Genomic DNA, 57671 nt, shown 5'->3' on the forward strand with positions numbered 1-57671 from the left:
CGGCTACTCATCGAGGGCCGAGCGTTGTTACAGCAACGCTCACAACGAGCCCGGATACATTAGCGCAAGCCAGCTTTACCGAAAACAGCCCATGAGGTTGCAGGAGATGGGCTGACCATACATTTTTATGGCTTTTAGCTTTCAGCTTTTTTCTCTGCTGAATTCAGCTCTTTGAGCCGCTGGTCAATCAACTGGCATTTGTCCGGCAAATCGGCACTGGCAGTGCCCAGGTCCATCTTCTGCAACTCGGCGTTGATTTCCTTGGCCTTGGCCGGGTTCTGCTCGGTCAGCCGGGTCACTTCCTTGGCCAGCTGCTCGCGTTTGGCGGTGGCTTCTTCAGGCGTGCAGGCCCAGGCGGGGAGGGCGCAGGCAAGCGTGGCGGCAAGGGTGATTTTCAGCAATGTCTTCATGGGGCAGCCTCGTTTCCGGTGAGGGCGGTATAACGGGTTGAGCGTTTTGGTACGCAAAAAGTTCAGAAACACAGCGCCCCCTACGTTCAACGATGGCAGCAGCTTGCCGGTGCTTGCTCCTCATAGCGGTCGTGGTGCCGCACCCACTCCATGATTTCTTCCTCATTACGGCCCTTGGGCGTGAGGTCCAGGTAGTTGTATGCCCCAACCAACAGGTCGAGGCCCCGGGCATAGGTGGAGTAGGTGTGAAAAATATCCCCGGCTTCGTTGCGATAAAAAACGCTGAGGCCAGGCAGTTCTTCTTCTGTACCGTCAGATTTTTCGTAGTTGTAGGTGGCTTTTCCGGCGGCAATATCCTCAGCCCGCGCGCAGACGCCAAAGTCGTAGTTAAAGTCGCAACCTTCAGATGACACCCAGTCAAACTTCCAGCCCATGCGTTGCCGGAAGTCCTGGAATCGGGCATGAGGCGCGTGGGAGACCGCAACCACAGAGACGTCATGATGGGCCAGGTGCAGGTTGGCACCGTCGATGTGATCGCTCAGGAAGGAGCACCCAGGGCAACCTTCGGTCCAACCGTCGGCAAACATGAAGTGGTAGATGATCAGCTGGCTGCGGCCGCCAAACAGGTCGGCCAGTTTCAGTTCGCCGCCTGGGCCCTGGAAGTGGTAGTCCTTATCGATCTTCACCCATGGCAAGGCGCGGCGTTCGGCGCTGAGTTTGTCGCGCTCGCGGGTAAAGGCTTTTTCTTGGGTCAGGTGTTGCCGGCGCGCGGCGAGCCATTCTTCGCGGCTCACGACCGGATGGTTCTGAACGTTCATGGTGGTTTCTCCTACGGGCAGCGTCGAGGTAGCTCACACCCATTAGTCGTACGGCCTTCGCCCAATTCGACATACCGCCGGTCAGTGCCGCTGAAAATCCAGGCTGAACGGCTGGGACCGGTGCAGGTCACACTCTATGAAGGCCATCTCACTCTCTGGCTTGGAGGTTGAATCAGGATGACGACTTATAACTGGGATTTGATTGAATGTTTGCTGCATGAAGTGCAGAGCGATGACACAAGCTTCGCGCCACGTGCTTATGCAGAAAAGTATGCGGCGGCGAAGGCGGCAGAGGGCGGGGAACCCGAAAACCTTGATCACCTTAAAGCCGTGGCAGGAGAGTACGAAAAGCTATTGCTGGAGCGCGGTTACATCGAACCTCGGCCAGAAGAGCAGGGTGGCTCGGGGTCCAACTACATCTTGACGGCGCGAGGCTCGAGTTTGTTGAGCCTGATCGACAGCAGCATTCCGGGCAATGACCACCCGCGTCAGGTGCTGGACGAGCAGGAAGATGCGCTGGATGAAGTCACGTTCGATACGGTCGCGTCGAAAGCTCAGATTGCCTGAAGGCCCGCGATGCCCGTGCGGCTCAAATCTGTGGGAGCGGGCCTGCTCGCGATGCGGTACAGCATTCAACATTGATGTTGGATCGGATGACGCTATCGCGAGCAGGCTCGCTCCCACATGCAATTGTGGTATCTGAACGGATATTTGTTCAATTTTGCTGCGCCGCTTTCAGGCATTTCAAATCGTTGAAGTCTTTCCTCACTCCCTCGATCTTCTTCAGCAACCGCTCGCGCTGAGCCGGCGTGCTTTCGGCCATCAAATCCACAAACAGCGATCGAGCCTGTGCTTCGGTTGCAGCGAAGGCCTGACGATAAGCCGGCGTCCACAAACTCTCCCTGTTCACCAGCAACGTCTCGATGCGTTGCGCAAATTCCGGACTCTGGCGCTGCGCCACGGCCGCGCTGAATTGCTTCTGCCAGTGGGCCCGGTTGGCGATCCATTGGGTGTTCTGGTCACCCAGAGCCGTGGACCAGGCCACTACACGTTGCTTCTGGGTCGAACTCAACGGCCCGAGCCAATCATCCAGGCGTTTCTCCATGCGCCGTGTGCGGTCCTTGATCTGTTGGTCCAGGGATGGCTTGAGGTATTCGTCCTGACGCTTGCGCTGATCTTTGGCAAAGGCTTCATTCATCTCCGCCACTTGCTTGTCGTCCAACCCCTGCAACAGCACGATGGCTGAGGGGGTGATTTCCCGGGCAGTCTGCGCGATGGCTTCCTTGGCTTCCCGGGTCCGGGCTTGCAGCGCTTCGTCGGTTACCTGATTGTTTTCGACCATGGTCTGCAGGCGATCCAGCCAGTCCAGATACCCTGGCAGTTGTGTCGTGCAGTGCCAGCTCAGGTGTTCCTTGAGGCGTTCGTTGAACCAGCCTTTCTGCTCGCCATTCATGTCCAGGTAGTCGCTGAGCGTCCAGGGAATGATCACGTCGAGGTTGCGATAGGCCAGGCCGACGCGGCTGCACGCGCCGAGGGCCAGGCTAAGGGTGAGGATGACGGCGAGACATTTAAACCAGCGCGACATGGGCGAGTCCTTGCAAAAGCCTGGCTATTTGAGGAGATTCTTATGTGATCGCAGGATCAGCCTTGCAGTTCATATCATCGGCGCACAGCACCCGGCCGCTCAGTAGAAGCTGCGCTCGGCCTTGAGGGTTACCAGCCCGTCGCACTGGCTGTTGTGTCCGGAATAGGCGGAGCAATCATTGCCGCTGAGGTTGGAATCGCTGTAGATCAGGTTCAGGTCGATGCCCATGAAGGGGCGAGAAAGCTGCACTGACCAGTCGGTGAAGCTGCCGATATAGCCGCCATCGACCGAGACCGGCGCATTCAGCTGGTGGCTGGTGTACTTCATGCTGACCCCAATTCCAAACGGCTTGTTGCCGCCAAGATCGGCAAACACGGTGCTGTTTTGCTTGTCGGGGTCGTTACTGAACGCGGCGCCGAAGCGGCTGCCCAGAAATGTCAGGCCGCCAAACAGCTCCTGGCTATCGAGGGTGTCCACTTTCGGGTAGCTGTAGTGAATCATCCCGACCTCGTAACCGAGCGTCTGGTCGAAGGGCTGCTTGAAGCCCATGTAGGAATCGACTTCCAGGTTGTTACCTGGACTCAGGCCCATGCTGGGTGACCATTGGCCGACGTAGAACCCGCTGTCGTGGCTCAGGTCAAGGCCGCCATGGAATGAGCCGACGGCGGCCGGTTTGACCAGGCCCTGGGCCATGCTGCGGGAGGGCGAGGTGCCAAGTTTCAGGTCGAAGTCGCCCAACTCGCGCTGGAAAATCTGCGCATGGGCTAGCGAACACGACAGCAGGGTGCCGAGCAATATGAGTGGGGGCTTGAACATGCGTCACTCCATGAACAGCGCGAAGCAGAAACCTGAAAGCTGCTGAAACGCTTGATCTAGACGTGTGCAAGGATACCGGCGAATGCCCGGCGCTGAAGGCCGTTCGTCGATTTTTGAGAATTGGGAGTTTGTGCGGGTATTTCGAGAGGGTTCAGTCCAAGCGCTTCGAAGCTCAAAGCGCCTAAGGACCAGTTGATGCCGCTATTACTTTTTGCCCAGCGTGATCTGCTTGGACGGGCCGAACGTCTGACCGCTGACGCCTTTGGCAATTTGCTGGATCTCGCCGCCGGACTTGAGGAATGCAGCGATCTGGTTGTTGATCGATTCGCTGGTTTCAACGGCTGGAGCTGGCTTTGCTTTGCTGTTGGATGCTTTTTGACGCATGGCGGCCATTAACCTATAGAAAATTAACTTGGCCATGAATAATACAGGAAATACTTGACAATTGCTCGGGAAATATCTCCCCGATTTAATCCTGGCGGCAGTGGGATTTAAACCGGATTAATAATCTTCCGGTCGCCCTAAGCTGCTGTTTTATCTAAAGACGTGTGGATGAGAAAACGTTTTTTGTGCAGGCGATGGGCGCTGAAGCTGGGTCGGTTCGTCGGACGAGCGGCTGGTTGCCGGTGAGCCAAACCCATGAAAATCAAGCTTTTGAGCTAATTTCGCGGCGCCACCGGGCCGGGCGCAGAACGCTGACCGCAAAACCGGGTAGAATGCCGCCCACGCAATGAGGGTATTGGACATGGCTTTAATCGGGCGTTACAACAGTTTGCAAGTGGTTAAACACACTAACTTCGGTTTATATCTGGACGGTGGCGCGGATGGCGAAATCCTGCTGCCTAATCGTTATATTCCCAAAGATATTCCCAGCGAAGATGAAGATTGGCTCAACGTTTTCATTTATCTGGACAGCGATGACAAACTCATCGCAACTACCGAAACGCCGAAAGTTCAAGTCGGTGAGTTCGCCAGTTTGAAAGTTGTTGAAGTCAACAGCATCGGCGTATTTCTCGATTGGGGCCTGCCCAAAGACCTGCTGCTGCCGTACTCCGAAGAAAAACGCCAGATGACCGCCGGCGAATATGTCGTGGTGCACGTGTACCTCGACAAGCACACGCGTCGTATCACCGCTACTGCACGGCTGGATCGCTACCTGGACAAGACCCCGGCCAGCTACACCGCCGGCCAGGAAGTGGACTTGCTGGTAGCCGAAGCGACCGATATGGGTTTCAAGGCAATCATCAACAACAAGCATTGGGGCTTGATTCACAAGAACGAAATCTTTAAGTTCATGCGCGCCGGCAAGGAAGAGAAGGGCTTCATCAAGGAGGTTCGTCCCGACGGCAAGATCAGCCTGAGCCTGCAGCCGGTTGGCGAAGAAGCGGCCACCAGCCTGAACTCGAAGATCCTTGCCAAGTTGCGCGACAACAACGGTACCTTGCCGATCAGCGACAAGAGCGATCCGACCCTGATCAGCAGCATGTTCGGCGTCAGCAAAGGCAACTTCAAGAAGGCGATCGGCGCGTTGTACAAGAACGGCCAGATCGTCATTCACGCAGATCGTATTGAACTAAGCTGATGGCCGACCAGCCCCATGCTTATCAACAGGGGGATGGACGACCATGAAAAAAGAGTTATTTGCGTACGCGGGCACCTTGCTGGCGTTTCTGGTCCTGGATGGCCTTTGGCTCGGCGTGTTGATGGCGTCGAAGTACAAGGCACTGCTTGGCTCGCTGATGCTCGACAAACCGCTGCTGGGTCCGGCAGCGGTTTTCTATCTTTTGTATGTCTTCGGTTGCGTGATGTTCGTGGTGTTGCCAGCCACCAGTTGGCAGCGCGCAGCGTGCATGGGCGCCTTGTTGGGCCTGGTGGCGTATGGCACATATGACCTGAGCAACTGGGCGACGCTGAAAGGCTGGTCGGCCCAGTTGGTATTCATGGACATGGCCTGGGGCGCCTTTGCCACTTGCGTCGCCTGCACCGTTGGTTACTGGGCTGCCCGCAAGGCGCTGTGACCCTTCAACGTTGAACGATGGTCGTGCGGTCGCCCGCGCTGATCCTCCGTGCAGCATTGTCGGCGCTGCCCGACAGCGCTCCCGCGATCAGCAAGCCGCTGCCGGCAACGATCAACCCAGGCTGCAAACCGCCGCTGTAGTGGCTGCTTGCCGCAGCCAGCAGCGGACCTGCGAGCTGACCTATAGCGAAGCAAGCGGTCAGCAACCCCGCGTTGCGCTGAGTGGCGTGGGGTGCCAGTTCCCGCGAGCGTTGCATAACCAGTTGCATGCAGGCCAGGAACGGTCCGCCGCACAGCAGCACACCCAACGCCAGGCCCGTGCCGCTGCCCAGCAGGCAGGCAAAGACGCCCGCGGCCTGCAGCCACAAGGTCGCCATCAGCCAGTACCGGGTGGCGTTCGGATTGTGTCGGCGCAAACTCACCAGCACCACACCGGATGCAGCGGCCAGGCCGAAGCATGGCCAGAACAAATCGGCCTGCCATTGACCCTGAAATTGCGCGCTGGCCATCTGTGAGAGGAAGGTGGCGGGAATGATGTAGCCCAAACCGTACAATCCATAGACCAGGCCCAGACGGCCGATGCCGCGGTGTGCGGTGCCTGCGTCGACGGGTGCGCTAGCCGCTGGTGCGGCTGGCCTAGGCAGGAATGGCAGGATCCCCAGCAACATCACCAGCCCTACTGCGGCATATACCAGCCACAATGTGGCCGAGGTCTGCCCCAGCAGGTTCGAGCCCAGCGCCAGCATCCCGGTCAGGAAAATGCCCAGGCCCGGTCCGGCAAATACCAGGGCACCCAGACGTGGACGACCGGCCGCGACGGCCAGGGGCTGACTCAAGGCGGTGATCATCACCAGCACCCAGGCGCTGGCCACACCGGTACCAAAGCGCAGCAGCAGATGCGACCAGAAACCGTGGGCCCAGAACGACGCCAGGGTCAGCAGGACACAGAGCCACAGCCCACCTTGCAGCCGGCTGCGGACCTGCGCAGGCCTGCGGGAAAACATCGCGTCCACGGCGCCGACGAAATAACCCAGATAATTTGCTGCAGCGATCAAACCCGCTGCCGTCAGGTCGATCTGGCCTTCGCTGAGCAGGTGCGGGAGTTGAGGTGTCAGGGCGAAGCGGCCGATGCCCATGGCCATCATCAAGGCGATAAAGCTGGCAGACAAACGAATCAAGGGGGTCATGGTGGACTCCTGCTGAAGATCAATGACCGTCAGGCTAGGACTGATTGACTTTCTTTAAAAATGAATAATAGTGAGTAACTTGTTCATTTTTGGAGAATGGCGTGGAATTCAGTCAACTGCGCATCTTCCAGGCAGTCGCCGAGGAGGGTTCCATTACCCGCGCTGCGGAGCGTTTGCATCGGGTGCCGTCAAACCTGTCGACCCGGCTCAAGCAACTGGAAGAGCAACTCGGTGTAGAGCTTTTCCTGCGCGAACGTCAGCGTTTGCAGCTGTCGCCTGCAGGAAAAGTGCTGCTGGACTACACCGGCAAGCTGTTCAGCCTGCACGACGAGGCGCAGGCGGCCGTGCAAGGTGGGCAGCCGGCGGGCGACTTTGTGCTCGGTACCATGTACAGCACGGCGGCCATTCACCTTCCCGCGCTGCTGGCGCGTTATCACCGCAGTTACCCGGCGGTGAACCTGCAGGTGCAGTCCGGCCCCAGCGGCGAGCTGCTGGAAGGACTGTTGACCGGTCGGCTGGATGCGGCTTTGGTCGACGGACCGCTCGAACTGGCCGGCCTCGACGGCTTGCCGCTGTGCGACGAACGACTGGTGCTGATCAGCGAGGCTGACCATCCGCCGGTGCGCAGCGCGCTGGATGTGCAGGGGCGTTCGGTGTTCACGTTCCGCCAGGGGTGTTCCTACCGCACGCGCCTGGAGGCCTGGTTCGCCCATGATCATGCAGCCATGGGGCGGGCCATGGAGATTGAGAGTTACCCGGGCATGCTCGCCTGTGTGATCGCAGGCTCGGGTGTGGCGCTGATGTCGGAATCCATGCTCGCCAGCTTGCCAGGGCGCGAAAGTGTGGCCGTGCACCCGCTGGCCGAACCGTTTGCCAGTGCAACCACCTGGCTGATGTGGCGCAAGGGCATGGTCGGGGCCAATCTGAATGCATGGATAGAACAGCAGCAGGCGGTCTACCCGGGGCTTTCGACGGCGGTGCAGGCAATTGCTTGAACTATGCGTGCGGGATTTAGATCAATTCAGTAACAGATCATTGTTTCTTTTGCCGAGCATTGCGTAGTACTTCGGACTATTATCAGTGCGAAGCGACTTCAGAATTCCGGTCGCTCGGCACTACCCTGAAGGGGGCACCATGAAAGAGAAAATCCAAAACTGGCTGCACGACCTGGGTGTCGCACTCGGTTTGATCGAACCGCCTCTGCAACCTGTGCCTATTCGTACAGATGACGAACAGCGCCGACGCCAGCCGCGCCACCGTTAATCGTGGTTGCAGGCGCTCGCTTGCTCGCGATGGTCGCGAATGATCACACGGGCAGGCTGGCAGGCTGCATGCGCCGCTCGATCCATCGCGAGCAAGCTTTGCTCCCGCGGATTCCCTCAGGTTTCCCACTGGCAGCAGAGCACTCGCAATCCTGGCTCCGGCAACCCTCTGCCAAGTAACGTGATGTCTCCCCATCCCAATCAAAACGGCTCAGATCATTGGCCGTTTTTGCGTTTCTGAGCATCCAGTTTCCCGCCAGTAAACGCGGTTCATCCCAGTTCTACTCTCTCAGTACAGCAGGCCGCTACCGAAGCCGCGCTGTGGCTGTTCTTGCCATGATCTTTTCGGCGGGCGAAAAAAAACGGGTGTGGCAACCGACGCCACACCCGTCGAAGAAAACATTAAGTCATTTGTGCGCTATCAGATCGCGCTCGCCACCGCCGAAGGGCGACGAGACACCAGGCTCACCACCACAAAGCTCACCAGGCCGACAGCCAGGCTGTAGTAGATCGGCGTGTTGGCATCCAGGCCATCCTTGAACATGAACAGCAGCGCAGTGGCAAAGCCCAGGCCCATGCTGGCAATGGCGCCGGCGGTGGTTGCGCGTTTCCAGAAAATGGCCCCCATCAGCGGGATCAGCATGCCACCCACCAGCAGGTTGTAGGCCAGGGTCAGTGCGCTGATCACGTCGTTCACCACCAGGGCGATACCCAGCACGGCGATGCCGGTCAGCAGGGTAAACAGCCGGTTGATGCCCAGGCTCGACTGTTTGCCGCCACGCAGCTTCGGCAGCAGGTCTTCGGTCAGTGTGGTGGACGCCGCGAGGAGGCCGGCGCTGGCGGTGGACATCATGGCGGCCAGTGCGGCAGCGATGACCAGGCCACGGATGCCGTCCGGCAACGACAGTTTGACGATGGCGGCGAAGGCGTTGTTGACGTTGTCCAGGTCCGGGATCAACACGTGGGCGGCCATGCCGATCAGGGCGCAGGCCAGTCCGTAGAGGATGCAGTAAAAGCCTGCGAAAGTACCGGCGTACTGGGCAATCTTCGCGGTCTTGACGGTGAACACGCGCTGCCAGATGTCCTGGCCGATCAGGATCCCGAAGAAGTAGATCATGAAGTAGGTGATGATGGTGTCCCAGCCGATGGTGGTGAAGCTGAAGGCGGTCGCCGGCAGTTTCAGCACCAGTTCATCCCAGCCGCCAACGCGGTACAGGCAGATGGGTAGCAGGATGAACATCAGGCCGACGGTCTTGATCACGAACTGGACGATGTCAGTCAGGGTCAGGGACCACATGCCGCCGATCGCCGAATAGACCACCACCACACCGCCGCCCAGCAGCACCGAGATCCAGAAGGGCAGGTCGAACAGCACTTGCAGGACCGTGCCGATTGCCAGGATCGAGGTCACGCCGATCATCAGCGCGTACGCCAGCATGATCGCCGCACTCGCGGAGCGGGCCATCGGGTTGTAGCGTTTTTCCAGCACCTGGGTAACGGTGTAGATCTTCAGCTTGAGCAGCGGCTTGGCGAGGAACAGGTTCAGCGCCACGATCCCGCAGCCCAGTGCCGCGCAAAGCCAGAACCCGGAAATACCGTGGACATAGCCCAGGCGCACGGTGCCGACGGTGGACGCACCACCCAGGACGGTCGCGGCCATGGTGCCCATGTACAGGGTCGGGCCGAGATTGCGACCGGCTACCAGGTAGTCTTCGTTGGTCTTGGCCTTGCGCATGCCGAAGTAGCCAAGGACCAGCATTGCGGCGGCGTATATGAGAACGACGAATAAATCCAAAGCCATGATGGCGTGTCTCCGATTGTCTTTTTTATGGTGAAACAAAAATGGTTCTGTAGTGCTGCTCGGTCCCCGCGGGCAACTCATTCCCTGTGGGAGCAAGGCTCGCCCGCGATGAACGATGACGCGGTCCAGCTATAAATCGCGGCGCCTCAATCGCGGGCAAGCCTTGCTCCCACAGGGCTTGCATCAAGCGGCGCTATGCCTTCGCTGCGTAAGTCATCCGGGCCAAACACCGACTTGGGCTCCGGGAACAGGCTCAGCAGGACCAGGTACACCACCGACGCCAGCCCCAGGGTGACCGGCAGGCTGATGTCGATGCCGTCGGCCAGGTTGCCCAGCGGTCCAACGAATTGGCCGGGCAGGTTGACGAAGCACAGACCCACCAGCGCACTCGGGATCCACGCCCCCAGGCCACGCCAGTTCCAGCCATGGGTGAACCAGTAGCGACCACCTTTTTCACCTCGGGTGAAGACCTGCAGGTCATCCGGGCAGTAGAAACCACGGCGCACCACCAGGCCGATAATCATGATCACCATCCATGGCGTGGTGCAGGTGATGATCAGTACGGCGAAGGTCGATACGCTTTGCACCAGGTTGGCGGCGAAGCGACCGATGAAGATGAAGGCAATCGACATCACCCCGATCAGCAACGTGGCCTTGACCCGTGACAGCACTCGCGGAAACACACTGGACATGTCCAGCCCGGTGCCATAAAGGGAAGTGGTGCCCGTGGACATGCCGCCGATCACCGCGATCAGGCACACCGGCAGGAAAAACCAGCTAGGCGAGACCGCCAGCAGACCGCCCACATAGTTATTGGCCGCGATGTAATCCGGTGCCTTGATCGCCACGATGGTGGCAGTGGCCAGACCGAACAGGAACGGGATCAGGGTGGCAAGCTGTGCCGCGATCACTGCAAACATGATCCGGCCTTTCGGGGTTTCGCGTGGGATGTACCGCGACCAGTCACCGAGAAACGCGCCGAAGGATATCGGGTTGCTCATGGCCACCAGTGCTGCGCCGATAAAGGCGGCCCAGAAGCCGGCCTGGCCCAGGGCGACGGTGCCGGCGAACTGGCTGTCGAAGGTCGGGGCAAAAGCGAAGATGCCGAGCAGGAACAGCGCGCTGGCCGCCCATACCGCGATTCGATTGACCCACAGCATGAAGCGGAAACCGTAGATGCACACGGTCAGCACCAGGATGGCGAACAATCCGTAGGCCAGGCCCAGGCTCAGGTCGGTTTCCGGCAGGCCGATCAGGCGTTTGGCGCCACCGATCAGCGCATCGCCCGAGCTCCACACCGACAGGGAGAAGAAGGCGATGGCAGTCAGCAACGACAGGAACGAACCGACGATCCGCCCGTGCACGCCGAAGTGCGCACCGGAAGACACCGCGTTGTTGGTGCCGTTGATCGGTCCGAACAGGCCCATGGGTGCCAGGATCAGCGCGCCAAGCACGACGCCCAGCACGATCGCCCATACACCCGCCTGGAAGGACAGGCCAAACAACACCGGAAAGCTGCCGAGCACGGCGGTCGCAAAAGTGTTGGCGCCGCCGAAGATCAGGCGAAACAAATCGCCGGGACGGGCATCGCGTTCGTGATCCGGGATCTGTTCGACCCCGTTTGTTTCGATGCTGCTAAGACTTTTTTCGTTGTTGTTGTTATTCATGATCTGCTCCGATCATAAAGGCGCGCTCATCGTGTGTGAGCGTCACCTGTTTGGCTAAGGGGGTGGCAGCCCTTCCGGCATCGCGGATAAATGTTCGTGGCAGGCCAGCCAATGGCCTTGTTGTTCTTGGCCAGACGAGTGTTTTCTGAAAACAATCGTCTCGCGCTCCTGGCTGAAGTGTTGCTCCCCTTGCATGCGCAGCTCGGTGGCCACGTCATGGATGAAAATCGCCACGTCACCCTGCAGGCTGACGAAAGCGTTGCTTGAAGTGCACGAAAGCACCTCGAAGCCATCCTCGCGGCGCCAGCTGTCCCACAACGCCTGATAGGCATCGCGCGACAGCAGGGGCTGTTCGAGGGTGTAGAAGACGAAGCTGGCATCGGCGCTGAAGGCGCCGAAATAGGCTTCGCGATCGTTACCGGCAAAGGCCGACACCAGATCGGCGGCGGCTTGCAATACTTGATCGCGTTCGTTCATGACCCGTCCTCAGCGATGAACCACGCCAGGCAGCACGCAGAGCATTTCGTACAGCAGGTTGGCGGCCAGCAGCGAGGTATTACCGGTGGTGTCATAAGCGGGCGAGACTTCTACCAGATCGCAGCCGACCAGGTCGAGGCCTTGGCAGCCACGCACGATCTCGATCGCCTGAATGGTCGTCAGTCCGCCAATTTCCGGGGTGCCGGTGCCTGGCGCCCAGGCCGGATCGATGCCATCGATGTCAAAACTCAGGTACACCGGGCCGCCACCCACTTTCTCGCGCACTTCAGCCATCAGCGGCGCAAGAGATTTGTGCCAGCACTCTTCGGCCTGCACGACGCGAAAGCCCTGGTTGCGGCTCCAGTTGAAGTCGTCGGCGGTGTAGCCCTGGGCGCGCAGGCCGATTTGCACTACGCGGTCCGGGTCCAGCAGGCCTTCTTCGACTGCGCGACGGAACGTGGTGCCGTGGGCGATTTTTTCGCCGAACATGTGATCGTTGACATCGGCATGGGCGTCGATGTGCACCAGGCCGACTTTGCCGTGCTTTTTATGGATGGCACGCAGGATCGGCAGGGTGATGGTGTGGTCGCCGCCAAGGGTCAGGGGGATCACGTCGTGTTCGAGGATGTTGTCGTAGGATTCTTCGATGATCCGTACGGCATCCAGCAGGTTGAAGGTGTTGATCGCCACGTCGCCGATGTCGGCCACCGACAGCGAATCGAACGGAGCAGCGCCGGTCGCCATGTTGTACGGGCGAATCATGACCGATTCGGCGCGGATTTCCCGAGGTCCAAAACGGGTGCCTGGGCGAAGGGAGGTACCGATGTCCAGGGGCACGCCAACGAAGGCAGCGTCCAGACCGGCAGCGGTCGGCACATGGGGAAGTCGCATCATGGTGGCGATGCCGCCGAAGCGCGGCATTTCGTTGCCGCCCAGTGGTTGGTGAAGAATCTTGTCCACGGGTTCAGGCCTCATCATTTTTTTGTATTAGGCGCCGATTCTGCGAAATGTAGTGGCGGGGAAGAATCGCTACGCACAAATACTTAGTTCAGATTTTTCTAAACTAATGGAACATGGCGGCGGTAAACTTAACGGCTGATGGCAGGAGCTGCCGCAGGTTGCGATCTTTTGATCTTGATTCTTTGCGGCCTTTTACCGCCGAAAGTCAAAAGATCGCAGCCTGCGGCAGCTCCTACAGGTAGCTGCCGCAAATCCGGAGTCCCCATGGCCAACGCTTTACCCGACCTGAAACTGCTGCGCATTTTTGTTAGTGTGGTTCGCCATCAGGGGTTTGCCACTGCCCAGCAGGAGCTCAACCTTTCGACTTCGGCCATCAGCACCTACATGAGCCAGCTCGAAGCCGCCCTCGGCCTGGTGCTCTGCCATCGCGGGCGTGGCGGGTTCAGCCTGACCAGCAAAGGTGAGCTGTTCCACCAGGAAACCTTGCGGTTGCTGGCCGAGCTCGAAGGATTCGAGCAATATGCCGCCGCACTCAAGGGCGAGTTGCGCGGCACGCTGAACCTGGGGGTCATCGACTCCACCGTCAGCGACAAGGCCCTGCCGTTTGCCGAAGCCATCGGTGCCTACAGCCAGGAGCACCCGGCCGTGCATCTGCACTTGTCGGTCATGAGCCCCTACGAGCTGCAACTTGGCGTGCAGGACAATCGCCTGGACCTGGCCATCGGTGCATTTTCCACGCGCATGAGCGGCCTGGTCTACATGCCGCTGTACCGCGAGCAGCACTGGTTGTACTGCAGCAGCCGGCACCCGCTGTTCACCGAACGACGTATCCCCGAGCAGGTCATTACCCAGCAGCGCATGGTCGGTCGGGGCTACTGGAGCCAGGCGGAACTGGCGCGCCACGGCTTCAAACACAGCGCTGCCACGGTGGAGAGCATGGAGGCGCAGTTGATCCTGGTGCTGTCTGGTGCCTATATCGGTTACTTGCCCGAACACTACGCCCAGGCCTGGGCCGATAAGGGCGATTTGCGGGTGCTGCTGCCGGCGACTTTTGGTTATCAGGCGCCATTCTCCATGATCGTGCGCCGTGGCCGCAGCCGCGAACCGCTGATTCAGACCTTCCGCGACCTGCTCAAAGCGCAACTCAATCAGGCTTGAAATAATGTCCAGAATCCATTGCCCGCGCTGCCAGCGCCCAGAAGCCCATTGCCTGTGCCCATTGATCCCGAGCCTAGACAGCCGCACCCGGGTGCTGGTGCTGCAGCATCCGAGTGAAGTCAACCACGCGCTGAATACCGCACGTTTGGCCGCGCTTGGCTTGACCAATGCCGAGCTGATCGTCGGCGAAGTGTTCGCGGATCTGCCGGCGTTGTTGAATCAACCGGGGTACCAGGCGCGGCTGCTGTTTCCGGGCGAGGATGCGCAGACGCTGCAGGGCTATGGCGCAGATGATCAGCCGCTGTTGCTGGTGGTGCCGGACGGTACCTGGCGCAAGGCGCGCAAGCTGCTGCACCTCAATCCGCTGCTGGCGACTTTGCCACGGGTGACGCTGGCTCGGGGCGGAGTGTCGCGGTATCGATTGCGCAAGGCGCCGGGGCCGGGGGCTTTATCGACGGTGGAGGCCATCGTGCAGGCGTTGCAAGTGCTGGAAGCGCCGATTTCCTTCGAGCCGTTGCTGAAGCCGTTCGAGGCGTTGATCGAGGGGCAGATCGCGGCGATGGGGGAGGAGGTTTTTTTGCGTAATCATGGGCCGAAGTAGGCGTTGCTCGTGCCGGCCTCTTCTCGGGCAAGCCCGCACACATGGGATCATCAGCGTCCACATTACCCTGTGGGAGCGGGCTTGCCCGCGAAGACGGTAGAGCTATTACTACCACTCCAGACCAGACCTACCGCTCACGCATCGCCTCGGTCCGCGCCTTCAGCACCGGCTTGAGCAGGTAGTCCAGCACACTCTTCTCACCGGTGATGATATCCACCGTCGCCACCATCCCCGGGATGATCAGCAACGGCTTCGCATCCCCACCCAGGTGGTTCTTGTCGGTGCGCACCTGGATCAGATAAAAGCTGTTGCCCTTGTCATCGGTAATGGTATCGGCGCCAATCAACTCCAGCTTGGCGCTCAAGCCGCCATAGATGGTGTAGTCATAGGCGCTGAACTTGACCATCGCCCGCTGCCCCGGATGCAGAAACGCCACGTCCTGCGGACGGACCTTGGCCTCGATCAGCAGGTTGTCTTCCAGCGGTACGATTTCCACCATGTCGCTGCCGGGCTGGACCACACCGCCTATGGTGTTGACCTTCAGCACCTTGATGATCCCGTGAACCGGCGAGACCACCGTGGTGCGGGTGACGCGGTCGTCGATGGCGATGCTCGACGCGGTGATTTTTGACAGGTCGGTGCGTTTCTCGTTGAGCTCCTTGGCAGCGTCCGAACGGAAGGATTGTTCGGACTCGTCAATCTTGCTCTTGATTTCAGCAATCGCCGATTCCGCCCGAGGAATGGCCAGGGTCGTGGCGTTCAACGAGCCGCGAATTTCCACCGCGCTGCGCTTGAGTCGCAGGATTTCCACGGGTGACACGGCACCGGTGCCGACCAGCGGTGCTGACATGTTCATCTCTTGCTGCAGTAGGGCCAGGCTCGAACTGAATTGCCCCTGTTTCGAGCGAAACTCCGCCAGTTCCTGAGTTTTTTGCCGCAGCTGTTCGCTGAGCGTGCGCTGTTCACTGGCCAGTCGACGCTGCCGTTGCTCGTAGAGCGAGCGCTCGTCCTCGGCCACTTGCGGCGCCTTGGCGATCACCTCGGCCGACAACTTGAAGGGCCGCCCTTCGGCCTCTGCGGACAAGCGTTCTACCTGGGCGGTCAAGGCATACCGATCGGCCTCGCTCTCACCCTTGTTCGATAGAAAACGGGTGTCATCCAGGCGCAGCAAGGTATCGCCCTTGTTCACCATCTGCCCCTCGCGGACAAAAATCTCGGTGACGATGCCGCCTTCCAGGTTTTGGATTACCTGGACCTTGCTCGACGGAATCGCCTTGCCTTCGCCCATGGTGACTTCCTGGAGCACGGCGAATTTGGCCCAGACCACGGCGCTGATGATCAGCCCGGCCGCCAGCCACACGGTGATCCGCGACCAGCGCGGGGAATCCTGCAGGGTCGCGCCGGCGGTCTCCGGCATGAACTCGCTCTCGGCGCTTTTCCTGAAACTGCCGAAATAACCGCGCGGCTTTGCTTCGGGCGAGTCGGATGATGATCGGGCCATGGGCAACTCCTAGACCGCTGCAGAGCCGACGCGGCCCTTGCGCAGTGCATCGATGACCGCTTCTTTCGGACCGTCGGCGACGATCCGTCCGTTGTCCAGCACCACCAGCCGATCCACCAGGCTGAGCATCGAGGTTCGGTGGGTGACCAGCAGCAGGGTCTTGCCCTGGACCCAGTCGTGGAGTTTCTGGCGCAGGACGTCTTCGCTGCTGTTGTCCATGGCACTGGTGGGTTCGTCGAGCAGCATGATCGGTGGGTCGAGCAACAAGGCCCGGGCCAGCAGCACGGCCTGGCGCTGGCCGCCGGAAAGCAACTGGCCGCGTTCACCTACCGGTCGGTCGAAGCCTTGCGGGTGCTGACGGGCGAGCTCGGTGACGCCGGTGAGCTCCGCCACTTCGAGCATCCGCGAGTCACTGACATAGCGGGCGCCCAGCGTCAGGTTATCGCGCAGGCTGCCGGCCAGCAGCGGCAAGTCATGGGCAACGTAGCCGATCTGCTGGCGCAAGTCGGCGACATCCAGTTGCCGCAGGTCCAGGCCGTCGAGCAGCAACTGGCCTTCTTCCGGTGTGTAGAAACCCATCACCAGGCGGGCGAGGGTGCTTTTGCCCGAGCCGCTGCGGCCGATAATGCCGATGCGCTCACCAAGTTTCACGCTGAAACTCACGTTGTGCAGCGCCGGGGCACTCTGGCCGTTGTAGTGAAAGGTCACGCCACTGACGTCGAGGGCGCCTTGCAGTTGCGTGCGCTCCAGCGGCCGTTGCCGGGCGTCGCGCTCCTGGGGCAGGCCCATCAGCGCATCGGTGCTTTTCATGGTCAACTGCGCTTGCTGGTAACGCGTGATCAGGCCGGCAATCTGCCCGAGCGGTGCCAGCACCCGGCTGCCGAGCATGTAGGTCGCCACCAGCGCACCAACGCTGAGGTTGCCGGCAATGATGCTGTAGACCCCGGCGACGATGGTCGCCATGCCGGAAAATTGCTGGATGAACAGGGTGCCGTTGGTGGCCAGGGCCGAGAGATTGCGGGCGTGGCTGTCGAGGCGGGTCAGGGCGCCGTGGGTGGTTTCCCATTTGTGCTGGCGCTCGCTTTCGGCGCTGCAGGCCTTGAGTGTTTCCAGGCCGCCGAGGGTTTCAATCAGCAGCGCCTGGCGTTCCGCACCCAGGGTCAGGCTTTTTTGCACGGTGTCGCGCAGGCGTGCCTGGATGATCATCGCGAAGATGATGGTGATCGGAAATGCCAGCAGCGGAATCACCACCAGCCAGCCGCCCAGCAGACCGATCACCACCAGCATGAGCACGGCGAATGGCAGGTCGATCAGGCTGGTGAGGGTCACGGCGGTGAGAAATTCACGCAGGCCCTGGAAGTCATGGATGCTCTGGGCAAACCCGCCGATGGTGGCCGGCCGTGCCTTCATCGACATGCCAGTGATGCGCTCGAACAGGGTAGCCGAGAGAATCACGTCGGTTTTCTTCCCGGCGGTGTCCAGCAGGTGCGCGCGCACCACGCGCAGCACCAGTTCAAAACCGGTGCCGATCAGCAAGCCGATGGACAGCACCCACAGGGTCGATGTGGCCTGGTTCGGCACGACCCGGTCGTAGGTCTGCATGACGAACAGCGGGACCATCAGGCCCAGGAGGTTGATCAGGAAGCTCGTCAGGATGGCGTCGCTGTACAGCCATTTGGACAGTTTCAGTGTGTCGCGAAACCAGGCTTCCACCCGGGGAACCAGGGGCGAGCGCAGGTCTTCAAGTTCATGGCGTGGCCGGGCAAACAATGCCTGGCCGCTGTAATTTTCAGTCAGCTCTTCACGGCTGACCCATTGTTCGCCACCGTCGGCTTCGCTGGGCAGGATGAGCAGGCGGCCATCGTCTCCCAGACGTCGCAGAACGGCCGTGCGGCCGTTGCCCAGTATCAGCATGACTGGCAGGTTGAGAGGGGAAATATCCGCCAGGTCCCGGCGCAGCACGCGCGCCTGCAAACCGGCCCGGGCTGCTGCGCGGGGCAGCAGGTCCAGGCTCAGGCGTTGTTTGTTCAGGGGCAGCCCGGCACTCAGGCTGGCGCGACTGACCGTCGCGCCGTGGAGTTTGCAGAGGATCAACAGCCCGTCAAGAAGCGGGTCGTCGAAGCCAAGACGCGGATCGACACCAGTGTTGCCGGTTTCCATGCTGGTCAAATTGATCGCTCCAGGTGAACGGGCTGCCACATCAACACAACACATACCGCACGGGGAGGAGCGGGCGAAGCCTGCGATTTCCTGATCAGAAAAAATCAGAGGACCGAGCCTGCGGCAGCTCCTGCCTCGGCACTTACCTCAGTTCAGGCAAGCGGGCTTCGTTCTTCACTTCGGTCTGGGCGATCGCATCGGCAGGCAGCACCACGCGTTGTTTGCTCAGCAACAGGCCCATGTTCGAGAGGATGCGGTACATCGAGTATTCCTCGGTGTAGCGAACTTCGGTGTAGCGACGGTTGGCGTTGTAGAGCTCGTTTTCACTGTCGAGCACGTCCAGCAGGGTGCGCTGGCCGAGGCCGAACTGGTCCTGGTAGGCCGCACGTACGCGTTTGGTCGTTTCGGCGTACTCGCGCGCGGTCGGCGTCTGCTTCTTCGCGTTGAGCATGGCGTTCCAGGCCAGGTGGATATTTTCGTTGAGCTGGCGCAGGGCGTTGTTGCGGATGTCCATGGCCTGGTTGATCTGGTGCGCGTTGGACTGCAGACGGGCCTTGTCGCTGCCGCCGCGGAACAGGTTGTAGTTCATCACCACACCGACCCGCCACTCGTTGTCGTGACCTTCATCGCCCTGCACGTTGTTGTTCGCGCCCACGGCCGCTTCAGCGTCGAAGCGTGGGAAGAACGGCGACTTGGCAACTTCGTACTGGCTCTCGGCGGACTGCACGTCTGCCTGGGCGGATTTCAGGTACGGGTTGTTCTCCACCATGCTCTGCTGGGCTTCCTGCAGGGTGGCGGGCAACTCACCGCGGGTCGAAGGCAGGGTTTCCAGTTCATCCGGCAGGCGACCCACCACGGCGTAGAAATTCGATTCGGCGTCAGCCAGGTCGACTTCGGCGGTGTCCAGGTTGTTTTGCGCCAGTGCCCGACGAGCGGTGGACTGGTCGGCGTCGGCTGTGCTGCCGATGCCGCGCTCGGTGCGCAGGCCGATCTGGTCATTGACGCGCAGGTGAGCTTGCAGGTTGTTCTTGGCCAGGGTCACCAGTTCGCGACGCTTGAGCACTTCGAGGTAGACCTCGATGGTGCGCAGGGCCAGGTCCTGGGCAGTGCCCTGAGCGTAATAGGCCCGGGAATTGACCACGCCTTTGGTGCGTTCGACTTCGTTGGCGGTGTTGAAACCGTCAAACAGCATCTGCCGCAGGCGCAGTTCCGACTGGGTGTAAGTCAGGATCTCCGTGTTGTGATTGCCCTGTGCGCGGGTGCTGGTGTTATCGCTGTAGCCGCGGCCGTAAGCAGCGTTCAGATCGACAGATGGATAGAAGCCCCCTTTGGCGATTTTGACTTCTTCGTCCGCGGACAGCCGCGCGTCCACGCGTGAGGCAAGTTCCGGGTGAGTTGCAATGGTGCTTTGGATGGCCTCGGTCAAGGACATGGCCTGGGCCTGTGAAGTGCAGGCCATGGCCAGCAAAATCGCGCTGCAGAGGGGGGTTAAAACGCGCATGGGTGTATCTCCCTGATTCCTAATGATGCTTATCAGTCGCCAAATATTTGACGGCATTTATAGTGAAAACCGTTTCAAGCTTGTAACAACAGAGCTAAGAACATTCTAGAGCAAAGCTAAGAAATTTTTCTCATAAGTCTTATGCCAAAAAAAACTTATGCGCTCTGAAAAATCCAGCACATTGTTCACTCGTGGAACCCTTGTATTACGAGCTCTAGGGAGCTTGCAAGGGCAAATCGAAAGTTCCAACCATTTATCGATAACGGACGATGGAGTGCTGGAGGGGAAGGAGGCGGGGCAGTTTGGGGGTGACATTTTTTTGTCACTTGACCGGTTCAGAACTGTAACGCATCGCTGGCAGGTGATCATTTTTGCCGATTAGTAGCCCAAAGCCATTGAATGTATTGGGTTTATTCGAATCAGGCGCTGATTGCCCATACGCGACAGGCTTGGCGAGAAAGTCGCCAGGGCCACGGTTGACCCGGAATAATCCGGGGAAAAACCCGTAGCCCGGTAGACGATTCACCCGGCAACTGGCTTTTTTCCATGAGCACGATCTTCGCAAAAAACAGGCTGCCGGCAACGGTTGGCAGCGGAGGAAATGCACATGGCTACGCTCATCGGTATCGTCACTAAAGTCATTGGTCAGGTGGTTGCTGTAGCGGGTGACGGCACCCGACGCGCGCTGGTCGAGGGCGATCGGCTGTTTGCCGGCGATCAATTGGTCACCGGGGCCGAAGGGGCGGTGGCGGTGAAGCTGCAGAATGGCCAGGAGATGACGCTTGGGCGTGGCAGCAGCCTGCAAATGACCTCGCAACTGCTCGCGCACCAGGCGCCCCATGTGCAGACGCCGGAAGCCGTGACGCCCAGCGAGGCACAACTGACCGACGTCGAACGCCTGCAGAAAGCCATCGCCGCTGGCGAAGACCCGACTCAAACCGGTGAAGCCACTGCGGCCGGGCCAACGGGCAGCACCGCTGCCGGAGCCCTGGGCGGCGGCCACAGTTTTGTACTGCTCGAGGAAGTGGCAGGCCGGGTCGATCCGACCGTGGGTTTCCCGACGGCAGGATTCAACGGCATTCCAGAGTTTCCCCTGGAGCGCATCTTCAACGATCCCGACAAAAGCCTCGATAACCAGGACGACGCCACACCTCCCGTCGTCGTGCCACCGTTGGTCGTGAACAACCCCGTCATCCTTGGCGGCCTGAATACCTCGGGCGGCGAGCTGACCCTCAACGAGGCCAATCTTCCCGACGGCACGGCCAGCAATCCCTTGGCGCTGACCCAGAACGGCACCTTCACCGTGACAGCGGCCGATGGCCTGCTCAACCTGAACGTGGGCGGTATCAGTGTGTTAAGTGGTGGCGTGGCGGCAGGCTTCCCGCAATCGATCACCACTCAGCTGGGTAACACGCTGACGATCACGGGTTATGATCCGGCCACAGGCGTGGTGAGCTACAGCTACACCCTCAATGGCAACGACACCCATTCGGCGGGTGACGGCGCGAACTCCCTCAGCGAACAATTCACCGTGGTCGCGGGCGACACCAACGGCGACACGGCTACCGGTTCACTGGACATCAACATCACCGACGATGCGCCAACAGCGATCGACGACAGCAACGTTAATACCGCTTCGGAAACCCTGTTGACCCTGACCGGCAGCGTGCTGCCCAACGACATCCAGGGTGCCGACCGCATTCCCACCGGCCCCAATAGCGGGCCGGTAATCGGCGGTACGTTCACCGGCACCTACGGCACCCTGGTGCTCAATCCGAACGGCACCTACACCTACACGCTGAACCCTAATGACGCCGACTTCAAAGCCCTGCACGGTGGTGGCAGCGGCACGGAAAGCTTCGTCTACACCCTTACCGATTCGGATGGTGATACCAGCACCGCAACGCTGGTGCTGAACATTCACAACAACGATGACCCGATCGATATCGGCGGGCTCGGCGTGTCAGGCGGCGAGCTGTCCGTCTACGAGAAAAACCTGGGCGACGGCAGCGCGCCGGATGCTGGCGCACTGACCCAAAGCGGCACCTTTACCATCACTGCGCTCGACGGTGTGCAGAACCTGAGCATTGGCGGGATCAGCGTGGTGAGCGGTGGCGTCAGCGCAGGTTTGCCGCAATCGATTACCACCCCGCTGGGCAGTACGCTGACCATTACCGGTTACGACAGCGCAACCGGCATCGTCAGCTACAGCTACACCCTGGCCGACAACGAAACCCATGCCAATGCCGATGGTGCGAATAATCTGTCGGAGCAGTTTGCAGTCACCGTGGTCGATGACAACGGCACAACCGCCAATGCCAGCCTCGACGTCAACATCGTCGACGACCTGCCCAACGCCGTGGATGACAGCAACGCCAATACCGCCTCGGAAACCCTGCTGACCCTCAACGGCAATGTGCTGACCAACGACGTGCAAGGCGCTGACCGGGTAGCGACCGGGGAGAACACCGGCCCGATCACGCCCGGCACCTTCAATGGGGCCTATGGCACCCTGGTGCTGAACGCCAATGGCACTTACACCTACACGCTGAACACCAGCGATGCGGACTTCAAGGCGTTGCACGGCGGTGGCGACGGTACTGAAACCTTCGCCTACACCATCACCGATTCCGACGGCGATACCAGCACCGCGAACCTGGTGCTGCAGATCCATAACAACGATGATCCGGTGACCATCGACGGTTTGAACGTCAACGGTGGCGAGCTGACGGTCTACGAAAAAAACCTCGGCGACGGCAGCGCGCCGGATACCCCTGCGCTGACCCAGACCGGCACCTTCACCATCACCGCGCTCGACGGCGTGCAGACCCTCAGCGTCGGCGGCCTGAACGTGGTGGTCGGTGGTGTGAGCGCCGGCTTCCCGCAGTCGATCGTCACTCCGCTGGGCAGCACCTTGACCATCACCGGCTTTGACATCACCACCGGTGTGGTCAGCTACAGCTACACCCTGGCCGATAACGAAGCCCATGCGAACGCCAGCGGCGCGAACAACCTGTCCGAGCAGTTTGCAGTGACCGTGGTCGATGACAACGGCACCACGGCCAATGCCAGCCTCGACGTCAACATCGTCGACGACCTGCCCAGCGCGGTGGATGACAGCAATGCCGGCACCGCCTCGGAAAGCCAGTTGACCCTTAACGGCAACGTGCTGACCAATGACGTGCAGGGCGCTGACCGGGTACCGACCGGGCCAAGCGCCGGGCCGATCACCGCCGGCACATTCGTAGGCACCTACGGCACCCTGGTGCTGAACGCCAACGGCACGTACACCTATACGCTGGACACCAACGACGCGGACTTCAAGGCCCTGGAAGGTCGCGGCAAAGGCACTGAGACGTTCGCCTACACCATCACCGATGCCGACGGCGATACCAGTACCGCCAACCTGGTGCTGCAGATCCATAACAACGATGATCCGGTGATCATCGGCGGCCTGGATGTCAACGGCGGCGAACTCACCGTCTACGAGAAGAACCTCGACTGGGGTACCAACCCCGATTCGCCCGCGCTGACCCAGTCCGGGACCTTCACCGTCACGGCACTCGACGGCCTGAACTCCCTGGTCGTGGGTGGCTTCGCGGTGGTCGCCAACGGCGAGGTGGTCGGCTTGCCGCACACCGTGGTGACCCCGCTGGGTAACTTCCTGACCATCAACGGCTTCGATCCCGTCACGGGCGTGCTCAGCTACAGCTACACCCTGGTGGGCAGCGAAACGCACCCAGCGGCCGACGGCGCCAACGCCCTCGTCGAGAATTTCGACGTGGTGGCGCACGACAACGACGGCAGTACTGCGTCGGGCCAGATCAACGTCAACATCATCGATGACTTGCCGAGTGCCAATCCGGACTTCAAGCAGGTGCAAGAGGGCGGGACGGTCGGCACCAACGTCCTGGTCAATGACATCGGCGGCTCCGATGGCCCGGCGGCCACGGGTGCGGTGGTCGGCGTGCGTGCCGGCAGCGACACCTCGACCTCGGCCAGCGGTGGCCTCAACACCAATATCAATGGCGCCTACGGTTACCTGACCCTGGATGCCAACGGCAACGCCACCTATCAAAGCAACCCGAACAGCGTCAGCGGGCCCGGCGCGATTGATGTATTCACTTACACCGTGCGCGATGCCGATGGCGATGAGAGCACCACCACGCTCACCATTGACGTCTACAACAGCTGTCTGAAGGCAGTGTCCGACAGCGATGTGACGGTGTATGAAAAGGCTCTCGACCTGACTAAAGATGGCCAGGACCTGGCGGCTGGCACCGTCGCCGGCAGCCAGCCGGGCAATACTGGCGAGACCGCTTCCGGAACGCTGGTGGGCTCGGTCACGGGCGCCGTGGGTGCGATCACCTACGCCCTGGTCGGCAGCGCCACGGGCAGCTATGGGCAGATTCAGCTCAATGCCGACGGCACCTACACCTACACCCTGACTTCGCCAGCGAGCACCACCCCGCAGGCCAACGATGGCCCCAACACCCTGAGCGAAAGCTTCACCTACCAGGCGACCGATTCCCTGGGCAACATCACCACCAGCACCATCGTGGTGAACATAGTCGATGACGTGCCAAAGGCTGTGGACGACAGCAACGCCGACAATGCGTCGGAAACCCGCCTGACCCTCGACGGCAATGTCCTGACCAATGACGTGCAAGGCGCGGACCTTGTCGCGACCGGCCCGAACACCGGCCCAGTCACGCCGGGTACATTCGTCGGCACTTACGGCACCCTGGTGCTGAACGCCAACGGCACGTACACCTATACGCTGGACACCAACGACGCGGACTTCAAGGCCCTGGAAGGTCGCGGCAAAGGCACTGAGACGTTCGCCTACACCATCACCGATGCCGACGGCGATACCAGCACCGCCAACCTGGTGCTGCAGATCCATAACAACGATGATCCGGTGATCATCGGCGGCCTGGACGTCAACGGCGGCGAACTCACCGTCTACGAGAAGAACCTCGACTGGGGCACCAACCCCGACGCGCCGGCGCTGACCCAGTCCGGCACTTTCACCGTCACGGCACTCGACGGCCTGAACTCCCTGGTCGTGGGTGGCTTCGCGGTGGTCGCCAACGGCGCAGTGGTCGGGCTGCCGCACACCGTGGTGACCCCGCTGGGTAACTTCCTGACCATCAACGGCTTCGATCCCGTCACGGGCGTGCTCAGCTACAGCTACACCCTGGTGGGCAGCGAAACGCACCCAGCGGCCGACGGCGCCAACGCCCTCGTCGAGAATTTCGACGTAGTGGCGCACGACAACGACGGCAGTACTGCGTCGGGCCAGATCAACGTCAACATCATCGATGACTTGCCGAGCGCCAATCCGGACTTCAAGCAGGTGCAAGAGGGCGGGACGGTCGGCACCAACGTCCTGGTCAATGACATCGGCGGCTCCGATGGCCCGGCGGCCACCGGTGCGGTGGTCGGCGTGCGTGCCGGCAGCGACACCTCGACCTCGGCCAGCGGCGGCCTCAACACCAATATCAATGGCGCCTACGGTTACCTCACCCTGGATGCCAACGGCAACGCGACCTACCACAGCCGGCCGGACTCGGTGGGCGTAGCGGGCGCGACTGACGTGTTCACCTACACCGTGCGCGATGCCGATGGCGATGAAAGCACTACCACCCTCACCATCGACGTGTCCAACAGTTGCATCAAGGCGGTGTCCGACACCGACGTGACGGTCTACGAAAAAGCCCTGGACCTGAGCAAGGACGGCCTGGACCTCGCGGCCGGCACCGTGGTCGGCAGCGATCCGGGCAATACCGGCGAAACGTCCACGGGAACACTGGTCGGTTCGGTCACCGGGGCTACCGGCGCAATCACCTACACCCTGGTCAGCAGTGGCACCGGGGCCTACGGGCAAATGCTCCTCAACCCCAACGGCACCTACACCTACACATTGACCTCGGCGCCGAAAACCTCGCCGAACGCCAACGACGGGCCCAACAGCCTGAGCGAAAGCTTCACCTACAAGGCCACTGATGCCCTGGGCAACACCACCACCAGCACCATCGTGGTGAACATCGTCGATGACGTGCCCAAGGCCGTTGCTTCCGAGCGTTCGGTGGCGGCGGTGGAAATCGATTCCAACCTGCTGTTGGTGATCGACGTGTCCGGCAGTATGGCCGATGCGTCCGGCGTGCCTGGCCTGTCGCGCCTGGCCCTGGCCAAGCAGGCGATCAGTGCCTTGCTCGACAAGTACGACGACCTTGGCGACGTGAAGGTGCAGATCGTCACTTTCAGCAGCAACGCCACCGACAAGACCGCGATCTGGGTTGACGTGGCCACGGCCAAGTCGATCATTTCGGGCCTGACGGCGGGCGGCGGGACCAACTACGATGCCGCCGTGGCAACCATGAAGACCGCGTTCAACACGGCCGGCAAACTGACCGGCGCGCAGAATGTCGGCTACTTCTTCTCGGACGGCAAACCCAACGAAGGTGACATCAACGCGGCCGACGAGGCTTCACTCAAAGCCTTCCTCGACGCTAATAACATCAAGAACTACGCAATCGGCCTGGGCAACGGCGTCAGCAATGCCTACCTCGATCCGGTCGCCTATGACGGCAGCACCCACACCAACACCAATGCTGTGGTGGTGACCGATCTCAACCAGCTCAACTCGGTACTCTCGGGCACCGTGCAGGGTGCCCCGGTCACGGGCACCTTGCTGGAGGGCGGAAACTTTGGTGCCGATGGCGGTTTCATCAAGTCCATCGTCGTCGATGGCACCACGTACACCTACGATCCTAAAGCGTTGAACAACCAGGGCTCACTGATTTCCAGCGGCGGGGACAACCACGGCACGTTCAACACGGTAAACAACTCCCTGAGCATCGCCACCAATAACGGCGGTACGCTGGTCATCAACCTCGACAGCGGTGAGTACAACTACACCTCGCAGAAAGCCACGAACGTGGTGATCACCGAAAATATCGGCTTCACCGTCAGCGACAACGACGGCGACCTGGCGAGCTCGACCCTGGTGGTCAAGGTCGTGCCGAACGCCGCGCCCGTGGCCGTCGACGACCACATCATCACCAACGTGCTGTCCGGCAGCGTGGTGGTACCTGGCGAATTGTTGCTGGCCAACGACACTGATCCCGAAGGCGATACCCTCACCGCAGCGCCGACTACCTTCAACACCGGTTGGGTGGCCAGGGGCGCGGACTTTGTCGGCACCGGCGCGATCAACTTCAAGGGCAGCAACAACACCGCCGCGAACCAGAACCTGGCGGATGTGCGCGGGTCCTTCGCGGCCAATACAGCAGCGATGACAGCCGTGCTGGTGATCAGTGGTTATCTGGGCTCTGTCACCACTTCCAATGCCAATGATGAAGACCTCATCACGGTGAAACTCAAGGAGGGTGAGACCCTCAATCTGGATCACAACCTGGCGGGCGGTCGGATTGCCATGGAGTACTCACTCAATGGCGGTGCCTTCGTGACCCTTGCCGATGGCGCTACCATCACGGCCGATGCCGATGGCACCTACCAGATTCACGTCACCAACATCGCCAATACCAGCGGCGGCGTTGGCGCCAACAACGCCGAAAACTACCAGCTGACCATGACGGTCAACTACGCCGGTGCCCATGATGTCACCCCGGACTTCAACGGCGCCTACAGCGCCAATGACACCCACGGCGGCAGTGACACGGCGAATGTGACCATCAGCTACCAGGACGGCCATACCCTCACGGGTACCGCGGGTGACGACGTTCTGATGGCCGGCACCGGCAACAACGTGCTCAATGCCGGCGATGGCAACGACGTGTTGACGGCGGGTGCCGGTAACAACGAACTGCACGGCGGTGCCGGCAACGACCTGTTGTTCAGCGGGGCAGGTAACGATCTGCTGGACGGCGGCGCTGGTATCGATACCGTCAGCTACGCCCATGCCACCAGCGGTGTCACCGTCGACCTGGGCCTGCTCACTGCGCAAAACACCGGAGGCGCCGGCACTGATACCCTCACCGGCCTGGAGAACCTCACCGGCTCCAACTTCAATGACAGCCTGATGGGCGACAACAACAGCAACATCATCACTGGCGGCCTGGGCAACGACGTCCTCAACGGCGGTGGCGGCGATGACTTCCTCATCGGCGGCCTGGGCAACAACACCCTCACCGGCGGCGCTGGCGCGGATACCTTCCAGTGGCTCAAAGGCAACTCCGGGCATGACCTGGTCACTGACTTCACCCCGGGCACCGACAAGCTCGACTTGTCGCAACTGCTGCAAGGTGAAAACGGCACGGCCGCTTCGCTGGATGATTACCTGCACTTCAAGGTTGTCGGCAGTGGCGCTTCGGTCCTGACCAGCATCGACGTCAGCGCCATGGCCGGCGCCACACCGAACCAGACCATTGACCTTGCCGGTGTCAACCTCGCCAGCCACTACGGCGTCACGCCGGGGGCGGGTGGTGTGGTCGCCGGGGGGCATGACACGGCGACCATCATCAACGGGATGTTGAATGATCACTCGTTGAAGGTGGATACGGTTTGATCTGAAAAGTGAAGGAGAGAGGCTGATCTCCTGTGGGAGCAAGGCTTGCCTGCGATAGCGAAGACGCCGTCGCGGGCAAGTCGTGCTTCCACCGTGGGGGGCAGCTACCCCGTCACATTGGCTCAGGCGGCCCGATGAACCTGCCCATGACCCCATACACCCCTAATTCCCTGATCGTCGCAAACTCTCCCTGGGTCTCGACCATCTCCGCAATCAACGGCAAATCAATACTGTTGGTTGCCCGGAAGATCGCATCAATGAACAGGCGCTTGTCGTCCTGGCGATCTATACCCCGGATATACGCACCATCAATCTTCAAGTAAGCCAACCCCAGCTGTGTCAGGTTGCCGATCTGGCTGAAGCTGCCGCCAAAATGCTGCAGCCCGACGCGATAGCCGGTGTCGAGCAGGCTATGACACAAATGCTGCAACTCCAGCGGGGGCGGCAGTTGGCGTTCGTCGATTTCCAGGGTCAGCAGCGGCGCCAGATCGGGTAACGATTCGAGCATGTCGAGTATCTTCGCCAACTGCGCCGGATCGCGCAGGGTGCTGCCAGACAGGCTCAATGCCAGCGGCCAGCGATTGACGACAAGGTAATCGAGGGTCGCTTCGAGCATCGCCAGGTCCATGCGCGCTGACCAGCCCAGACGCTCTATCCAGGGCAGGAAATGCCCGGCGGCAATCGCCTCGCCGCTGGGGTCGAGCAAGCGTGCCAGGACTTTGTGGTGAAGCACCTGGCTGGTGTCGGCGCATTGCACCACCGGCTGAAAGTACAGCTGCATATTCCCCTGCGTCAGGGCTTCGTCGATCCAGGTGCGCCAGTCGTGCTGGGACTGGTTCGGCGCGCAGTCACCGCTGTCCAGGTATGTCCACGGCCGCTCGGGGTGTTGCCGGGCCTGAGTCAGGGCTTGATCCAGGCGCAGCAGCACCGCATTGGCGGATTCTCCCGGGTGATAGGGGACGATGCCCAGGTGCGCCACTGGCATGCTGTCACTGGCGCCGGTCAGGCGCAGGTTCTCCAGGGTGGCACTGACTTCCGCGACCAGGCGGGCGGCGTCCGCCTGGCCCAATCCAGGTGTCAGCAAGCTGAACTCACCGCCACGATTACGCGCAGCCAGCCAGGTACTACGCTCGGGTAGTCCGCAAAGACGCTTGAGCAATTCGGCGACTGCGTTGATCAATGCATCAGTGCGCTGTCCGCCCATGCGCTGATTCAGCCCCGCCAGATCGTTGATCCGCAGCATCAGCAGGTGGCCCTCACTGCTCTGCTCGGCCACCAGCAAATGATCCGCCAATTGCTCGTCCAGTAACCGTCGGTTGGCCAGCCCGGTGAGGCCATCGAGGTAGGATTCGGCGCGCAGTTTTTCGCTGCGAGCGGCTTCTTCGGCGAACAGCGCCTTGAGTTTTTCGACCATCTGATTCATCGCCAGCACCACGCGTTTCAATTCCGGGGTGCGGGGCAATTTCGTCAGGCTGCGAAATTCGCGTTTGCTGATGGCTTCGGCCTGTTTGACCATCTTGTCCAGCGGGCGCAATTGCCGGCGCAGCAACCAGCCGCCGAACACCGCGCTGAGCAGCCCGCAGATAAGCAACCAGATCAGGCTGCCCAATGTACTGTCCCAGAGCTTGGCCAGGGCAAATCGCGGGTTGCTCAATACTTCGACCCGGGCGAATTGCTCCCAGCCGCGCATGATCAACGCTTCGCCTCCCTGGGGACGCAGGTCGACCAGCCTGGTGAACCAGCCGGGCACACGTTCGCCGCGGGCCTGGGCGCTGCGCTCCACCAACACCTGCTCATCGGCAATGCTGACTACCCGGATGCGGGTGAAGTAGCCACTGTCGAAAATCGAGCTGACCATCAACTCCATCATCGCCGGATCGTCTACTTGCGCGGTCAATGACAACCCCAGCGCCGTCGCCGCGTCCTGGGCGTGTGAGCGCAACTGCCCGAGCATCTGGTCGCGGGAGCTTTCCAGGCTGACAAAAAAGCTGCCGCTGAACGCCACCAGCAGGAACAGGCAAATGGCGAGAAACAATTGTTTGCGCAGTGACATAACACGCTCCTTGCGAGACCTTGCGAGGACGACTAGCCGTCGCCCACGGCGAAACCTTCAACCTGCATTTTTTTCAACACATCCTGCCAGCGCGACAACTTTTTCGAGTCGCTGGAACGCTTGCCGCCGTTAGCTCCCGGCAGGTAAAGCCCCTCGGCATTGAAGGCGTAGACCGGTAGCAGGTCCTTGCGCCGTGAGGCGGGGGAGATCTCGCCCACCAGGTTGTCCAGCACCAGCGGATCGGCCGTGGGGCTGCTGTAGAAGGTCAGTACCATGTGCGCCTGGTTCTGGGTCAGGGCTTTGACGTAGGTGATGCGCAATTTGTCGCTGGGAATGCCGAGATGGCGCAGGCTGAAATACTTGGCCAGGGCATAGTCCTCGCAGTCGCCCGCGCCCTTGACCAGGGATTCGACGGGTGTGGCCCAGTAATCGACCTGGCGCCAGATGCGCGTATCGTCCTGGAAAGTCAGTTGCTGGTTGAAGAAGCGATTGACCGCATTGAGTTGCTCGCGCTCTGGCTGATCCTGTTGACCTTGCAGCAACTGGCTCCAGGCCTCTATCCGCCTTTGCGCGGGACCCTGCGCGCCGTATCGGGCCTGGGCGTTCTGCAAGACCTGCGCATAATCCCAGCTGGCGAAGACCGCACCCAGGCCCGGTACCAGCCAAAATGCCAGCAGCAGCCATCCGCCGAACCGAAGTCGGAGCGTTGACCATCCTGGACTACGCCGGCGACGGGGCATGTCGGGCTGCTCGGGGTGCAGATGGATGGAGTCTAGGCGGTGTTTGCAGGGGAAGAGGGCAGATCGTCGGTTGGCAATGCAGTTGCATTGAGTCACAGGGGATGCTGTGACGAGGCGATCAGGGCTTGCGCAGGGTTTTCTGTTTGAGGATGTAAATGGTCACCAGCACCGCACTGGTCAACATGAAGCCCCGCGCCCACGGCATCGGTACCAGGTAGCAGGAAAACCCGATGCTCACCCACATCAGCCCGATGGCGTAGACCTTGCCCTTGAGCGGAATGCCGTTACCGTCAAGGTAACCACGGATCCACGGCCCTAGGCGCGGATGCTCCACCAGCCAATGGTAAAAGCGCGGTGAACTGCGGGCAAAACAGGCAGCGGCCAGCAACAGGAAAGGGGTCGTGGGCAATACCGGCAGGAAGATCCCGATCACCCCCAACGCTACGCTGAGCCAGCCGATGGCCAGCAGCCCGTAGCGCAACATCAGGGAGCGGTTGCCTATGGGATTGTCCATAGGCAGAACCTTAGTGGTGACGAGGCTTGAGGATGGCCGGTTTTTCGTCAGGCGCGTTGCACAGCAGGTACAGCGCGGTCAGGGCTTCCGGGATCTGCACGATCATGTCGTCCATCAGATTGGCATCGGCGGCGATATCGGAGAATTCCGGTTGCTCGTCGAACAGGCCCGAACCGACCATGATCGGCAGCAGCATTTCGCTGACTTCGTCTTCAGCGGTCTCAAACCAGGCGGCTTCACGCAGGAACACACCTTCCATGAAGCCGATGCACCAGCCGCGCAGGTCGGAATCATCCGGGTCTTCGCCAAGATCGAGTTCGCAAGGCAGCTCGAATTCTTCATCGGAAGCCAGCTGGCGAGCGATGTGGGCTTTGAGTGCCAGCAGGGTGGATTCGATGGCTTCACGCTCGGTGTCGTCGGCGTAATGCGGCTCTTCGGCGAACAGGGCATCGATCCATTCACGGTCCGGTACGGTTTCGGAGCAGATCGACAGGGCCGTGAGGTAGCCGTGGGCGGCCACGTAGTCCAGCGCCTCGTCATGCAGTTCATCGGCGTCGAGGAAGACTTGCAGGCGGGTTAGTTGCTCAGCGAAGGACATTAAAGGGCTACCTTGGGAATTAAACAGATGCGGGAATTCTAGGCCTTCTTGAGCAGTCAGGCCAGCCGCGCGGCACATTTGCCCCCTCGGGCCTCGTTTTTCCATATGCGCTCTGTAGGAGCTGAGTAGGAGCTGTCGAGTGAAACGAGGCTGCGATCTTTTGATCTTGCTGTGTGTGCATATCCATTGCTGCGGTAACGGCGGCTTATGGTTCCGCCCTTACGGCGGGTCACTTTCGAAGAGGCTGCGCGCCCCGGCGCAAAGTAACCAAAGCGCTCTTGCCCCACCACTCGGCACCTCGCTCAGGCTCGGTGTGCCCTCACTCCGGCATTACTCCGCGGGTCGCCGCGATGGGCCATCCCTGGCCCAGCGCGGCTAAACCGGCATCCTTGCCGGTTTCCCCGCTGCGCAATGCCTGCGTTCGGCCAGCGTGGTTTAACGGGGCGCCTGCGATCAAGAGCCTCGCCGTGGCGGCCTCTGGGCCGACCAAGGCATCACGCCGGCGCGCTGCGCTGCTCTGATGTGCATACTCGCACTCTCTACAGATTTCGAACCTCCACAGAGATGACTTTCCAGAGGGATCACTTTCCAGGGAATTCGCCTTCCTCGGATACCACCTCACAGCGCCCATTGCATATCCAGAAAAGGTGCACGACCAAACAAGCGAAGCGCGCCAGCTTGATGCCTTGGTCGGCCCGAAGGCCGCCACGGCTCGGTTCTTGATCGCGGGCACACCGAGCCCAGGCGAGGTGCCGAGTGGTGGGGCAAGAGCGTTTTGGTTACTTTTGCGCTTTTTAAAAGTGACCCGCTGTAAGAGCGGAACCATAAGCCGCCGTTACCGCAGCAATGGATATGCACACAAAGCAAGATCAAAAGATCGCAGCCTCGTTTCACTCGACAGCTCCTACACACCCACCACACCCACCACACCCACCACACCCACCACACCCACCACACCCACCACACCCACCCATGAAGTGTTTGTCCCAATGTGTCTACTCAGCGGCACCCTTTGAACCGGAGGGGTCGGGTATACTCCCGCGTTTTGCGATGCCCTGCCGGCGTCATGGCTGAGATGGACAGCGTCATGCAATCCGCACTTACGATTTGTCAGTGCAGACCGCGCGATTCTGAACCAGCCTTGCAGGGATGTTTCGGTGATTTTTGGAGTTTTTATGCTCGAACAGGCTCAACGCGTCCTCAAGGACATCTTCGGCTACGACAGCTTTCGTGGCCGCCAGGGTGCGATCATTGAGCGCGTGGCCAGTGGTGGCGACGCCCTGGTGCTGATGCCTACCGGCGGCGGCAAGTCCCTGTGCTTCCAGGTACCGGCACTGCTGCGCGAAGGCCTGGCCGTCGTGGTCTCGCCGCTGATTGCGTTGATGGACGACCAGGTCGCCACCCTCGAAGAACTGGGTGTTGCCGCCGCTGCGTTGAACTCCACACTGAGCGCCGAACAGCAACGGGACCTGGCCAACCGCATCAAGCGCGGTGAAGTGAAAATGTTGTACCTCGCGCCAGAACGCCTGGTTCAGCCGCGGATGCTGGCATTCCTGCAAAGCCTGGAAATCGCCCTGTTCGCCATCGATGAAGCACACTGCGTATCGCAATGGGGTCACGATTTCCGCCGCGAATACCTGCAGCTGGGCCAACTGGCCGAGCTGTTTCCCAACGTTCCGCGTATCGCGCTGACTGCCACCGCCGACAAACGCACCCGCGAAGAAATCGTCGATCGCCTGCACCTGCAGGACGCCGAGCGTTTCCTGTCGAGTTTCGACCGCCCGAACATCTTCTATCGCATCGTCCCCAAGGAGCAGCCGCGCAAGCAGTTGCTGGCGTTCCTGGCCGAGCGGCGCAGCGACGCCGGTATCGTCTACTGCCTGTCGCGCAAGAAAGTCGACGAAGTTGCGGTATTCCTCAGCGAGCAGGGGTTTCCTGCGCTGCCTTATCACGCCGGGCTGCCCAACGAAACCCGCGCCCATCACCAGAAGCGCTTTCTCAACGAGGAAGGCCTGATCATGGTGGCCACCGTGGCGTTCGGCATGGGGATCGATAAACCCAACGTGCGTTTCGTCGCGCACCTGGACTTGCCCAAATCCCTGGAAGCGTACTATCAGGAAACCGGCCGCGGCGGGCGTGATGGCCTGCCGGCTGATGCCTGGATGGCTTATGGCCTGCAAGACGTGGTGATGCTCAAGCAGATGCTGCAGAACTCCGAGGGCGACGAGCGTCACAAGCGCCTGGAGCAGCACAAGCTCGACGCCATGCTTTCGCTGTGCGAAGAAACCCGCTGCCGCCGGCAAACCTTGCTGGCCTATTTCGACGAAGACATGCCGCAGCCGTGTGGCCATTGCGACAACTGTGTCGATGGCGTGCAGACGTGGGACGCGACCGAGCCGGCTCGCCAGGCCCTTTCGGCGATCTTCCGCACCGGCCAGCGTTATGGTGTGGGGCATCTGGTGGACGTGTTACTGGGCAAGGACAATGAAAAGGTCCGCAGCTTTGGGCATCAGCACCTGTCAGTGTTTGGTGTCGGCAAGGCGATGGGCGAGAGCGAATGGCGATCGCTGTTTCGCCAGCTGGTTGCCCGCGGGCTGGCGGACATCGACCTCGAAGGTTATGGCGGCCTGCGGTTGAGCGCCACTTGCCGGCCGCTGCTCAAGGGCGAAGTCACCCTGGAGCTGCGCCGAGACCTCAAGCCGCAAACGACTGCGAAAAGCAGCAAGAGCCAGGCGAGCCAGTTGGTTCGTGGTGAAGAACGCGAGCAGTGGGAAGCCTTGCGCGCGTTGCGTCGCAAGCTTGCCGAAGAGCACGGGGTGCCACCATACGTCATCTTCCCGGACTCGACCCTGCTGGAAATGCTGCGCAGCCAACCGGGCTCCATGGCCGAGATGGCACGGGTCAGCGGTGTCGGCGCGCGCAAGCTGGAGCGTTACGGCGAGGCATTCCTCGAAGTGCTGGGCGGCCAGGCCGAAGCGCCAAAGGTGGTGGCCGACCTGCGCCACGAGTTGATCACACTGGCCCGCGCAGGCATGACGCCACTGCAGATCGCCGGCCAGTTGCAGTGTTCGGAAAAGAATGTGTACACCCTGCTTGCCGAGGCGATTGGCAAGCAACAGCTGTCTCTGGAGCAGGCACTGGATTTGCCCGAGGAATTGATGGGCGAAATCCAGGATGCGTTCCTGGACGGTGAAGGCGAGTTGCCACCGGTTGCGGAGATCGCGGCAATGTTTGCCGGACGGGTTCCAGAGGGCGTGTTGTACTGCGTCCGGGCGGCGCTGCAGTCGGAATTCGAAATTTGAAACAACCCTTGCTTTGATGTAACGATTCAGTACAAAGCGAGCCTTGCTTCATGTCATCGGCCATGCTTAGCTGACTAATAATTAGGTTTTCTCTATTTCAGTCTAACCATGAGTTTTTTATGCCGTTAACCGATCAACACCGCTTTGGCATGCAGTTGGCGCAGGTGTCCCGTGGCTGGCGGGCCGAACTGGACCGTCGCCTGGCTGGCCTGGGATTGTCCCAGGCCCGTTGGCTGGTGCTGTTGCACCTCGCGCGTTTCGGAGAGCCGCCGACCCAACGAGAGTTGGCGCAAAGCGTTGCCGTAGAAGGTCCGACACTGGCCAGATTGCTCGACAGCCTCGAAAGTCAGGGTCTGGTCCAGCGCCAGGCAGTGGTGGAAGACCGCAGGGCGAAGAAAATCGTCCTCTGCGCCCCGGCCCGTCCGTTGATTGAACAGATTGAAACCATTGCCAACCAGCTGCGCCAGGAACTGTTTGAAGGCGTCGATGAGGCGGAATTGAAGATATGCATGCGAGTTCACGGGCATATCCTGGCCAACCTGGAAAAATCCTGACTCGTTGCTTCGTGCAGGACTTTTGAGATCGCCCGTTGGGCGGACTATAAAGAACTACTATGCATTATCGCGTTCGTACCGGATGTGCGAACGCGTACGGTTGGTTCTGGTTATCTAAGGGATGCTCATGCTTGAGAGTTTGCACGTTGTCTTGCGGTGTGGCACCAGGCTGCTGCTGGTGGGTGGCGCTGTGTGTTACTCGGCATTGGCGCCTGCGCTGGGGTTGGGTGAAATCACCCTGCATTCTGCGCTGAATCAGCCGTTGCGGGCAGACATCGCGCTGGTGGACGCGGCGGGGCTCGAAGAGGGCGACCTGTCGGTCAATCTTGCCACGGCGGACGAATTCAGCCGCGCGGGTGTTGAACGTGTGTTTTTTCTCAACGACCTGAAGTTCACCCCAATCCTCAAGGGCAATCGCAGCCTGATCCGGGTGAGCTCCAATAAAGCGGTCAATGAACCCTTCCTGAATTTCCTGGTGCAGCTCAATCAGCCCAATGGGCGGGTGCTGCGCGAATACACGGTGTTGATCGATCCTCCTGGCGCGCCGGGTGTTGTTCCGGTGGTCGATGAACCCGCCGCCACTTCGCCAAATTCTCCGTTTCCTGCAGTCAAGCCTGCGGCAGCCACGCCAGTGCCAGCGCCGAAAAAAGCTGCTGCGCCCAAGGCCGAGGCTGTTGCCCCGGTCGCGGAAATTGACCCCGCTGCAGAGCAGTTGGCCGCCAGCGTTCTGCAAAACCAGCAACTGCAAGCGACCATCACTGAGCTGAATGCGCGGCTGCAGACACAGGACGAACAGATTGCCGCCCACAAGAAGCAGGTGATCGAACTGCAAACCCGGTTGGCCGAAGTGCAACAGGCACCGCCCGCGGCACCTGTTGCCGTGGCACCGCCGGTGGTCGCCGTTGAACAGCCTGATGCCAGTCAATGGCCAATGATTATCGGCGTTCTGGCCTTGGCGGTCCTGGTACTCCTGGGTTTGTTCATGCGGCGCCAGCGCCAACGCCAACAGGCGGATGAGGTGGCGCAGGAGGCTCCGGTGCCTGCTTCCCGGCCTGAGTCGGTGGCTGATGATCATTCAGGAATGCAGGCACCGCTGGCCAAATCGGCGGCGGATCACCTAGAGGATGCGCCGTCGGGCGACGTGCTTGAGGGCGTGGGTATCTACATGGCCTATGGCCGGTTTTCCGAGGCTGCCGGTTTGCTGCGCGAGGCGCTGGCCAAAGAGCCACAGCGCACTGATCTGGCCGTGCAACTGCTGGAAGTACTCGGCAAACAGGGCGACGTGGCGGCCTATGACGCCCAGGAAACCCAGCTGCGCGACTCAGGATTTGACCCGCAGACCCTGCAGGACATTCGCAGCCGACACCCGAAAATGCACAACGTGGCGTCGCTGGCTGCTGCGCCGGTTGTCGCTTCAGTGATCGCCGCAGCGCCCGTTGTTGCCCAGGGCGATGAGTTCCAGTTGAATCTGGATGACCTGTCGATGGACGCCAATTGGGACCTGATCAGCCCCTTCGACAGCGCTCCGCCGCCACCCGCACTTCCAGAAGAGCCGGCGTTTCACTCCAATCTCCACATCTTGCCCGAGGTGTTCGAAATGCCCGAGGAGCCTTCACTGGGCGAACCCGAGCTGGAGTGGGATGCGCCTGCGGATTCCCAGGGGTTGGATGACGATTTCCTCGCCGAATTCGGTGACCCGGACTCATCGCTGGAAATTGAGCCCTTCAGTCTTGAACCGGACAACGCCGGCAAACTGGAACAGGCTCAGACCTGTATTGATGACGGCGACCTGGACAGCGCGATTGAGCTGCTCAACGAGCTGCTCAAGGATGCCGATGAACCTCTCAAGCAGACCGCGCGGAGTTTGTTGGCTGGCATTCGCTGATAGTGCATGTGTCGTTATCAATGTGGGAGTGAGCCTGCTTGCGATAGCGGTGAGTCAGTCGACATAAATAGCGACTGACCAGCCGCAATCGCGAGCAGGCTCCCTCCCACAGGCTTCAGAATGTTTGCCCCAGGTTCAGGTACACGGCCTGCTCATCGGCATCGTTAAAGCCGTAACTGAAGTTCAGCGGCCCCAAGGGCGTGTCGAAGCCGATGAATACGCTGGCGGCATTGATGTAGCCACTGTCGAATTCATTGTCGTTGTTCCACGCCCGACCTCGCTCCAGTGACCCACCGGCATACAGCGGAAAATCCAGCGGCAGGTAAGAGCGCGGTGTCAGGCGTCGATAGTAGACGGCGCGCATCAGGCTGATGTTCTGCCCGGAAATCGCATCCTCCCTGAAACCCGATAACTGCCGTGCTCCGCCGAGCAGGAAGCTGGAAGTCACCACATTGGCGTCGTTGAGCGTGCGCCCGTAGCGGCCGCCGAGAATGAAGGTGTCCGGGCCGTGGCTAAGGGCCTTGTCCAGCGCGACTTCCCATTGTCGATAGCGATTGTCCGAGCCCAGGCCGGGTTCGTACTGCCGCAAGGCCAGGCCGAAGTCTTCGCCTTCATGGGGGAAGTAGACGTTATCCAGTGAATCGAACGAGTACTTCACTTCATAAAACCCTTCGTTGAAGCTTTCGCTGGGCAGGTCCTGGTCGCCAATACGTACGTCTGCCTTGCCCCAGGCTTCGCCAACACCCAGGCGCACTTCGCCGCTGTTGCCGATCTGGCGGCCTACGTTCAGGCCAAAGCCGTAGCGCTCAACCCGGTATTGGGCGATCGGATCGTCGTCCAGGGTAGCTTCGACGTTCTGCGCGTCAAAGGCGGCGTAGGGCGCAATGAAATATCGCGATCCGACATCCAGTGGCTGGTAGAACTCGCTGTACAGTTCCTGGCGGTCGCCGATCTGCGCGCGGGTCAACCATTCGGCACCCAGGCGGTTGATGCCGTTGACGCGGTAACTGGCGCCCAGGTTGAACGCACTGTCGCCGCGCATATCGTCCGAGAGGTTCAAGCCCAGCCTCAGGTAATCCGTGCCGCTGCGCTTGCCGCGGGCAGTGATGATCAGAGTGTGGCTAGTGCCCTTGTGGGCGACTCGGTATCGCACCTGCTCGAAGTAGTCCAGGCCATACAAGGTGCCCATATCGGTTTGCAGGCGCCCCAGGTCCAGTGGTTGACCAATGTGCTGGCGAATATAGTACCGAATGACATCATCGCCGACTTTGGAGTCATTCTCGACCTTGATTGCGGTGATGATCGGCGTGCGCTCACTGGGCTCACGGGCGGCGCTCAGCTCGGGATCCAGCGGCTGCGACGGCTTGAGCTGCGCCAGGCGTGCATCGAGAATCCTGGTTGCGCGATAGCCTGCCTCGATCATTTCTTCGGCACGACCGAAGTCGGTCACCCCAAAACTCGCCAGTGACGGCTGGATCAGGATGTCGTCCGGGTGCAAGGCGGCGAGCTGTTCTTCGGAGTTGCGGCGGGTCATCAAGGTGATCGACTGGTTCAGCACGTCGACCACGGTGGTCAGTTGCTTGCTGTTGCGCAGGGGCGTGCCGATGTCGACCACGATCGCCACGTCAACCCCCATTTCCCTGGCGACATCCAGCGGGATGTTATCGGTCATGCCGCCGTCCACCAGCAGGCGCCCATCCAGTTCGACAGGGGCGAACACCGCCGGGATCGACATGCTGGCGCGAATCACCTGAGGCAGGTGACCCTTGCGAAACACCACCTTCTCACCACTGGCAATGTCGGTGGCGACTGCGCGGAAGGGTATGGGCAGCTTGTCAAAGTCCCGGGTATCGCTGGCATGGGCCAGCAGGCTTTCCAGCATCAGGGCAAGGTTCTGGCCCTGGATGACCCCGAGCGGCAAGCCGAGGCTGCCGTCGTCGCGAAAACTGAGTTTCTGCTTCACCAGGAAGTCGCGATCATCCTGCTTGCGCCGGAACGGCACGTCGGCTCTGGGCGGCGCATCCGACAGGGCCTGCTGCCAATCGATGTTGAGGGCGAGCTTTTCCAGCTCATCGATCTTGTACCCGGATGCGTATAACCCGCCCACCACCGCACCCATGCTGGTGCCGGCGATGGCATCGATCTGGATGCCTTGCTCCTCCAGCGCCTTGAGCACACCAATGTGCGCCAAGCCCCGGGCTGCGCCACCGGACAGCACCAGGCCGACTTTTGGTCGGGGAGGCTCGGCGGCCTGGACGATCATGGGCAGCAAGCAAAGCAGCAGGCAGGACAGTAGATGGCGCATCATGAATCTCGGGACCAGCGGAAAAGGTCGCTATTATAGCGGCGCCCCTCGCCTCTGGAGTCTCGTCAATCATGCCTGCCAGCAAACCGGAAATTGTCATCACCTATTGCACCCAGTGCCAGTGGTTGCTGCGCGCAGCCTGGCTGGCCCAGGAACTGCTCAGTACCTTTGGTGACGACCTGGGCAAAGTGTCGCTGGTGCCCGGCACGGGTGGGGTGTTCCATATTTTTTGTGATGGCGTGCAGCTTTGGGAGCGCAAGAGTGACGGCGGTTTTCCCGAGGCCAAGGTGTTGAAACAGCGGGTTCGGGATCAGATTGATCCTGACCGCGACCTCGGTCACAACGACCGCACTCAGTGAGAGGCAGCCTCTGCAACAACGGTTTTCTTGTCTGACCCGCCGGCAAGACGGCTGGAGACCACAATCGCCACGATGATCAACGCGCCGCCGAGCAGCATGCGTAGCGTGGGATTTTCGTTGAACAGCAGCCAGGCCATGGTGATGCCGTACACCGGTTCCATGGCGAAAACCACTGCGGCGGTGCGAGCCTTGATCACCGCCAGGCTGGCGACGAACAGGCTGTGAGCGACACCGGTGCAGAAGATTCCGAGCAGGCTGATCCACAGCCAGTCCAGGGCGCGCACTTCGCTCAATTGCGGTGCGGCCACCGGCAGCAGGCACAGCGCGACCACCACGTTCTGGCACAGCGCGGCCTGCACCGGCGGAATCCGTGAGGAACTGGCGCGGTTGGTCAACGACAACAAAGCGAAGAGCAAACCCGAACCCACTGCCCACAAAAGGCCGGTGGTGGCGCCGCTGGCGAGGTCGAAATCAGGTGTGACCAGCACCAGCCCAATACTCACCAGCACCACCAGGAGAATTTCGTTGGCGCGAATTCGCTCGCGGAAGATCAGGCCTTCGAGGATCACGGTAAAAGCCGGGAAACTGGCGAATCCCAACGTCGCAATCGCCACGCCGGCGACCTTCACCGCGATGAAAAAGCTCACCCAGTGCCCGGCCAGCAGCACGCCGCTGAGTAACAATCGGCGCCAATCCACGGCTTCGAGAGGTTGCCAGCGGGTGGCACTGGCGAACCGCGCAAACACCGCCAGGGCGAGCACCGCGAACGCCGCGCGGCCAAAAACGATCACGGCCGGGGAGGCTGCCGCGAGTTTGCCGAACACGCCGGTCAGGCCGAACATCAGTGCACCAATGTGCAGGGCGCCAAGGGCGGTACGGGGAGTCATTGCAGATCCTTGATCATGAGTGAGCACGGCCGATACACGAACCGTAGGAGCAGCCTTCGGCAGCTCCTACAGTAGACCGTGGGGAAGCCGTATGCGTCTGTCGCGAGACTAGCGTCTTTTGTCGCCGCCCTCGCGTCGCAGTTTTCCCGGAGAAGCGCCGAACTCGCGCAACACTGCTGCGGCGAACGCACTTTGCGAGCTGTAGCCGACCCGGCTGGCGATTTCGCCGATGGGCAGCACGGTGTCGCGCAACAGCTCGACAGCCCGGTGCAGGCGGCGGCTGCGGATGTAATCCATCGGCGTCTGCCCGCATTCGGCGACGAAGCGGGCATGCAGGCGGGCGCTGGACAAGTCGGCGATGCGGGCGAGGTCAGCGACCTGCAGGGGATAGGCCGCGTGCTGGTCGATGTGCGCATTCAACGCCGCGTAGGGCAGGCGACGCCCCCCCATGACCTCGGGTTTGACGTTATTGAGACTGGCCAGCAACAGCACGGCACCTTGTTGCGCAATCAGCGGGTCGTCGACCTGGCTGCCCGCCAGCCAGCTCACCAATTGGCTCTGCCCGGCATCGAGGGGCAGGCGTGCAGCGCTGTCGAGCAGGCGTCGGCTGGCGTCGGCATGCTCACCCAGGGACTGCATCACCCATTGATCGCTCGGTATATCCAGCACCAGGCAACGGCTGCCATTGGCACTGTTGCAGGCGTGATGAAAACCGGAAGGCACCACCACAAAACTCTGCTGGATCACCTGGCTGCCATGCCCGCCCACCTCGAAATCCAGCGCACCCGACAACCCGAACACCAACTGCGCATGGTCGTGGCTGTGGATGATCAGGTCCTTGGTGTACTGGCGGAGCGTGAGGATCGGTCTCATCGCAGGTCTCCCGGGCAAGGTGGGCATTCTACACCGCGTTGGCCGCCCGGCGTTGTCACAGGACTGACGCGTCATTGTCATGGGCGATTCACCCGCCCGGCGCACAGTTGTCCAAACCATCGTGGAGCGTTGCTAATGACCAGTGCCGAGCTCGCCAGACCCGGTCGCAAGCAGCGGGTGCGGACCTTGTGGATTTCCGACGTGCATCTGGGCACCCGGGACTGCCAGGCCGAGCACCTGAGCACATTTCTCAAGGGTTACCACGCAGACAAGGTCTACCTGGTCGGCGACATCATCGATGGCTGGAAGCTGCGTAGCGGCATGTACTGGCCCCAGGCGCACACCAACGTCATTCGCCGCCTGCTGACCATGAGCAAGCGCGGCACCGAGGTGATCTACGTGACGGGCAACCACGATGAATTCCTGCGCCGTTACTCGAAGTTGATCCTGGGCAATATCCAGTTGGTCGACGAGGCGGTGCACGTCACGGCGGATGGCCGGCATCTACTGGTGATCCACGGCGACCAGTTTGATGTGATCACCCGCTACCACCGCTGGCTGGCGTTTCTCGGGGACTCGGCCTACGAATTTACCCTGACGCTCAACCGCTGGCTGAATCACTGGCGCGCCCGCTATGGATATGGGTACTGGTCGCTGTCGGCCTACCTCAAGCACAAGGTGAAAACCGCAGTCAGCTTTATCAGTGATTTCGAGGAGGCTATCGCCCACGAGTGCGTGAAGCGCGAGTTGCACGGCGTAGTGTGCGGGCACATTCACCATGCCGAAATCCGCCGGGTGGGCGGCGTGGATTACCTGAACTGCGGGGATTGGGTGGAGTCGTGCACGGCGCTGATAGAGCACTGGGACGGCTCGATCGAGTTGTATCGATTGGCGGACGCACAGGCGCGCAAAGAGCAGATGACGGCGCAGAAGGTGGGTGAGCCTGCCTGAGATCAAAAGATCAAAAGATCGCAGCCTTCGGCAGCTCCTACGGTGGGACGCAGGTGGAGGAGCTGCCGAAGGCTCGGGCCGCGATCGGACGATCTTTTGATTCTAGGCTGGTGAGTGCTCCTGCATCGCCGCCTTGTAGATCGAGTTCTTCGGCTGCGCAAACAGGCGCTCCATCATCGGCTCGAAGAAGCTCAGCGGCAGCGTTTCGTAGGCGGGGTCAAACGCCGCCGCATCATATTTGGCACAGAACTCAATGGTCGCCTGGTACTGCGGATGACCACTGAATTGCTCGCGCAGATGCCGATCCATACCCAAGTGATGAAAAAAGTAGTAACCCTGGAAAATCCCGTGCTTTTCCACCATCCACAAATTCTCGGCGCTGACGAATGGCTTGAGGATCGCCGCAGCAATGTCCGGATGATTGTAGGAGCCCAGCGTATCGCCAATGTCATGCAACAGCGCACACACCACATACTCTTCATCACGGCCGTCGCGCCAGGCACGTGTTGCGGTTTGCAGGGAGTGGGTCAGGCGATCCACGGGAAAACCACCGAAGTCACCCTCGAGCAACGTCAGGTGGGACACGATCCGCTTTGGTAACTGCCTGGCGTAGGCGCTGAAGTCGGCAGCGATGATTGCCCAGTCTTCCTGGGTGCCGTCTTGCATGTGGGTGAAGCGGGCATTGGCATTCATCGACTGTCCTCGAGTAGCGGGAGATTCCTAGAACGGCACGCGACCCAGGATCATGTCGCGGTACATGACAAAATCGCCGAGCAGGCTGTAAAACGGATGCTGGAAGGTCGCGGGACGATTTTTCTCGAAAAAGAAATGCCCGGCCCAGGCGAAGCTGTAACCGGCCAGGGGCAGGCACAACAGTAATAGCCAGGCGCCTTTGCCGATGGCCATGGCCAGAATGAAAATAACCAGGGTGGTGCCAATGAAGTGCAATCGTCGGCAAGTACTGTCGCTGTGCTCGCTGAGGTAATACGGGTAGAACTCGGCGAAGCTGTTGAAACGTTTGATGTTTTCCACGACAACGGTCTCTGTGGTTATTGTTCTGGCGCCAAGTTGTTCTGCGGGTAGCCTATTTAAGTCTAGAGTGATCATTGGCATCAGCCAGTGACAATAGGCGCCACTTTAGTATCCTTCGGTAAACCTGCGGCCGTAGACGGCTCACCAAGACAGTAAACGCCATGAGCGAAAGAACGACTTCTGCAAGCTGGGCGATGGGGATTGTCAAGGCACTGGAAATGGACGGCCTGGATTGTCGGGTCCTGTTCAGGCAGCTAGGGCTGGACTACGCGGCCCTGACCGACCCGGACGGGCGCTTTACCCAGGACTCCATGACACGACTGTGGCAACGCGCGGTCGAGCTGTCGGGTAACCCGGCGATCGGCCTGAACATGGGCAAAGTGGTGCGGCCGGCATCCTTTCATGTGGCGGGCTACGCCTTGATGTCGAGCCAGACCCTGGTTGAAGGTTTTCAGCGGTTGGTGCGTTATCAACGGATCATCGCCGAAAGTGCCGACCTGAGTTTCCGCCTGCTGGACGAGGGTTATGCGCTGATCCTGACGGTGCATGGCGACCATCTGCCGCCGACCCGGCAAAGCGCCGAGGCTTCCCTGGCCTGCGCCCTGGGGCTGTGCAACTGGCTGACCGGGCGAACCCTGCAACCCCGCAAGGTGATGTTCCAGGGTGAGCACCCCGTCAACCTTGAGCCCTACACCCAAACATTCCACGCCCCACTGGTATTCAGCGCGCCCTATGACGCGCTGATTTTCGAGCGCGCCGACATGGAGGCGCCGCTGCCTACGGCCAATGAAGCGATGGCGGCGTTGCATGACCGGTTTGCCGGCGAGTACCTGGCGCGGTTTTCCGAAAGTCGTGTGACCCACAAGGCGCGTCAGGTGTTGTGCCGGCTGCTGCCGCAGGGTGAACCCAAGCGCGACACCGTGGCGCAGACGCTGCACCTGTCGCAGCGCACCTTGCAGCGCCGGTTACAGGAAGAGGGCACCAGTTTCCAGGCCTTGCTCGACGATACTCGCCGCGAGATGGCCGAGCAGTACCTGGCCCAGCCCAGCATGACCCTGCTGGAAATTGCCTACCTGTTGGGTTTCGCCGACCCCAGCAACTTTTTCCGCGCGTTCCGCCGCTGGTTTGACGCCACGCCGGGAGAGTACCGGGCACGGTTGACGGGCACGCCTGGGCCGGTCAGTGACGCCAAAATGCCGGAATACACAACACAAACACCGTGATGATCTCCAGTCGGCCCAGCAACATGCCGAACGACAGGATCCACTTGGCGGCGTCGGGCAGCGTCGCGAAGTTGCCCGCCGGGCCAATGGTCTCACCCAGCCCCGGGCCGACGCCGGATACGGTACTGGCTGCGCCTGTCAGCGCGGTCATCCAGTCCACTCCCAGCAGCGAAAGCAGCAGGGCGATGACGCAGATGGTGATGGCAAAGAAGAATGAGAAGGTCAGGATCGACCGCACGATCTCTTCGTCGAGCCGGTGTCCGTTGTACTTCTGCTTGATCACTGCGCGCGGGTGAATCAATTGGTTAAGGTTGGCCTTGAGCAGGATATAGGCGACCTGAAAGCGAAAGATCTTGATCCCGCCAGCGGTCGAGCCTGAGCAACCACCGACAAAACCCAGGTAGAAAAACAGCATCAGCGAGAAATTGCCCCACAGGCTGTAGTCCCCCAGGGCAAATCCGGTCGTGGTGACCACCGAGGTCACGTTCAGCGCCACGTGGCGCAGAGCGTCCAGCCAGTGCAGCTGGGTGGTCCACCAGTACCAGGTGCCTAGCACCAGCCAGGTCACCAGCAACATCCCGAGCAGACCCTGAACCTGCTGATCCTTGATCAATGCCCGCCGGTTGCCGCGCAGGGTCGCCACGTACAAGGTGAATGGCAGGCTGCCGAGGATCATGATGACGATCGCCACCCAATGCACAGCGGGCTGTGTCCACTTGGCCAGGGACAGGTCGGAGGTCGAGAAGCCCCCGGTGGAAATGGCCGACATCGCATGGTTGATGGCATCGAAGGGGCTCATCCCGGCCCACCAGAAGGCCAGGCTGCCGAGGATGGTGATGCCGACATAGGCTGCAACAATAAGACGCGCCACCATGTGCGAGCGGGGCATGACTTTTTCGGAGCGGTCCGAGGATTCGGTCTGGAACAGGCGCATGCCACCGATGCGCAGCAACGGCAGGATCGCCACTGCCATGCCGATAAAGCCGATGCCGCCGATCCAGTGCAGCAACGAGCGCCACATCAGGATCCCGGGTGACATCTTGTCCAGGCCGTTGAGCACTGTCGACCCGGTGGCGGTGATGCCGGACATGCTTTCAAAGAATGAGTCGGTGTAGCTGATGTGCTGGGTCAGCAGGAACGGCAGCGCGGCGAATATGCACACCACCAACCAGCTGCTGACGGTCAGCAGGTACATGTCCCGCGGGCGCAGGTGTATGTGTTCGGGGCGACCGGGGATGACCAGCGCCAGGCCGGCGACGAAGGTGATCATGCTGGCCCAGAGGAACGACGGCAGGTCGCTGGTGCGGTCGAAAATCACCAGCGTGGCCATGGGCACGACCATGGCGATGGCCAGGGTGATCAGAAAGATGCCGATGATGAAACCAATGATCCGTAAGGTCGGCAACGCCATGAAGTCCGCTCGGGCTGAATAGGGAAGGGCGCCATTCTACCTGCGGGGCAGGGCATGTAAACCGGCATCCCTGCGGCAGTTACCGCTAGAATAGCCAAACATTTTTCATTGGAGGTGGCCGATGCAGGCTCTCGACGCTTTGCTCAACCGTGTTTCCGTTCCCCGACTGCTCGACCCGGCACCGACCGTCGAGCAGCGTGAGGCCCTGTTCGCCGCAGCCATGCGCGCACCGGACCACGGTCATTTGCAGCCTTGGCGGTTTCTGACCGTCGAGGGTGCTGCACGGGAGCAGATGGGCGAGCTGCTGGCTGAAGCGGCGAAGCTGCAGGACGGCGAAGTGTCTGAAGCCGCGGTGGACAAGGCGCGCAACGGGCCGCTGCGGGCACCGCTGGTGGTCGTGGTGATCGCGCGATTGCAGGAACACGTGAAGTATCCGAAATCCGAGCAGCTGCTGGCTGCGGGTTGCGCGGCCCATGGCATCCTGCTGGCCGCCTATGCCCAAGGGATTGGCGCGGTGTGGCGCACCGGCGACCTGGCGTATTCGCCCCACGTGGCCAAGGGCTTGGGTCTGGCGGAGGGGGAGGAGGTCATTGCGTTTCTCTACCTGGGGACGCCGCAGAAAGAACCGCGGGTGGCGGAGAAAGTGAACCTTGATGAGTTCGTCAGTGCCTGGCCGGGCAAGCGCTGAACATCGACAGATCGCAGCCCCGTTTCAAAGACGGCGCGTTCTGTAGGCGCTGTCGAGTGAAACGAGGCTGCGATCTTTCCGACAACACCGCTATCGCTACGGCTGGACCACGGCCCCTGGCACCAACGGCAATTCGAGACTGGCAATGAACCCGCCTTGCGGATGATTGCTTAGCGCCAGACTCCCGCCATGCCGCTCCGCCGCTCGGCGCGCAATCGCCAGACCCAGGCCATGCCCCGCGGCAGTCTGGCCGGGCGCCCGATAAAACGGTTCTCCCAGCTGACTCAGATGCGCGGCCTCCACGCCGGGGCCGTGATCACGCACGCTGATCACAATCCGCTCACCCTGCCGGGTCGCCCGCATTTCTATCGATTGCCCGGGCGGATTGAACCGTTGGGCGTTGCGCAGCAGATTATCCACCGCACGTTCAATCATCGTTGGCCAGCCCTTGAGGCTGAGCGCCGAGTCGATCTCCAGGTTTACGGGCTGTTCCGGCGAGCTCAGCTGGGCATCTTTTTGCAGGGTTTGCAGCAGCGCATGCAGATCAACGTCTTCGGCGCTGGCATTGTCGGCATCGACCCGCGCCAGGACCAGGATTTCGCTGATCAGCGCCTCCAGACGGTCGCACTCGCGGGTCAGGCGCGGCCAGAGTTTCTGCCGTTCTTCCGGGTTGGCCCGCTCGGCCAGCGCCAGGGCGATACGCAGTCGGGCGAGGGGCGAGCGCAGTTCGTGGGACACATCGCGCAGCAATTGCCGCTGGCTGCCGATCAGGCTTTGCAGGCGCGCGCCCATGCGGTTGAAATCATTGGCCAGTACGCCGAATTCGTCGCGGCGATTGGCCAGTTTGACCAGGCTGTTCTGTTGGTAGGTGGTTTGCCCCAGGTCATGCACGGCCCCGCGTAGCCGGCTGAGCGGGCGGGTGATCGACAGGGTCACGAACAGGCTGAACAGGGTGAGTACCACCAGCGCGATGCCTAGCGCACTTAAAGGCCACAGCAGGCTTTCGCGGTGCCAGGAGTCGAGTTCCGGGTGCGGGATGCGGTAGATCAGCAAGTAGGTGTTGCCGGTTTTTTCGCTGGTGTACTCGTCGGTCAGGCGCCGCCATGGCAGGCGTCGATCACCGTCGTTCTGGCGTGCTTCGAACGCTGCGGCGCGGCGCGGGAAGGTGCCGCGAACCACCGGGTCGCCGCTCTCGTTAAGCACCTGGACGTCGATGTGGTATTGGCGTTTGCGCTGTTCAAGGATGTCTTGCGCGGCTTCTTCGCCCTGGGCTTCGAAGGTTTGCGTCCACTGTTCGGCCAGGGTATTGAGGCCCGGGTGGCGGCTGAGGATCCATGCGTCCTGGTTGAGCATGTGCCCCAGCAGTATGGAAAGCCCTGCAACCAGAGCGATGGCCAGCCAGAAGCTGGCCAGGATACGCCAGAACAGTGAACGCACAGAAAGTCCTCAGCAGACACGAATTAATACTGTAGGAGCGAGCTTGCTCGCGAAAAACGCAGGTACGACGTGGGCTGTCTGATACCCCGCGTTTTCGTTGACGTTTTTCGCGAGCAAGCTCGCTCCTACAAAAAACAGGACCCAACGGTGGGGGCCGTTGGGTCTTTGGTCAGCGTATTATTGCGCTTTTTGCGGTTGCTGCGCTTTCCACGCCTTAAACTCGGCCCATTCGGCGCGACGTTCAGCCTTTTTCTTCTGCATCTCGTCGAATTGCTTCTGCTGATCCGGTTTCAGCAGGGCGCGGACGTCCGCTTCGGCCTTCTTGTGGTTGGCGGCCATTTCATCTTTCATGGCTTTCTGGTCGGCCGGGGAGAGTTTCTCCAGGTACTTGTCGACCACTTGCTTACGCTCGTGCATCTGTTCGCCCATGATCTTGCGGATCTGCTCGCGCTGTTCGCGGCTCAGGTCAAGTTGGCCGTAGGGGCCTTTGCCGTGCATGCCGTGCATCTGACCGCCGTGGCGCGGGCCATCCATCGGACCACCCATCGGGCCGGCGCCTTCAGGCATCGCCATGGCAACGGTCGGCAGGGCGGTGGCGAACATCAGAGCGATAAGAGTCTTGCGCATGGTGAATCTCCTTGTCTCGTTCCCGGTACGTTCCGGATGAGTACAGATTATCGAGATCAAGGTAAGCGGCGGTCAGTGCAGCGTAAAGCCTGTGTAAAGAGCATTTTGGCCCGGCCTGACAAACCAGGTAACCACCCGATCTCATCGAGCCTCGTAGGAGCTGCCGAGAGCGCGATTCATGTCGATCGCAGGGGGGCTCAGAGGCTGTAATAGTACCCACGGCTGCGCAACGCAATGATGCGCGGGCGGCCGTCGGGGTGGGGGCCGATCTTCTTGCGCAGGTTGCTCACGTGCATGTCCAGGCTGCGATCGTACAGAGTCAGTTTGCGGCCCAGGGCGATCTGCGCCAGTTCCTGTTTGTCCAGCGGCTCGCCCGGTTGCTTGAGCAGCGCTTCGAGCAGGCGGCTTTCGGAAACCGTGAGGGTGAACTCCTGTTCGTCGATGCTGACCACGCCTCGCGCCGGGCTGAAGCACAGGTCGCCCAGTTCCACCTGGCTGGACACCGCCGCCGGATGACTGCGCCGTAGCACCGCGCGCAGGCGGGCGGTCAGTTCCCGAGGGTCGCAGGGTTTGGCCAGGTAGTCGTCGGCACCCAGTTCCAGCCCAAGAATCCGGTCCAGGGGTTCGCCACGGGCCGAGAGCATCAATACCGGCAGGTCCGGATGATCGCTGCGCAATTGCTTGAGCAACTCCAGCCCGCTGCCGTCCGGCAGCATGACGTCCAGCACCACCGCTGCGGGAGACGTTTCGGTCAGGGCCCGGCGGGCACTCTGGCCATCGTGGCAGGCACGGACCTGAAAGCCTTCCTGGCCCAGCCAACTGCACAGGAGCTCACACAGCTCCTGGTCATCATCAATTAATAACAGCTCGCTCATGAATCACTCAATTTAGCCATTGCCGAGGTTTTTCGACTTGCCCCGATGGCGAAGATACCGCACAGCAGGGCCAACCGCGCAACTCCCGCCTGATTCCAATCGGTTACTGGGCAGGTTGTCGGCAGGTAAACGGGAAGGATGAGCGATTGAGAACACGATGAACCCGGGAAGGTTCATCGTGGGGGACAAACTAAGGCAGGACTTGCTTGAACGGCTTGACCGAAACGTTGGCGTACACGCCGGCGGCGATGTAGGGGTCGGCGTCGGCCCAGGCCTGGGCGGCATTCAGGGAGTCGAACTCGGCGACGATCAGGCTGCCGGTGAACCCTGCCGCGCCCGGATCATTGCTGTCGACCGCCGGGTGCGGCCCGGCCAGTACGATTCGGCCTTCGCCCTTGAGCTGTTGCAGGCGCTCAAGGTGGGCAGGCCGCGCGGCCAGGCGAGCTTCCAGGGAGTCGGCGACGTCTGTGGCAATGATTGCGTAAAGCATGTCAGTCCTCGGTTTTTGGCGTTGTGGTATCGGTGTCGTGCAGGTGGCGCGACAGGTAGATGCCCTGTGCGACCAGGAACAACAGCGTCATGCCCAGGCTGCCGAAGACCTTGAAGTCGACCCAGTAGCTCTGGAACGTGAACGCAACAAACAGGTTGGCGGCACCGCAGAACAGGAAAAAGCCGATCCATGCGATGTTCAGGCGAGTCCAGACCGGGTCTGGCAGGGTCAGCGCGTGGCCCATGATGCGCTTGATCAGCAGGCGGTCGCCGATGAAATGACTGCCGATGAACGCCAGGGCGAACAACCAGTTGACCACCGGAGCCTTCCATTTCAGGAAGGTTTCGCTATGAAACGCCAGGGTCATGCCGCCGAACACCAGGCAGGCGATAAGGGTCAGCCACTGGCTCTTCTCCAGCTTGCGCTGGCTGATGAACAGGGCGCCGTAGACCACCAGGGAGCTGATGATCAGCATCGCGGTGGCGCTGTAGATACCGCCTACAGTCAATTCATGGCCGGCGATGTCGACGACCCGTGGATCAAGTTTGTAGACGATGAAAAACAGGAGAAGCGGGATGAAATCGATGAATTGTTTCACAGTGGCAGCCAGAAGCAGGATGTGGCGGCATAATAACAAACATATGGGCGCGCGATAGCGCCAGCTGATTTGAGGTAACACTTCCCCGTGAATGTTGATCTGCACTGCCATAGCACGGCCTCCGATGGCGCCCTGGCACCGGCGATTCTGGTTGCGCGTGCGTTCGAGAAAGGCGTGCGAGTCCTGGCCTTGACCGATCACGACACCCTTGAAGGGCTGGATGAAGCCCGCACGGCCGCCACAGCGCTGGGCATGCAGTTGGTCAATGGCGTCGAATTGTCGTGCATCTGGGGCGGCGCGACCATTCATGTGCTGGGTTACGGGTTTGATGTAAATGCGCCATCGCTGGTCGAAGCCATCGCCCGATTGCACGATGGCCGCTGGTTACGGTCCGAGGAAATAAGCCGCAAGCTGGCGCTCAAGGGCATGCCGGGCGCCCTCGAAGGCGCACGGGCCATCCAGCAGGAGTTGGGCGACAGTGGCAACGCGCCGGCCCGTCCGCATTTTGCCGACTGGATGGTGCGCGAAGGTTTCGTCAAGGATCGCGCCGAGGCGTTCCGCAAATGGCTGGGTGCCGGCAAGCTGGGGGACGTCAAGCAGCATTGGCCGACCCTGGAAGAAACGGTCGAAACCCTTCGCGCGGCGAAAGCCTGGGTCAGCCTGGCGCACCCATGGCACTACGATTTCACTCGCAGCAAGCGTCGTCGGCTGATTTCTGACTATATTCAAGCAGGCGGCCACGCCATAGAAGTGGTAAATGGCCATCAGCCCGCCGAACAGGTCGGCAGCTTGGCGATTCTTGCTCGTGAGTTCGGTCTGCTGGTCAGCGCCGGCAGTGATTTCCATGGCCCTGGAGGCTGGTCCGAGATCGGCGAATATCGCCCGCTTCCGGAGGATCTGCCGCCACTTTGGTGTCGATTCAAACATGACCCAATTATTGCCGCCGTCTGAACAGGTAGAGAATGTGAGTCAATTTTTCCAGATTCATCCGGAAAACCCGCAAGCGCGCCTGATCAAACAGGCGGTCGAGATCATCCGCAGAGGCGGGGTGGTGATTTACCCCACGGACTCGTCCTACGCCATTGGTTGCCAGATTGGCGACAAGAATGCGGTTGAGCGTGTGCGTCGCTTGCGTCAACTGGATGAAAAGCACAATTTTGCGCTGATTTGCAGCGATCTTTCGCAATTGGGCCTGTTCGCCAAGATTGATACAGGTACATTTCGCCTGCTGAAGGCCCATCTTCCGGGTCCCTACACTTTCATTCTCAACGCGACACGGGAAGTCCCGCGGCTGTTACTGCACCCGAAAAAGCGCACCATCGGCCTGCGTGTGCCGAGTCATCCGATCGCCCTGGCCTTGCTCGCAGAGCTGGGCGAGCCCTTGATGAGCGTGACGCTGATCATGCCGGGTGACACCGATCCCTTGACCGACCCGTACGAAATGCGCCAGCTGCTCGAGCATCAGGTCGACCTGATCATCGACGGCGGCGTCGGCGGGATCAAGGCCTCCACCGTGATCAGTCTTGCCGATGGCGAGCCGGAAGTGATCCGCGTTGGCTGCGGCGACCCTGCGCCGTTCATGGCCGAAGCCTAGATGTCGGCAGTAGAGCCCGTCGACACTCAGGCCGGCGCCCAGCAGGAGCTGCCTTTCGCCATGGTCTATGGCCAGGCGGTAATGGAAATGCCGCTGGACCTGTACATTCCGCCGGATGCTCTCGAGGTGTTTCTGGAAGCCTTCGAAGGCCCCCTCGATTTGCTGCTGTACCTGATCCGCAAACAGAACATCAACATTCTCGACATTCCGGTCGCGGAAATTACCCGCCAGTACATGGGCTATGTCGAGTTGATGCAGTCGGTGCGCCTGGAGCTGGCGGCCGAATACCTGGTGATGGCCGCGATGCTGGCCGAGATCAAGTCGCGAATGCTCTTGCCTCGGGCGGAGTCGATCGAGGCCGAGGAAGACGATCCCCGCGCCGAGCTGATCCGGCGCCTGCAGGAGTATGAAAGGTTCAAGGCCGCAGCCGAAGGCATCGATGGCCTGAGCCGGGTTGGCCGTGATGTCGTGGTGCCCAGGCTCGATGCCCCCGAGGCGCGGGCGCGCAAGCTGGTGCCGGACGTCAGCCTGGAGGAGTTGCTGATGTCCATGGCCGAGGTGCTGCGCCGGGGCGACATGTTCGAAAGTCACCAGGTCAGTCGCGAAGCCTTGTCCACCCGCGAGCGCATGAGCGATGTACTGGAGCGGCTCAAGGGCGGCGGGTTCGTGCCCTTCGTCGAGCTGTTCACCGCCGAGGAAGGGCGCCTGGGGGTGGTGGTGACCTTTATGGCGATCCTCGAACTGGTCAAGGAATCCCTGGTCGAGCTGGTGCAGAATGAGCCGTTCGCGCCGATCCACGTGCGGGCCCGAGCCGATTAACGAGTTGAATCATGAACCTGACTGAACCCCGCGAGCTGGCACCACTGCTTGAAGCCTTCCTGTTGGCCTCGGGAAAACCGCAATCGCTTGAACGTCTGTTCGAACTCTTCGAAGAGGCCGAGCGCCCGGAGCCACCGGTCTTCAAGAAGGCCCTGACGATTCTGGCCAAGTCCTGTGATGGTCGTGCCTTCGAACTCAAGGAAGTCGCCTCCGGCTATCGCCTGCAAATCCGCGAAAAATTCTCGCCGTGGGTCGGGCGCCTGTGGGAAGAGCGCCCGCAGCGCTATTCCCGGGCCATGCTCGAAACCATGGCGTTGATCGCCTATCGCCAGCCGATCACCCGGGGTGAAATCGAGGACGTGCGGGGTGTGGCGGTCAACAGCCACATCGTCAAGACCCTGCTTGAGCGCGAGTGGATCCGCATCGTCGGCTACCGCGACGTGCCCGGCAAACCGGCGATGTTCGCCACCACCAAGGCGTTTCTCGACCATTTCAACCTGAAGAATCTGGACGATCTGCCACCCTTGGCAGAGCTGCGCGAGTTGGAGCCCGACCCGGTGCTCGACTTCGACGACGCCCCCGTACCTGCCAGCCTGCAAGAGCTGGCCGACGCCAGTGCCGAACCGGAGGAGCCCAAGGAGGAAACCAGTTTCCATACCTTGCTGCTGGAACTGGACACCATGGAGGAGGGGCTCAAGACCGATTTCGATGACATTCTGCGCGATGGTGCGGTGACTGATGCCGAAGAGCTGCCGGATCAGCCTGAATCTGAATCCGAGATTGAGCCTGAACCTGAGATGGAAGTTGAGGTTGAGGTTGAGCCGGAACCTGCGATTGAAGTTGAACTTCACGCCGAGCCTGACGCCACACTCGAAGAGGAACCGGACGACGATGTGCTTGGCGTTGCCGAAGCTCGCGAAAAACTACTGGCCGCCGTCGCTGCTCTCGAACAGCACAAACCGGAGCTCGAACCTGAGTTGAGTGACGAGGAAGCCGAAGCCCGCGCGCTGGCCGAAGCCATCGAAGCTGAACGCCGCGAATTCGAAGACTGAGGTGCTGCCAAAAGATCGCAGCCTTCGGCAGCTCCTACAGGATCGCAGCCTTCGGCAGCTACAGGACCGCGTTTGCCACCAGTATCAATTTGTACCCGGTCATGTAGGAGCTGCCGCAGGCTGCGATCTTTTGACTTTAATTTTTGAGGCCTCAAGTGAGCTCACCCAAAGACCCCTGCATCAGCGTCTGCAAATTCGCCGACGACATCTGCATCGGCTGCGGCCGCAGCAAGCGCGAGATCAAGTCGTGGAAGAAGCTCGACAAGGTCGACAAGCGCACCGTGCTCGCCGAAGCCGCGTTACGCCTGATCGCGCTCGGCCCTACCGCTCGGCGCAAAAGCAAATAACCTGGTCTGCCTGCGCTAGTCTCTGATGCGTAAATCCGCGCATGCGCGTATGATTCGCGACCCTTCGGCGATCCCTTCGCCCAAGTACCAGATAGACAACGCTTCAGGACGCCTTATCAGCGCTTCCTGAACAGACCACACCGGGAGGTGCCCAGATGAGTATCAACGACCAGAAAGACGACCAGGAAATCGGCCCAGCAGGCGAAAAGCTGCAGAAGGTCCTTGCCCGTATCGGCGTAGGCTCGCGCCGTGACGTGGAAGCCTGGATCAGCCATGGCCGCATCAAAGTCAATGGCAAAGACGCCACCCTTGGTCAGCGCGTCGACCTGCATGACGCCATCACCATCGATGGCAAGGTGATCAAGCGCGAAGAGGCCGCCGAGTCGGTTCGCCGCGTGATCATGTACAACAAGCCCGACGGTGAAATCTGCACCCGCAACGACCCGGAAGGCCGTCCAACCGTTTTCGACAAGATGCCGCGCCCGAAAGAAGGTCGCTGGATCAACATCGGGCGCCTGGACATCAACACCACCGGTTTGCTGATGTTCACCACTGACGGTGAGCTGGCCAATCGCCTGATGCATCCTTCCTACGAGATGGACCGTGAATACGCGGTACGTGTGCGTGGCGAAGTGGATGACGAGATGATCGAGCGCTTGAAAGCCGGGGTTGTCCTCGAAGACGGCCCGGCCAAGTTCACCGACATCAAGCAGGCGCCAGGTGGCGAAGGCTTCAACCACTGGTACCACTGCGTGGTGATGGAAGGTCGTAACCGCGAAGTTCGTCGTCTGTGGGAATCCCAGGGTCTGGTGGTCAGCCGCCTGAAACGCGTGCGTTTCGGTCCGGTGTTCCTCAACTCCGACCTGCCGATGGGTCGCTGGCGCGAAATGAGCCAGTACGAAGTCGACATCCTCAGTGCCGAGGTTGGCCTGACGCCTGTGGCCATGCCGCAGATGAACGCCAAGAGCAAAGACAAGCTCGAGCGGATGCAGCGCAAGTCGTCGCGTCCGATGGGCACCACCGAGCGTGTGCGGACCCTGCGTCCAGCCGCCGGTGCTCCAGCTGCCAACCCGCGTCCGGCCCGTGAGCCGCACATCGAAGGCGAACGTCCGGCCCGCAAGCCGGCGGCTCCTCGCGCCGATGGCGAGCGCGGTCCACGTACGCCGCGTCCGGCCAATGGCCGTACCGAGCGCGGTGAAGGCCGTGGCGCGCCAGCCGGGGGTCGCAGTGATCGCGGCGCTCCCGCCGGTCGTGGTACGCCAGTGGCGGATCGTCCAGCGGACACCAAGCGCCCAGCCAAACCAGTCGCGAAAAAGCGTCCGGGCATTGTCCTGGTCGACAAGGATGCGCCATCAGGCAAGCGCCGTGGTGCGCCGGCCGGTTCGGGTCAGCGTCCGGGCTTTGGCCGTCGCAAGCCGGAGTGAAGCAGCGGTAGGCTTCAAGCGGTAAGCAGTCAGTGAAAAGCGCCATCCTTCGGGGTGGCGTTTTTTTTTGTCTGGCTCAAATGCTGCGGCGCCTGGCAGTCCGCCTTCGCGACCACGTCGCACCGCCGCTCCCACAGGGTATTGGAGGTGGACTCAGCATTTGTGTTCGGCGGATATCACTGTGGGAGCCGGGCTTGCTCGCGATGGCACCAGCGAAGACACCAAAGCATGTCGATTGGAAATCCGTCGTTACACGCTGTAACGAGATCTTGACGAATTACCCAGTGCTTCAGCTATTTTCCGCCGGGTGTAAGGAAATCCTTCCGCTAACCCGGACCTCATGGATTCCCAAGCCCTCTATCCCGCTTGTTTCAACCTCCATAGCAGGATCAGATGCGCCCCATGCCTGCCGTGCAGGTGCATAAAAACAAGGAGGCGCAATGAACGCCGTGACCCAACTCCAACTCTCTCCGAGGGGCGATTTTCCTGTCGTCCCCGTCGAAGACCTGCAAAGGTCTGAATCTATTTTTGCAGCCGTCCGGCACTGCCGGGGCGGACACAGGCAATCCCGGCAAATGA

The 57671-nt window shown here is 60.9% G+C and carries 49 protein-coding genes; 21 read left to right on the forward strand and 28 right to left on the reverse strand.

Annotation, left to right across the window (positions count from 1 at the left end; genetic code table 11):
- Positions 1-134: 134 nt before the first annotated feature.
- Both EQV97_RS27120 and EQV97_RS27125 read right to left on the reverse strand, forming a co-directional pair.
- The gene (locus tag EQV97_RS27120; RefSeq protein WP_122837884.1) at positions 135-410 is read right to left on the reverse strand and encodes a hypothetical protein; all 276 of its coding nucleotides are present in this window, start codon (positions 408-410) and stop codon (positions 135-137) included.
- 86 nt (positions 411-496) lie between these two features.
- Positions 497-1228, reverse strand: a complete 732-nt coding sequence (locus tag EQV97_RS27125) for a thioredoxin family protein (RefSeq protein WP_240890428.1) — start codon at positions 1226-1228, stop codon at positions 497-499.
- A gap of 177 nt (positions 1229-1405) precedes the next feature.
- Here EQV97_RS27125 and EQV97_RS27130 point away from each other — a divergent pair, with 177 nt between their 5' ends.
- The gene (locus EQV97_RS27130; protein ID WP_122837886.1) at positions 1406-1795 is read left to right on the forward strand and encodes a transcriptional regulator; all 390 of its coding nucleotides are present in this window, start codon (positions 1406-1408) and stop codon (positions 1793-1795) included.
- Positions 1796-1943: 148 nt separating this feature from the next.
- On the opposite strand, the gene EQV97_RS27135 is transcribed toward EQV97_RS27130, so the two are convergent.
- The 3 genes from EQV97_RS27135 to EQV97_RS27145 form a co-directional block, all read right to left on the reverse strand.
- Positions 1944-2813 carry a DUF6279 family lipoprotein gene (locus EQV97_RS27135; RefSeq protein ID WP_122837887.1) on the reverse strand — a complete coding sequence of 290 codons (870 nt, stop codon included), beginning with the start codon at positions 2811-2813 and terminating at the stop codon, positions 1944-1946.
- 99 nt (positions 2814-2912) lie between these two features.
- On the reverse strand, positions 2913-3629 hold the full coding sequence (locus tag EQV97_RS27140) for a TorF family putative porin (protein WP_122837888.1): 717 nt from the start codon (positions 3627-3629) through the stop codon (positions 2913-2915).
- A 204-nt stretch (positions 3630-3833) separates the two neighbouring features.
- Complete coding sequence (locus tag EQV97_RS27145; RefSeq protein ID WP_177328536.1) at positions 3834-4022, reverse strand: hypothetical protein; 189 nt, start codon at positions 4020-4022, stop codon at positions 3834-3836.
- A gap of 352 nt (positions 4023-4374) precedes the next feature.
- Here EQV97_RS27145 and EQV97_RS27150 point away from each other — a divergent pair, with 352 nt between their 5' ends.
- Both EQV97_RS27150 and EQV97_RS27155 read left to right on the forward strand, forming a co-directional pair.
- Positions 4375-5211 (forward strand): S1-like domain-containing RNA-binding protein, encoded by an 837-nt coding sequence (locus EQV97_RS27150; protein WP_045058693.1) that lies wholly within the window; start codon positions 4375-4377, stop codon positions 5209-5211.
- Positions 5212-5254: 43 nt separating this feature from the next.
- Complete coding sequence (locus tag EQV97_RS27155) at positions 5255-5647, forward strand: DUF2177 family protein (protein ID WP_122837889.1); 393 nt, start codon at positions 5255-5257, stop codon at positions 5645-5647.
- Between the two features lie 4 nt (positions 5648-5651).
- On the opposite strand, the gene EQV97_RS27160 is transcribed toward EQV97_RS27155, so the two are convergent.
- Positions 5652-6833, reverse strand: a complete 1182-nt coding sequence (locus tag EQV97_RS27160; protein ID WP_240890429.1) for an MFS transporter — start codon at positions 6831-6833, stop codon at positions 5652-5654.
- A gap of 101 nt (positions 6834-6934) precedes the next feature.
- On the opposite strand from EQV97_RS27160, the gene EQV97_RS27165 reads away from it, so the two are divergent.
- Both EQV97_RS27165 and EQV97_RS28940 read left to right on the forward strand, forming a co-directional pair.
- Positions 6935-7828 carry a LysR substrate-binding domain-containing protein gene (locus EQV97_RS27165; RefSeq protein ID WP_240890430.1) on the forward strand — a complete coding sequence of 298 codons (894 nt, stop codon included), beginning with the start codon at positions 6935-6937 and terminating at the stop codon, positions 7826-7828.
- A 139-nt stretch (positions 7829-7967) separates the two neighbouring features.
- Positions 7968-8096 (forward strand): PA1414 family protein, encoded by a 129-nt coding sequence (locus EQV97_RS28940; RefSeq protein ID WP_263868316.1) that lies wholly within the window; start codon positions 7968-7970, stop codon positions 8094-8096.
- Positions 8097-8516: 420 nt separating this feature from the next.
- On the opposite strand, the gene EQV97_RS27170 is transcribed toward EQV97_RS28940, so the two are convergent.
- From EQV97_RS27170 to speB, 4 genes are all read right to left on the reverse strand, one after another.
- Positions 8517-9896: a sodium:solute symporter gene (locus EQV97_RS27170; protein WP_122837892.1), complete on the reverse strand. Its 1380-nt coding sequence runs from the start codon at positions 9894-9896 to the stop codon at positions 8517-8519.
- Positions 9897-10042: 146 nt separating this feature from the next.
- The gene (locus tag EQV97_RS27175) at positions 10043-11563 is read right to left on the reverse strand and encodes a cytosine permease (protein WP_240890431.1); all 1521 of its coding nucleotides are present in this window, start codon (positions 11561-11563) and stop codon (positions 10043-10045) included.
- A gap of 54 nt (positions 11564-11617) precedes the next feature.
- Positions 11618-12040 carry a nuclear transport factor 2 family protein gene (locus EQV97_RS27180; RefSeq protein ID WP_122837894.1) on the reverse strand — a complete coding sequence of 141 codons (423 nt, stop codon included), beginning with the start codon at positions 12038-12040 and terminating at the stop codon, positions 11618-11620.
- A gap of 9 nt (positions 12041-12049) precedes the next feature.
- Positions 12050-13000, reverse strand: coding sequence for an agmatinase (gene speB / locus EQV97_RS27185; RefSeq protein WP_045058686.1), 951 nt, complete (start codon positions 12998-13000; stop codon positions 12050-12052).
- A gap of 264 nt (positions 13001-13264) precedes the next feature.
- Between speB and EQV97_RS27190 the strand changes: the two genes are divergently transcribed.
- On the forward strand, positions 13265-14158 hold the full coding sequence (locus tag EQV97_RS27190) for a LysR family transcriptional regulator (RefSeq protein WP_045058685.1): 894 nt from the start codon (positions 13265-13267) through the stop codon (positions 14156-14158).
- A 4-nt stretch (positions 14159-14162) separates the two neighbouring features.
- Positions 14163-14759, forward strand: coding sequence for a DTW domain-containing protein (locus EQV97_RS27195; protein WP_240890432.1), 597 nt, complete (start codon positions 14163-14165; stop codon positions 14757-14759).
- A 127-nt stretch (positions 14760-14886) separates the two neighbouring features.
- Here EQV97_RS27195 and EQV97_RS27200 read toward each other — a convergent pair whose 3' ends face one another.
- From EQV97_RS27200 to EQV97_RS27210, 3 genes are all read right to left on the reverse strand, one after another.
- Complete coding sequence (locus tag EQV97_RS27200) at positions 14887-16260, reverse strand: HlyD family type I secretion periplasmic adaptor subunit (RefSeq protein ID WP_240890433.1); 1374 nt, start codon at positions 16258-16260, stop codon at positions 14887-14889.
- A 9-nt stretch (positions 16261-16269) separates the two neighbouring features.
- Positions 16270-18429: a type I secretion system permease/ATPase gene (locus EQV97_RS27205; RefSeq protein ID WP_240890434.1), complete on the reverse strand. Its 2160-nt coding sequence runs from the start codon at positions 18427-18429 to the stop codon at positions 16270-16272.
- Between the two features lie 133 nt (positions 18430-18562).
- Positions 18563-19921, reverse strand: coding sequence for a TolC family outer membrane protein (locus EQV97_RS27210; protein WP_122837899.1), 1359 nt, complete (start codon positions 19919-19921; stop codon positions 18563-18565).
- Positions 19922-20528: 607 nt separating this feature from the next.
- On the opposite strand from EQV97_RS27210, the gene EQV97_RS27215 reads away from it, so the two are divergent.
- On the forward strand, positions 20529-28454 hold the full coding sequence (locus EQV97_RS27215; RefSeq protein WP_240890435.1) for a retention module-containing protein: 7926 nt from the start codon (positions 20529-20531) through the stop codon (positions 28452-28454).
- Between the two features lie 112 nt (positions 28455-28566).
- Here the strand turns inward: EQV97_RS27215 and lapD are convergent, their stop codons facing one another.
- The 4 genes from lapD to EQV97_RS27235 all read right to left on the reverse strand — a co-directional run bounded on the left by lapD (position 28567) and on the right by EQV97_RS27235 (position 32359).
- A complete protein-coding gene (gene lapD / locus EQV97_RS27220; protein ID WP_240890436.1) occupies positions 28567-30507 on the reverse strand; it encodes a cyclic di-GMP receptor LapD in 1941 nt (646 codons plus the stop codon).
- Positions 30508-30539: 32 nt separating this feature from the next.
- Positions 30540-31247, reverse strand: coding sequence for a cysteine protease LapG (gene lapG / locus EQV97_RS27225; protein ID WP_122837902.1), 708 nt, complete (start codon positions 31245-31247; stop codon positions 30540-30542).
- A 118-nt stretch (positions 31248-31365) separates the two neighbouring features.
- A complete protein-coding gene (locus EQV97_RS27230; RefSeq protein WP_122837903.1) occupies positions 31366-31761 on the reverse strand; it encodes a YbaN family protein in 396 nt (131 codons plus the stop codon).
- Positions 31762-31771: 10 nt separating this feature from the next.
- Complete coding sequence (locus tag EQV97_RS27235; protein ID WP_045058676.1) at positions 31772-32359, reverse strand: YecA family protein; 588 nt, start codon at positions 32357-32359, stop codon at positions 31772-31774.
- Positions 32360-33534: 1175 nt separating this feature from the next.
- On the opposite strand from EQV97_RS27235, the gene recQ reads away from it, so the two are divergent.
- The 3 genes from recQ (at position 33535) to EQV97_RS27250 (ending at position 38100) form a co-directional block, all read left to right on the forward strand.
- A complete protein-coding gene (recQ, locus tag EQV97_RS27240; protein WP_122837904.1) occupies positions 33535-35661 on the forward strand; it encodes a DNA helicase RecQ in 2127 nt (708 codons plus the stop codon).
- 119 nt (positions 35662-35780) lie between these two features.
- A complete protein-coding gene (locus EQV97_RS27245; protein ID WP_045058845.1) occupies positions 35781-36215 on the forward strand; it encodes a MarR family transcriptional regulator in 435 nt (144 codons plus the stop codon).
- A 127-nt stretch (positions 36216-36342) separates the two neighbouring features.
- On the forward strand, positions 36343-38100 hold the full coding sequence (locus tag EQV97_RS27250) for a FimV/HubP family polar landmark protein (RefSeq protein WP_240890437.1): 1758 nt from the start codon (positions 36343-36345) through the stop codon (positions 38098-38100).
- 115 nt (positions 38101-38215) lie between these two features.
- Here EQV97_RS27250 and EQV97_RS27255 read toward each other — a convergent pair whose 3' ends face one another.
- Positions 38216-40405, reverse strand: a complete 2190-nt coding sequence (locus EQV97_RS27255; RefSeq protein WP_240890438.1) for a patatin-like phospholipase family protein — start codon at positions 40403-40405, stop codon at positions 38216-38218.
- Between the two features lie 71 nt (positions 40406-40476).
- On the opposite strand from EQV97_RS27255, the gene EQV97_RS27260 reads away from it, so the two are divergent.
- Positions 40477-40764, forward strand: a complete 288-nt coding sequence (locus EQV97_RS27260) for a SelT/SelW/SelH family protein (protein WP_045058847.1) — start codon at positions 40477-40479, stop codon at positions 40762-40764.
- Here EQV97_RS27260 and EQV97_RS27265 read toward each other — a convergent pair.
- Positions 40758-41651, reverse strand: a complete 894-nt coding sequence (locus EQV97_RS27265) for a DMT family transporter (protein ID WP_122837906.1) — start codon at positions 41649-41651, stop codon at positions 40758-40760. The genes EQV97_RS27260 and EQV97_RS27265 overlap by 7 nt on opposite strands.
- Positions 41652-41759: 108 nt before the next feature.
- On the reverse strand, positions 41760-42524 hold the full coding sequence (locus tag EQV97_RS27270; protein WP_122837907.1) for a helix-turn-helix domain-containing protein: 765 nt from the start codon (positions 42522-42524) through the stop codon (positions 41760-41762).
- 135 nt (positions 42525-42659) lie between these two features.
- Between EQV97_RS27270 and EQV97_RS27275 the strand changes: the two genes are divergently transcribed.
- Complete coding sequence (locus EQV97_RS27275) at positions 42660-43475, forward strand: UDP-2,3-diacylglucosamine diphosphatase (protein ID WP_122837908.1); 816 nt, start codon at positions 42660-42662, stop codon at positions 43473-43475.
- Positions 43476-43577: 102 nt separating this feature from the next.
- Here EQV97_RS27275 and EQV97_RS27280 read toward each other — a convergent pair whose 3' ends face one another.
- Positions 43578-44168, reverse strand: coding sequence for an HD domain-containing protein (locus tag EQV97_RS27280; protein WP_122837909.1), 591 nt, complete (start codon positions 44166-44168; stop codon positions 43578-43580).
- 27 nt (positions 44169-44195) lie between these two features.
- A complete protein-coding gene (locus tag EQV97_RS27285) occupies positions 44196-44507 on the reverse strand; it encodes a DUF962 domain-containing protein (protein ID WP_122837910.1) in 312 nt (103 codons plus the stop codon).
- 161 nt (positions 44508-44668) lie between these two features.
- Here EQV97_RS27285 and EQV97_RS27290 point away from each other — a divergent pair, with 161 nt between their 5' ends.
- On the forward strand, positions 44669-45730 hold the full coding sequence (locus EQV97_RS27290; protein ID WP_122837911.1) for an AraC family transcriptional regulator: 1062 nt from the start codon (positions 44669-44671) through the stop codon (positions 45728-45730).
- Here EQV97_RS27290 and EQV97_RS27295 read toward each other — a convergent pair.
- The gene (locus EQV97_RS27295) at positions 45687-47141 is read right to left on the reverse strand and encodes a TrkH family potassium uptake protein (protein ID WP_122837912.1); all 1455 of its coding nucleotides are present in this window, start codon (positions 47139-47141) and stop codon (positions 45687-45689) included. The two genes, EQV97_RS27290 and EQV97_RS27295, sit on opposite strands and share 44 nt — an antisense overlap.
- Positions 47142-47262: 121 nt before the next feature.
- On the opposite strand from EQV97_RS27295, the gene EQV97_RS27300 reads away from it, so the two are divergent.
- On the forward strand, positions 47263-47829 hold the full coding sequence (locus EQV97_RS27300) for an NAD(P)H nitroreductase (protein WP_240890439.1): 567 nt from the start codon (positions 47263-47265) through the stop codon (positions 47827-47829).
- Positions 47830-47925: 96 nt separating this feature from the next.
- On the opposite strand, the gene EQV97_RS27305 is transcribed toward EQV97_RS27300, so the two are convergent.
- The 5 genes from EQV97_RS27305 to EQV97_RS27325 form a co-directional block, all read right to left on the reverse strand.
- Positions 47926-49266 (reverse strand): HAMP domain-containing sensor histidine kinase, encoded by a 1341-nt coding sequence (locus tag EQV97_RS27305; RefSeq protein ID WP_122837914.1) that lies wholly within the window; start codon positions 49264-49266, stop codon positions 47926-47928.
- Positions 49267-49443: 177 nt separating this feature from the next.
- Positions 49444-49893: an LTXXQ domain protein gene (locus EQV97_RS27310; RefSeq protein WP_122837915.1), complete on the reverse strand. Its 450-nt coding sequence runs from the start codon at positions 49891-49893 to the stop codon at positions 49444-49446.
- A 197-nt stretch (positions 49894-50090) separates the two neighbouring features.
- A complete protein-coding gene (locus EQV97_RS27315) occupies positions 50091-50768 on the reverse strand; it encodes a response regulator transcription factor (RefSeq protein ID WP_122837916.1) in 678 nt (225 codons plus the stop codon).
- Positions 50769-50958: 190 nt separating this feature from the next.
- Positions 50959-51258 carry a YciI family protein gene (locus EQV97_RS27320; protein ID WP_240890440.1) on the reverse strand — a complete coding sequence of 100 codons (300 nt, stop codon included), beginning with the start codon at positions 51256-51258 and terminating at the stop codon, positions 50959-50961.
- A 1-nt stretch (position 51259) separates the two neighbouring features.
- A complete protein-coding gene (locus tag EQV97_RS27325; RefSeq protein WP_122838617.1) occupies positions 51260-51856 on the reverse strand; it encodes a septation protein A in 597 nt (198 codons plus the stop codon).
- Between the two features lie 87 nt (positions 51857-51943).
- Here EQV97_RS27325 and EQV97_RS27330 point away from each other — a divergent pair, with 87 nt between their 5' ends.
- The 6 genes from EQV97_RS27330 (at position 51944) to rluB (ending at position 57092) form a co-directional block, all read left to right on the forward strand.
- A complete protein-coding gene (locus tag EQV97_RS27330; RefSeq protein WP_240890441.1) occupies positions 51944-52807 on the forward strand; it encodes a PHP domain-containing protein in 864 nt (287 codons plus the stop codon).
- Positions 52808-52820: 13 nt separating this feature from the next.
- Entirely contained in the window at positions 52821-53450 is a 630-nt protein-coding gene (locus tag EQV97_RS27335; RefSeq protein ID WP_240890442.1) for an L-threonylcarbamoyladenylate synthase, read from the forward strand.
- 60 nt (positions 53451-53510) lie between these two features.
- On the forward strand, positions 53511-54269 hold the full coding sequence (locus tag EQV97_RS27340) for a ScpA family protein (protein ID WP_225569206.1): 759 nt from the start codon (positions 53511-53513) through the stop codon (positions 54267-54269).
- An 11-nt stretch (positions 54270-54280) separates the two neighbouring features.
- Complete coding sequence (gene scpB, locus EQV97_RS27345) at positions 54281-55321, forward strand: SMC-Scp complex subunit ScpB (protein ID WP_240890443.1); 1041 nt, start codon at positions 54281-54283, stop codon at positions 55319-55321.
- Between the two features lie 155 nt (positions 55322-55476).
- Positions 55477-55668, forward strand: a complete 192-nt coding sequence (locus EQV97_RS27350) for a DUF1289 domain-containing protein (RefSeq protein ID WP_122837920.1) — start codon at positions 55477-55479, stop codon at positions 55666-55668.
- A gap of 155 nt (positions 55669-55823) precedes the next feature.
- Positions 55824-57092, forward strand: coding sequence for a 23S rRNA pseudouridine(2605) synthase RluB (gene rluB, locus EQV97_RS27355; protein ID WP_122837921.1), 1269 nt, complete (start codon positions 55824-55826; stop codon positions 57090-57092).
- Positions 57093-57671: the final 579 nt, after the last annotated feature.

The organism is Pseudomonas sp. TMW22090 (assembly GCF_022496665.1).
In the GTDB taxonomy this organism is placed as follows: domain Bacteria; phylum Pseudomonadota; class Gammaproteobacteria; order Pseudomonadales; family Pseudomonadaceae; genus Aquipseudomonas; species Aquipseudomonas gregormendelii.

Coding starts and splice junctions, on each gene's coding strand:
- EQV97_RS27120 (WP_122837884.1), bottom strand. CDS start 410: ATGAAGACATTGCTGAAAATCACCCTTGCCGCCACGCTTGCCTGCGCC.
- EQV97_RS27125 (WP_240890428.1), bottom strand. CDS start 1,228: ATGAACGTTCAGAACCATCCGGTCGTGAGCCGCGAAGAATGGCTCGCC.
- EQV97_RS27130 (WP_122837886.1), top strand. CDS start 1,406: ATGACGACTTATAACTGGGATTTGATTGAATGTTTGCTGCATGAAGTG.
- EQV97_RS27135 (WP_122837887.1), bottom strand. CDS start 2,813: ATGTCGCGCTGGTTTAAATGTCTCGCCGTCATCCTCACCCTTAGCCTG.
- EQV97_RS27140 (WP_122837888.1), bottom strand. CDS start 3,629: ATGTTCAAGCCCCCACTCATATTGCTCGGCACCCTGCTGTCGTGTTCG.
- EQV97_RS27145 (WP_177328536.1), bottom strand. CDS start 4,022: ATGGCCGCCATGCGTCAAAAAGCATCCAACAGCAAAGCAAAGCCAGCT.
- EQV97_RS27150 (WP_045058693.1), top strand. CDS start 4,375: ATGGCTTTAATCGGGCGTTACAACAGTTTGCAAGTGGTTAAACACACT.
- EQV97_RS27155 (WP_122837889.1), top strand. CDS start 5,255: ATGAAAAAAGAGTTATTTGCGTACGCGGGCACCTTGCTGGCGTTTCTG.
- EQV97_RS27160 (WP_240890429.1), bottom strand. CDS start 6,833: ATGACCCCCTTGATTCGTTTGTCTGCCAGCTTTATCGCCTTGATGATG.
- EQV97_RS28940 (WP_263868316.1), top strand. CDS start 7,968: ATGAAAGAGAAAATCCAAAACTGGCTGCACGACCTGGGTGTCGCACTC.
- EQV97_RS27170 (WP_122837892.1), bottom strand. CDS start 9,896: ATGGCTTTGGATTTATTCGTCGTTCTCATATACGCCGCCGCAATGCTG.
- EQV97_RS27175 (WP_240890431.1), bottom strand. CDS start 11,563: ATGAATAACAACAACAACGAAAAAAGTCTTAGCAGCATCGAAACAAAC.
- EQV97_RS27180 (WP_122837894.1), bottom strand. CDS start 12,040: ATGAACGAACGCGATCAAGTATTGCAAGCCGCCGCCGATCTGGTGTCG.
- EQV97_RS27190 (WP_045058685.1), top strand. CDS start 13,265: ATGGCCAACGCTTTACCCGACCTGAAACTGCTGCGCATTTTTGTTAGT.
- EQV97_RS27195 (WP_240890432.1), top strand. CDS start 14,163: ATGTCCAGAATCCATTGCCCGCGCTGCCAGCGCCCAGAAGCCCATTGC.
- EQV97_RS27200 (WP_240890433.1), bottom strand. CDS start 16,260: ATGGCCCGATCATCATCCGACTCGCCCGAAGCAAAGCCGCGCGGTTAT.
- EQV97_RS27210 (WP_122837899.1), bottom strand. CDS start 19,921: ATGCGCGTTTTAACCCCCCTCTGCAGCGCGATTTTGCTGGCCATGGCC.
- EQV97_RS27215 (WP_240890435.1), top strand. CDS start 20,529: ATGGCTACGCTCATCGGTATCGTCACTAAAGTCATTGGTCAGGTGGTT.
- lapD (WP_240890436.1), bottom strand. CDS start 30,507: ATGTCACTGCGCAAACAATTGTTTCTCGCCATTTGCCTGTTCCTGCTG.
- lapG (WP_122837902.1), bottom strand. CDS start 31,247: ATGCCCCGTCGCCGGCGTAGTCCAGGATGGTCAACGCTCCGACTTCGG.
- EQV97_RS27230 (WP_122837903.1), bottom strand. CDS start 31,761: ATGGACAATCCCATAGGCAACCGCTCCCTGATGTTGCGCTACGGGCTG.
- EQV97_RS27235 (WP_045058676.1), bottom strand. CDS start 32,359: ATGTCCTTCGCTGAGCAACTAACCCGCCTGCAAGTCTTCCTCGACGCC.
- recQ (WP_122837904.1), top strand. CDS start 33,535: ATGCTCGAACAGGCTCAACGCGTCCTCAAGGACATCTTCGGCTACGAC.
- EQV97_RS27245 (WP_045058845.1), top strand. CDS start 35,781: ATGCCGTTAACCGATCAACACCGCTTTGGCATGCAGTTGGCGCAGGTG.
- EQV97_RS27250 (WP_240890437.1), top strand. CDS start 36,343: ATGCTTGAGAGTTTGCACGTTGTCTTGCGGTGTGGCACCAGGCTGCTG.
- EQV97_RS27255 (WP_240890438.1), bottom strand. CDS start 40,405: ATGCGCCATCTACTGTCCTGCCTGCTGCTTTGCTTGCTGCCCATGATC.
- EQV97_RS27260 (WP_045058847.1), top strand. CDS start 40,477: ATGCCTGCCAGCAAACCGGAAATTGTCATCACCTATTGCACCCAGTGC.
- EQV97_RS27265 (WP_122837906.1), bottom strand. CDS start 41,651: ATGACTCCCCGTACCGCCCTTGGCGCCCTGCACATTGGTGCACTGATG.
- EQV97_RS27270 (WP_122837907.1), bottom strand. CDS start 42,524: ATGAGACCGATCCTCACGCTCCGCCAGTACACCAAGGACCTGATCATC.
- EQV97_RS27275 (WP_122837908.1), top strand. CDS start 42,660: ATGACCAGTGCCGAGCTCGCCAGACCCGGTCGCAAGCAGCGGGTGCGG.
- EQV97_RS27280 (WP_122837909.1), bottom strand. CDS start 44,168: ATGAATGCCAATGCCCGCTTCACCCACATGCAAGACGGCACCCAGGAA.
- EQV97_RS27290 (WP_122837911.1), top strand. CDS start 44,669: ATGAGCGAAAGAACGACTTCTGCAAGCTGGGCGATGGGGATTGTCAAG.
- EQV97_RS27295 (WP_122837912.1), bottom strand. CDS start 47,141: ATGGCGTTGCCGACCTTACGGATCATTGGTTTCATCATCGGCATCTTT.
- EQV97_RS27300 (WP_240890439.1), top strand. CDS start 47,263: ATGCAGGCTCTCGACGCTTTGCTCAACCGTGTTTCCGTTCCCCGACTG.
- EQV97_RS27310 (WP_122837915.1), bottom strand. CDS start 49,893: ATGCGCAAGACTCTTATCGCTCTGATGTTCGCCACCGCCCTGCCGACC.
- EQV97_RS27315 (WP_122837916.1), bottom strand. CDS start 50,768: ATGAGCGAGCTGTTATTAATTGATGATGACCAGGAGCTGTGTGAGCTC.
- EQV97_RS27320 (WP_240890440.1), bottom strand. CDS start 51,258: ATGCTTTACGCAATCATTGCCACAGACGTCGCCGACTCCCTGGAAGCT.
- EQV97_RS27340 (WP_225569206.1), top strand. CDS start 53,511: ATGGTCTATGGCCAGGCGGTAATGGAAATGCCGCTGGACCTGTACATT.
- scpB (WP_240890443.1), top strand. CDS start 54,281: ATGAACCTGACTGAACCCCGCGAGCTGGCACCACTGCTTGAAGCCTTC.
- rluB (WP_122837921.1), top strand. CDS start 55,824: ATGAGTATCAACGACCAGAAAGACGACCAGGAAATCGGCCCAGCAGGC.